This is a genomic window from Rhodonellum psychrophilum GCM71 = DSM 17998 (assembly GCF_000381545.1).
In the GTDB taxonomy this organism is placed as follows: Bacteria; Bacteroidota; Bacteroidia; order Cytophagales; family Cyclobacteriaceae; genus Rhodonellum; species Rhodonellum psychrophilum.
Genome location: NZ_KB906687.1, coordinates 1 through 57,671 on the forward strand (window position 1 = coordinate 1; position 57,671 = coordinate 57,671).

The window sequence follows — 57,671 nt, forward strand, 5'->3', positions numbered from 1 at the left end:
ACCTTCATCAATCATTTCTGCAATGATGATCGCGGTGTCGTCCTCGCAGATTTCCAGTACCGATGCGGCGGAAATCCCGAACTCCGGTCCATCCGACGGTGCTACAGTGAAATCAGCCTCTATGCTTGGGCAGTCATTGGCATCGAAAACAGTGTAGCTGTAGTCTCCCGGAGCCAAACCGGTGAATTCAATACTTGTTGCTCCGGCAGCAAAGGGTACAGATTCGTTGAATCCGTTGTTGCCGGCTATTTCAATTCTGTATGTTCCAAGACCTCCTGTTGCAGTGATCAGCGCCACGCCGTTGTCAAGTTCGCAACTGGTATCCGTCACCGCGTGAGTGGGGATGATCGGATCAGGGGAACTGATGGTAAATTCAAACCCGGGAACTTCACAGTTTAATGTGGATGAGATATCCGTAATCGTGACCGAATAAGTGCCCTGCAAAAGTTCCAATGTCTCCAGTTCAACTTCGGTAAGTGCCGTATGGGATTCCGGTCCGCTGACCGTGTATCGGTAATCATCATTCCCATCTGCAATCAGCACACTGCCCAAACCGTCATGGCAGAGTGCATCGACTCCGGCGAACGTTGCTTCCGGAAGGGGGTGCACTGTAACTTCCACCTTCAGTGGCGGCACGTCGCAGGTATTGTCCCCTGAGATTCCAACCCAGTATTCGTACACAGCATCCCGGCCTTCCAATCCGCTGATGGACAACTGTCCGGAACCGTTGTCTGTGTAGGTCACTCCTCCCGCTGAACTTACGGGCTGCGTGAGCGCTTCATCAAAATAAAATTGATAGACAGGGATAGCCAAGGGGACACCTTCATCAATCATTTCTGCAATGATGATCGCGGTGTCGACCTCGCAGATTTCCAGTACCGATGCAGCGGATATCCCGAACTCCGGTCCATCCGACGGTGCTACAGTGAAATCAGCCTCTATGCTTGGGCAGTCGTTGGCATCGAAAACAGTGTAGCTGTAGTCTCCCGGAGCCAAACCGGTGAATTCAATACTTGTTGCCCCGGTAGCAAAGAGTGTAGATTCAGTGAATCCGTTAGGGCCGGCTATTTCAATTCTGTATACTCCAACGCCACCTTCTGCAGATATCTCTACAGTTCCGTTGAAAAGTTCACAGGTAGTAGCTGTCACATCAAAAGAAGTGGTGACCGGATCAGGGGAACTGATGGTAAATTCAAACCCGGGAACTTCACAGTTCAAAACGGAAGAGATATCCGTGATCGTAACGGAATAAGTGCCCTGCAAAAGTGCCAATGCTTCCAGTTCAACCTCGGTAAGTGCCGTATGGGATTCCGGTCCGCTGACCGTGTACCGGTAATCGGAATTCCCATCCGTGATCAGCACACTACCCAAACCGTCATGGCAGAGCGCATCGACTCCGGCGAACGTTGCTTCCGGAAGGGGGTGCACTGTAACTTCCACCTTCAGTGGCGGTACCAAACAGGTATTGTCACCTGTGATCCCCACCCAGTATTCGTACACAGCATTCCTGCCTACCAATCCGCTGATGGACAACTGTCCGGAACCGTTGTCCGTGTAGGTCACCCCTGCTGCTGAACTTACAGGCAGCGTGAGCGCTTGGTCAAAATAAAATTGATACACGGGGACGGCAAGAGGAACACCGCCATCAATCATTTCTGCAATGATGATCGCGGTCTCGGCCTCGCAGATTTCCAGTACCGATGCGGGGAAAATCCCGAACTCCGGTCCATCCGACGGTGCTACAGTGAAATCAGCCTCTATGCTTGGGCAGTCATTGGCATCGAAAACAGTGTAGCTGTAGTCACCCGGAGCCAAACCGGAAAATTCAATGCTTGTTGCTCCGGCAGCAAAGGCTACAGATTCAGTGAATCCGTTGGGGCCGGCTATTGCAATTCTGTATACTCCAACACCACCTTCTGCAGATATCTCTACAGTTCCATTGGGAAGTTCACAAGTAGTAGCTGTCACATCAAAAGAAGTGGTGACCGGATCAGGGGAACTGATGGTAAATTCAAATCCGGGAACTTCGCAGTTCAAAGTGGAAGAGATATCCGTGATCGTAACTGTATAGGTGCCCTGTAAAAGTTCCAATGTCTCCAGCTCAACCTCAGTAAGTGCCGTATGGGATTCTGGTCCGCTGACCGTATACCGGTAATCGGCCTTCCCATCCGTGATCAGCACGCTGCCCAAACCGTCATGGCAGAGCGCATCGACTCCGGCGAACGTTGCTTCCGGAAGGGGGTACACTGTAACCTCCACCCTGAGTGGCGGTACCAAACAGGTATTGTCACCCGTGATCCCCACCCAGTATTCGTACACAGCAGTCCTGCCTACCAATCCGCTGATGGACAACTGTCCCGAACCGTTGTCCGTGTAGGTCACCCCAGCCGCCGAACTCACAGGCAGCGTGAGCGCTTGGTCAAAATAAAATTGATACACAGGGATGGCAAGAGGAACACCGCCATCAATCATTTCTGCAATGATGATCGCAGTGTCGGTCTCGCAGATTTCCAGTACCGAAGCGGCGGATATGCCGAACTCCGGTAGCTCTGAAAAAGCAATTTGAAAGTTGTCGGTGATGGGGCATCCATTGGCATCGAAAACAGTGTAGCTGTAGTCTCCCGGAGCCAAATCGGAAAATTCAATGCTTGTTGCTCCGGCAGCAAAGGATACAGATTCACTAAAGCCGTTCGGACCTGCTAATTCAATTCTATATGCTCCAACTCCACCATCTGCAGATATCTCTACAGTTCCATTGGAAAGTTCACAGGTAGTAGCTGTCACATCAAAAGAAGTGGTGACCGGATCAGGGGAACTGATGGTAAATCCAAATCCGGGAACTTCGCAGTTCAAAACGGAAGAGATATCTGTGATCGTAACTGTATAGGTGCCCTGTAAAAGTTCCAATGTCTCCAGCTCAACCTCAGTAAGTGCAGTATGGGATTCCGGTCCGCTGACCGTATATCGGTAATCGTCGTTCCCACCCGCAATCAGCACAGTGCCCAAACCGTCATGGCAGAGCGCATCGACTCCGGTGAAAACCGCTTCCGGAAGGGGGTGCACTGTAACTTCCACCTTCAATGGCGGAACGTCACAGGTATTGTCACCTATGATCCCCACCCAGTATTCATAAACAGCAGTCCTTCCTTCCAATCCGCTGATGGACAACTGTCCCGAACCGTTGTCGGTGTAGGTCACCCCAGCCGCCGAACTTACAGGCAGCGTGAGCGCTTGGTCAAAATAAAATTGATACAAAGGGACGGCAAGAGGAACACCGCCATCAATCATTTCTGCAATGATGATCGCAGTGTCGTCCTCGCAGATCTCCAGTACCGATGCGGCGGAAATCCCGAACTCAGGCAACTCAGAAGAAACAATGGTAAAGGGATAGACCTGACTTGGACAGTCATTGGCATCGAAAACAGTGTAACTGTAGTCCCCGGAAGCCAAACCGATAAATTCAATGCTGGTTTCTCCGGATGCAAACGGTTTGGATTCAGCGAAGCCGTCCGGACCTGTTACTTCAACCCGGTATTCTCCAACGCCTCCCGTTGCAGATATCTCAACCGATCCATTAGGCAGTTCACAATTTGGAGGACTGGGGATTTCCGATCCCTCCACGATGCTTGGCCGTATGATGGTTGCCAGCCCCACACCATCACAAACCAATTGCGGATTCAATTCAAAGGCTTTCTTATTGTAATATCTGATTTCATACTCTCCATCCGAAAGATTAGAGAAAATTCCTGAATCATTATTATCTATAATGGCACCATTCAGATAAAGTTCATACCACACTGGAAAACTGGGTATAGAACCGGAATCCGGTTCTATACTACCATCATTCTCTATATTACAGGATATATTGAACCCTGTAAAAGAAATGTTTTCAGGAATATCAAAAACTTCAATTTGGGTATTTATATAAGTCTCTACCCCACAATCCCTTACTGCCCTGATCTGATAGATGCCTGGTGCAAGACCATTGGCTGTCAGTGTCAATCCAGTTGGGCCAATTTCAAATTCTGCAGTTGCAGAAGTTATTGGAATCCAATTGCTCACTGCTGCAGGGCTGGCACCTAGACCATACTCCCATCTGATTTCAAGACCAATGGCAGCAAAGAAATCTGCTAGGTCTTCTTCAGCAATGACATCTGTAAACTCTTCGTTTACAAGTAAATTGATTAGAGGCACTCCAGGAGCAAGATCTGCTCCCTCGCAATATTCAGGTTCAGAATTGGTGATGGTAAAAGTGGGGGTGTTTAAGACTTTTACAGGATCTTGGGTAATATTATTTTGATATACGCACTCTGGGTACTCGAATTTCTCCGTATCAAAAACTGGATTTAATGCTCCATCATAGGTGATATTGCCACTATAATTTCCCATTATAATAATTTCCACGTCTCCAGCAGGAATAGTCAATCCTTCGAAGATGTAATTGATTTGGATTTCACCATCTGTAAAAGCCAGTTCAAAATCCAAATCACCTGTCAATTGCCCTAAAGTTCTTTCTGAAAAAGGGGATGTTTGCCCATTAAAGTAAAAAGAAAATTTAGTATCGTTCAGTACTTTAAGTAAGGCCGATTTATTTTCAATATTAAAAGTCAAACTTAATTTCCCGGGATCGCAAACTCTATTTGCTACCGCTTTCAAAATAGCCAAATCGACCAAAGGAATACCTACAGGGCAGCCTTGAGCAGAGAAAAATGTAGCCTGAACGAGAAAATTATTTAAGGGTTGATCAAAAGGGTCTACACAATGATCGGCTGGATTGTTTTGAGGGAAATCAGGGAATATATCTCTGGCATATCCTGCATGATTCAGTTGCTGTCTCGGGATGCTGAGGTCTCCTCCGACGTTTACATTGAAATACCCATACTGGTTCCAAACACTTCTTGCAGGAGCCCATGGCGTACCGGAGGATTTAAGTACTGTTAATCTACTGGGAGAATAAAATTCAGGCCGCCCAAATTGATTACGATCCCATTCCGTATAAACGATCTCAGCCTGTCCGTTTTTATCTAAATCTGCTACAATTGCCCCCTCTCCCGCAGTATTTGATTTGGCTACAATCATCGGGACTTTGTTGGATCCATCAGGCCCAAGAATACGCAAAAAATCCTCGTCTCTATAGACGATTTCTTGGATCAAGTCCTGATCAAAATCAAACATGGTCAATTTTGTATAGCCTGATTCATCGGTGGTTTCAAGTAATCCATTGGATCCAAAAGTTGACAGCGGTACCAATTCGTTGCTTGCCCTCTTGTATTCAAACATCCACAAGCCATAAGTCACCGTAAATCCTATTTCAGGTGTCCGATCCCCTTGGATATTCCCGATAAAAGGAGCACCGGTCATTCTTAGTCGGAGATTATCTACGGGTCTTTTAATTGGATTGATGATTTGACCATTTGGCCTGTTCAAAGACACAGTTGAGTGGGCTATTTGTCCATTTGGATTCCATACATATACTCTTCTGTTGTCCTGCCCAAAGGCATTCCCATTGGTCACAATAATATCCAACTGATTATTAGGCCCCATCACATCTGGAGAAACGCCTAAAACACTGGCCACACCTGTAAGACCATCTCTTGGAGTTTGACCATTTATTGGAGGAGCCATTCTGGGGATCATTTCCCAAGAAGCCCCAAAATTTATATCATAAACAGTGTTTCCGGCAAGCAATTCCAAACCGTTGCTATTTGTCACATCAGCTGCTACGGTTAAGGCGATAGTACCTCCATTGGACTCAACTAAAGAGTAAGTATCTTCTAAATCCAAACTGGCCTCCCAATAAGGTCTATTTTCAAAATGGCTATGCCCCACCATTCCAATTCCGCATGGAATCCCGCCAGGACAAATACCAGGACCTTTGGCTTTTCTGGTAATATTTGGAAGGGCACTTAAATCATAAATTTCATCATAAATATAAAGTTCAGAAGTCGCATCTTGATTGAAATCGGCCATTCCAGGCGCAGCCCCTTCTCTAAATTGAACCAAAACATCTTGAAAAATAAGGGGATTCACTCCAAAATCATCAAAAACTCTCAATGTCACCAAAGGCACATTGTCTCCATATTTGAAATTGGTTCTGCCTATTTCATTAAATACACCTGGGGTTCCCGTAAAACGGTATGCTATTATTCTACTACTATTTATATTATCTAAGTCAGGTGCAGTAGTTTTTTCGGGAGCTTGCGGGCTTGCCGCTTGATTCTGAGAAGTTGCAACAAAAATAGTGGGGTAAAGATCATCTGCATTTATTTTGCCTACTACAAAGGGAGTTAAGCCTTCCAGATTGAATTGAGGTGTTTCTATAACCCCTATTTGATTAACTGAAGTGCCATCATATTTATAAACGATTATATTCTTGGTAGTTAAACTTAAGTAACCATTACTTGTGAATATAACGTTGTCACTTGAAGCGACAAGTATTTCCGGCGTTCCATCACCAGTAACATCCGCAATTATAGGTGACGCATAGTGGGAAGTTCTTTCGTTTGAACGAATACCGGCAGCAACATCAAAAATTGGTGGCTGCGTAAAATCATCATCCGGATCAAAACAAGATTGTTCAATTGGAAAAATAAAATCACGAACATAATCATCAGTCTGAATCTGCTCGAACCTTGCGGTGACAAGCTCCTGATCCACTGAATTTGATGCTTTTATCAAAAAAAACATCGGGAGAAAGAATATCCAGTAATTAAGATTCATTTAAATCCAGTATAAAATTTTCTTTCTGCAACCTGTTCACTGGAATTGTCTATGCTTTGAGATAAACCCTTCGCAACAAAATTCTTGGCTAATCTGGTATAGTTTCTGATTTTCTCGTGCTTAATGCACCAAAAATCACTAGTAATGGGTAATCGTGTCAAATTAGAAGCTTTAAATATACAAAATTTAGACAGGAGCCTGTCAAAAAATAACATTAATTTTTCAAGATCAAGACTGTCCGATAAGTGGTTATAAATACCAGTTTCCCCGATACAATCCTTCCTAATGGGTTTGATTGGATTGGAAACAAATATCTCCGGTGTGACCCTTGCCAATCATAACCTGTAATTGTTACTATTTACTTTTGAAATCTTTTCAAACTCCCAATTCTTCCTGCTCTTTATTTTGACCCGTATTGTCCATTGCCCATGCCATTCCAGTCTGAAATAGAAATGGTAATGCATAACACGGGTTTAGTAATGGCCAAAAACCGTAAAACCAACAATAGCAGCCAAATGGCTGCTATTGTTGGTTTTACGGCATATTCTAGGGAAGGGGAACCGGGTCTGTGAAAATGCGAAATCCCAATGCTGGAACAGTATCGGGGAATTACCCCTCCTTTTTTAGTCCAATCAGAAATTCAGCAAATTCATTGTAAACTACATCATTATCGCCTTTTCTAGCGGTTAAACTGACTGCATTTTCACTGAATTCCTTCAGTTTATCCTTCTCCTGAACAAAAAAAGAGATGTTCTCTGCTAGTTTCAGATAGTCTTCGGGCTGATTGTTAAGACCTACATTTTCGTCATCGATCAAAGTTGCCATTTCGCTCATCAAGGAGTTCAGTATCGGAAGGCCTGCTCCCAAATAATCAAAAAACTTATACGTAACGGATTGGGTAGCTCCCTTGCTGTATTGCGCAAGGCCAAGGTCAGCATTGGCATACTGGACCAAAAGCTCCTCGTAACCAATTCTTCCCAAGTATTTTACATTATCCAGCTTTTCTTGATAGCGCTCCACCATTCCGGCATGCTCTCCCACACCTGCAATAATAAAAGAAGTTTTGCCGGGCAACTGCTTTTCCAGTACTTCGGCAGCTTTAAGAATACAAGGGATATCATAAGCGATCCCGAGATTCCCTGCATAAACCAATCTCACTTTTTCCGAAGGCTCTCTTTGAATCTCTTTCAATTTGGCCTGCACCTCTTTAAAAGGGACTGTTGGATAAAAAGCAGCAGTCTTGTAACCTCCTGACTTCTTCCCTTTTATCCATTCAATATATTGATTGGAAATGGCTGTAATGGCAGTGGAATTGTCAATCAGTTTTCTGACGCTTTTGTTATAACGGCTTATCAAAATCTTTCCAAACGGTTTCATGAGCTTGGGAAAAATCCTCAGAATGACATCTGGCCAAGGGTCAATGATATCAAAGGCAAAGGCAATTTTTCTTTCTTTGGCCCAATTTGAAATTGCGAGTGGCGTATCTATCGGAGGAAAGGCACACAAAATCACATCAGGTTTCTCATGGGATTGATTGAAATAGGCCAAAATGTTTTGGGTATAAACCTTGTGCGCTTTTATTCTTTCCCTTGACAGATTTTTGGAATAGGAAGGTGATTTTATAAAAACCGTTTTCACTCCATCTTCATCCATTAACTCTGTTTGTTCCTGAAAACGAACATGTTTGTTGGCATGCCGAAAAGTTGAGGAAAAATAGGTGACCGTTACACCTTTGCTTTTTAAAGCGGATGCAATACTCATATATCGCATTGGTCTGGTTTGATCCACCAATGTCGGTTCATACAATGACACTATCCAAATATTCACATCTAAATCTTTATTGTTGTCTGAATATCAGCGAAATTTTTCTTCCCGGCTTCACTGAAAACAATTCTACTGTTCCCTATTTACCCAAGCCTGATAGATCTCTTCAAAAGTTGTCTGGAGGGATTTGGTGATATCCCAATTTGGGTAATGGGATTTCATTTTCCTCAAATCGCTGTAATAACAGATGTGATCTCCTATTCTATTGGTCTCATCATATTTATATTTCATCGGCTTTCCGCTGATTTCGGAAATAATCTGAAATGCTTCCAAGACAGAACAGGTATTGTCCTTTCCTCCACCCAGATTATACACTTCAGCTATTCTTGGTGCAGCAATAAATTCCTCAATAAATCTTGCCACATCATACGAGTGGATATTGTCCCGCACCTGCTTTCCTTTGTATCCAAAAACGGTATACTCTTTTTCTTCAAGGTTACATTTAACCAAATAACTCAAGAAACCATGCAGTTCAACGCCCGAATGACTTGGTCCTGTCAGGCATCCGCCTCTCAAGACACAGGTTGGCATGTTGAAATATCGGCCATATTCCTGAACACTGATATCGGCACTGACTTTAGAAGCCCCAAAAAGGGAATGCTTGCATTGGTCTATACGGAAAGATTCAGCAATCCCATGCTCGTATGATGTATCAGCATAATCCCACCTTGTCTCAAGCTCCACCATTTCAATTTCATTTGGAGCATCACCATACACCTTATTGGTAGACATGTGTACGAAAGGAATGTCTGTTGAATATCTTCTCGTGGCTTCAAGCAAATTGAAAGTCCCTACAGCATTGGTGTCAAAATCATCAAAAGGGATAGCTGCAGCCCGATCATGGCTGGGTTGTGCAGCAGTATGCACAATGGCATCAGGAGCTATTTCTCTGATTAGATTGATGACACCCTCTCTGTCTCTGATATCCAATTCATGATGGTGAAATTCATTGATTGTAGACTCAAGTCTGTTCTGATTCCAACGGGTATCACCATTGGGTCCAAAAAATACAGCCCGCTGATTGTTGTCAACCCCGTGTATTTCCCATCCTAATTTTGCGAAATGCATGCAAACTTCTGAACCGATCAATCCGGAGGATCCGGTTACCAATAACTTTTTCATATTTTAATGCTTAATAATTATTAATTTTTTAATCCAAAAAGACATTCAGCAATTCATACGCTGCCTTTTTCATTCTGTCTTCATAGGGTTCATACAAATCCACACCGAAATCTCTTTTGGGTGCATTCACGAGATGATTGGCCAAAGTTTCTACATCAAAAGGCTCGAAATAAGTTCCTTTTTCCTGAAGCTGCTCAATATTGACTGGTAAACTGGAGGCGATGACAGGAACTTGAAGTGATCGGGCATCCTCAATTACAGTGCTCCAGCCTTCAAACAAACTGGGTTGTATAATTGCCTGGGAATATTTCATCAACATCAATTGATCTCCTCGCGGGATCAAGCCTAAAAATGAAATCTGATCTTTCAGGTTGTTTTCATTCACAATATCATGCAATTGACTCAGGTATGGTGAATTTTCGGCAACAGGAAACCTTCCCGTAATGGCAATGTTGACTGGAATACCTTTCTTTTTGAGCATCGCCACAGCTTCAAAAACCACTTTGTGGTTTTTGTGCTTATGGAATTGATTGCTGATCATAAAGTAATTTTCCTTTAGCCCATATTTTTCCCGCAAGTCCTCAATGCTCACATCAGGAAGACCCTCAATAATGGATACAAAATGATAGATATGGACTTTGAGGGATTTTGGCATTTTGAAAAAATGGTTAAAATCATCTTTTACAGCCTGACTTGACAAAACCAGATCTTTCGAGTTATTCAAAATAAACCGGATTTTCGCATATCTTCCAGCGCGCTTTTTCTTGGACCAAAATTCAGGATACCGCATGTGCTGTAAATCGGCATACCAGGAAACCAGTTTTGCCTTTGATTTACTTTTGACAGGATATTCGTGCATTGGGAAAACGGCATCCAAATGATATTCCGCAATCAAATCGTCAACAAAGACATTTTTCCCTTTCAACCAGGATTGAATGTAACCTTTATACAACCGTGGAAATTGATGGGGTATAAATTCGGCATATGGGTAATCTATTTCATCAATGAAATTTTTTAGCAGCGGGTTATAAAAAACAAAGATTTTGGGCATGTCTTTGTCTTCCAAAAATTTGAATATCCTGATGGAGTTCGTGAGATAAATGCTCCCTCCCATCCAAACCGGATCGAAATTAAAAATCAATCCAAGCTTTAATCTTTCTTTTTGTACCATTCCTGTTCTATTTCCAATTATTGATCAAATCTTTGATTCCTTCTTCCAAAGTGTGTTTTGGTTCCCATCCGGTAAATTTCTTGAGTTTGGAAACGTCAGCAAGCAAATGCATTCTCTCCACCTTTCTCACACGTGTAGGATCAACATCGATTTTCACTTCTTCCTCCAGAATTTTAGAAAAAGCTTCTACAACTTCAGTCACTGAATATTCAATGCTGCGGCCTAGGTTGAAAGTTTCGACACCTATATTTTCTAACTGTAGGAGTGCCCAAACTGCCTCTGCCATGTCGTGTGTATGAATGAAATCGCGTTTTGGCGTAAGGTTACCCAAGCTCAATACTCTTTTCCCTTCTCTGAGCTGATTTTCAATTTCCGGTATCAAATGAGGATTTGTCTCGTTGGGTCCAAATGCGTTGAAAAACCTGCATACAATGGTATCCTTGCCTGTTTCTGCATTGAATTTCTCACAAAGCCATTCTCCTGTCAATTTGGTGAGTCCATAAATATCAAGTGGGAGGAGCGTGTGGCTCTCTGACACCGCCAAATCAGAAATGGGGTATACTGCCGCTGTAGATGCAAAAAAAACTTTCTTCAAGTTGCTGCAATTTTTTGCTGCTGCCAGTAAATTTTCTGTTCCTCTGATATTGATTTCTGAAGCTTCGAAGGGATGCTGATTGCAATAGGGTATAAAATGAATCGCAGCCAGGTGGACAAGGATGTCAGGGTTGATTTCTGTAAGGGTTTTGGAAATAAGATCTTTGTCCCTGATATCCATCAGGTGAAAGCAATTGTCTTCTACATCAATAAAAGATCTGCTGCCAAAACTCAGGTTGTCGATCACATGTACCTCATAGCCGCCTTTTTGAAGTCGGGGGACCACCGCAGAACCAATAAATCCGGCTCCACCTGTCACTACTACTTTTATTTTTTTCATTTATAACTTATTTACTTCTTGAATATTAGTCTTTACACTACTCATAAAATCGAAATAGGCATTGCAGATTTCCTTGGAGGAAAATGATTTGATTGATATTTTGGCATCCTCGCCCATTTTATTTCTCAATTCCTCATTTTCCATCAGCAAAAGCAACTTTTCGGCAAACAATATTTTGTCATGCAGTGGAATAAGGTATCCGTTAACCCCATTCTCAATTAGATCTGAAGGGCCCGCGACACAATCGTATGCTATTACAGGCAATTTTGCTGCCATTGCTTCACCGATGACATTTGGAAAGCCTTCTGAGGAGGAGCTAAAGGCAAATATGGAAGCCCTCCCGTAATACTTTTCAACGTCCTTTTGCATTCCTTCGAAATTCACCCTATTACCAACACCTAGATCCTCTGCAAGCTTTTTCCATGCCAACTTATTGTTCTGCTTGAGGTGATCATCCCCTACCAAGGTAAGTTCCCAGTCATTTTTTGGCAAACTTGCGAAAATTTCTATTAATTCATTTTGATGTTTTGATTGTATCAACCTTGCCACCATCAAAATTTCCTTCCTTTTTTCATCAATCGGCATCTCCTGTACAATTGGATTGCCGATCACCGTCATGTTGTTGTGTCTGTAAATTTTTTGGTAAACCTCTTTTGCTTTTTGCGTCTGGGCAATAATTCCGTAAGCCCCGGGATATAAATATTTTCTGAGTTTCTCCTGCAAAGGACTCAAAGGCTTATCGGGCTGACTTCTATCTGAAACAAATACTGGAATCCCCAATCCTTTGGTTGCCAGCAAGACTAAATTGTTCCAAAGCACTCCAAAAGAAAGTACAGCCTCCGGGTTTAATGCTTTTATTTTTTTTCTCAAAAAAAACACCGTCTTCACCGTAGAAATCCCTCTTCTTTCAGGGTCAAAAGGAAAGTCCGGAAGATGAATCTGAATAGAGGGGTCTATGTTATAAAAAACATCTCTTTTGATCCCATAAAGGATCAAGTCCACTTTTACACCTTCCCTTTTAACAAAATCATTTAACAATACAGAAAAAACCCTCTCCATTCCTCCAGGTTGTAGAGAATGGATGACAAAACAAATATGGTTCATGCTTTCGTACCTTTTTGAATCATCATGTCCACCATCCATCCATAAGGATTGAATTTTCCGGGATGCCAATTCAGTTCTTGGTCCCAGTACCCTGTACAGGCATCATATCCCTGATTGGCAAATCCAAAACTGATTTCCACCAAAAGTGGGTTTTGATTTTGATCCATGACGTAATCGTAGGCGATGCATTGCGCTTGGAGTTTTTGCTGGACTTCAAAAGATATTTGCACACAGTTCAGCGGGATTTGTTTCTCATCATAAACAATAAACCCACTTCCGGAGGCCCTAAAGTCATTTTCTCTGTTCATTCTTTTGATGGCAAATGCTTTGTCTCCCACGACAACAACCCGGATATCCGCATCATTCTCGGGAATAAATTCCTGGAAATAAACATAGTCCATTTCATTGCCCATGACTTTGGCATATCTGGGAGGCTGAACCAGCCTAACCAAGCCTTTCCCAACTTCACTCGCAGGAACTTTGCCACTTCTCCATTTCCTAAACCGTTCCTTTAAACTGCCTACTGAATCATAGGCTGCAAATCCTGAAGAAAAGGCTTTGTTCACCATTTTCTTGGCTTCGGCCGCAGTGCGCACGAGCTGCACGTTTTGAGATCCTGCACCACCCCTCAACTTGAAGACCTTAGGAAAGGTCGTATTCACAATCCATTGATTCGCTGAATTTTTATCATAAAAAACCCAAGTGGGTACCAATGGTGCATCTAGTGCTTCAAGAAGATATTTTTGCCCCACTTTGTCATCAAAATGCCATGCAGTCTTGAAATCTGGAAAAATCGGTATCCCTGCTTGATCCAAACTGAAAATCAGAGATTTGGCCATCACATTGTCCCTTGGGCTTGCCTGATTGAAGTGAAAAAACAAAGCCTTACAGCCTTTCAGTTCTTCAATGATATTGGAGGCATAACAATCCACAAGTTTATAAGGAATATCAAATTCATCACAATAGGCTTTCCATCTGAAATGAAAAAGGTGGTCCCTCAAATTGTTGTGTATTGCTATCATTTAGTCTAAATATTGTTTTGCCCAGATCTCAAACCCTGTCATTAACCAAATGGTATCCAAGTCTGCTGGTGAACTGTTTTTTAAATTTCTGAAAAGTGAATCCGTATACGCTGAGTTAAACAATCCTCTTTTTACGATTCCCGGCAACAAATCATTTTCCCATCTCTCTTTAAACGCTTCACTGCCAAAAAACTCTTTCAACGGAATCCCAAAGCCCATTTTATCCCTGTAGGCAAATTCTTCATCGAATTTTTCTGAGCAGATATCCTTGAGGAGTTTTTTGGCCTCTAATTTCCCTTTATATTCTTTGACTAATTCATTTTCATCGATATTCAGAGAGGTGGTGACCATTTCATTATCCAAAAAAGGGACTCTGTTTTCAATGCTATGTGCCATAGACATCTTATCCTGCCGCATCAAAAGATCTGGAAGATAGGTAAGCAGTTCATATTTGCGATGTCTTTTTGCATCAGCCCTGGTTATCGTTTCCAAAATCTTCTTCCTTTGTTGAAGTGCAACCTTCCAATCAAAGTTCGGAAATATTCTTGCGGCATTGCTGAAAGTCCCAAAAGCAGCGCCTAGGATCATCCTATTTTCAGGATTGGAATAATAGGAAACAAAGGACTTTAAATCTTTCTTGTTCTTTTTGAGTTCTGAGAGAAAATTTCGGCTCAAATAGGCGGATTGTTTTGCGGTCACAAATCTGGAATAGCCTGATAAGGCTTCATCAGCTCCCTCCCCACTCAATAAAACCGTTACGTGCTTTTTTGCCTGCTCACTCAGCAGGTAGATCCCGATGGTATTGGGATGATTGATGGGTTGTTCGAAATGCCAGGTAGCCTTATCCATCACCTCAAAATAATAGTCTGCCTTGAGTTCAAACTGATGGGATTGAAGCTTCAATTTTTTTGCTACAATATCGATGAATTTTTTTTCGGTGAATTTCTGATCTTCAAAGATGACCGAAACAGTTTCAAGGTTGCCTTTGTCCAAGCTTTTACTTGCATAATGTGTCACCAGGGAAGAATCCACTCCACCCGATAGCTGACAGCCTAATTTCACATCACTGATCATCTGCCTTTTAACACTGGCCTCCAATGATGCATCGAGTTTTTCAAATGCGGTTGGACCGGAAATGGAGGTGTTTCCTTCATTTCGAATATCATAGTATTTTTTGAGGACCAGCCCCTTGGAAGCAGAGACCTCCGCGTAAGAGCCCGGTTCCAAATTGTGGATTTTTTTGAACAAGGTTTTATTGACAAGGTTTCTGAAAAGCAAAAACTCACTCAACTGCTTTTGATCCAGTTCAAATTTAAAATCCGGTAAGGCTTTAAAGCTTTTCATTTCTGAAGAAAAGGCAATCCTGTCCTTCTCTTGGAGGATGTACAAAGGCTTTATGCCAAATCTGTCTCGAGCAAGGAATAAAACCTTCTTTTTGAGATCTGCTACTGCAAAGGCAAACATCCCATTCAATCTTTGGAGCATACCCTCCAACCCGTATTCACAATACAGGTGCAGTGCAACTTCTGTATCCGTTTGACTTTTGAAGATATACCCTTTTTCAATGAGCTCATCTTTGTAATCAAAGGCATTGTAGATTTCCCCATTCATCATCATCACGACATCAGCTGTAGGACTGACCATTGGCTGATGCCCATTTGGGGACAAATCAAGAATACTTAACCTGTTAAATCCGAATATCAAATCAACAGGGTTGAGAAAAGGGGCTTCTTTCGAATGTTGGATGGGTTCAACTGTTTGTTTGGCAAGATCAATACCCACTATTCCCGAATCATCAGGACCACGGTGGTGTTGAAGGCTGATCATCTCCCTTATCGTACTGTTATCAGGTACAAAGGAGCTGTTGAGATTATAATAACCTGAAAATCCACACATGCTTAGCTGAGTTTCCTGTTTAATGCATTTAACAAAACTTCCCTATGGGATTCACATTGAATCAGATTTTTCAAAAGTCTTTGCTTCCCTTTTCCCATGATATCGGGCAATATATTTCTTCGGTTCAATGCCGTCAAAACCTTGTTTTTATAAGGTTGTATTCTTGTCAGCATGATGGACTCAAGTTGTTTTGAATAGGTGTCAAAAGCATTTTGGAGCTGGTCGTCATCCGCTATTATACTGTTCAATTTCAAAATGTTGTCTTCCAACGGTTTGCTTGATTCCGCATCTAAAAGATAGACTCCTGCATTCTCATCATTTTGCTTGATGAACTTATATTCAAATTCGGGATTTTTCCCTTTTTCAAATTTAAGTTTGAGAATCATTCCTTTGTTCCAGGTTCCGTTTCTTAGGCCTTTCCAATCGAAACAAAAATTGCCAAGACTATAAAAAATTGGTTTTCCCTGATAAACCTCATGTCCCGAAATAATGTGGGTATGGTGTGCTACCACGGCATCTGCTCCCGCATCTATCATAAAGCGGTAGGTCTCCTTCATTCTTGGGCTGGGCAATTCATAGTGTTCATGGCCTCCATGTAAAACCACCACAACAAAATCAACTTCCTTTTTTAATTTCTGGATAGACCCAAAAGCTTTGATCGGATCGAGCGGATTGCAACCAGGTTCGGGTCCTTCAGTGGTTGACCATTCATGCTCGGTCATGTTCAGAAATGCAAATTCAAGATTTTGGATTTGCACCCGATGAATTTTCGCTGCTTCAGCAGCATTCAAACCGCTTCCAAACCAAGAAATACCCGCATCATTCAAGGCGCGGTATGTGTCTTTGATGCCCTGCGGTCCATAGTCCCTGAAGTGATTGTTGGCTGTGGCGACCAGCTTGCAATTGAGCCAATCCAGTATTTCCGTTGTTTGTGGAAGTGACTTGATATGTGGTCCTGTTTTGGGTATGCCATTTCCAACTGTAGTCAAAGGGCATTCCAAATCAATTATGTTGAGGTCATTTTCAAGAAAGAAGGGTCTGACTGATTTCATGTTTTCATCCCAATCCCCCTTTAGAAATGACTCTTCCATCCTTTCCCAAGGGCAAAAATCTCCTGTAAATCCTATTGAAACCATATCTATCTCAAATAATTTTCCAATTCATCGGTAGAAACAAATTTAGCTTCCGGCCACTTTTTACTTATTTGTGATAGCAGTCTTTCGAGTTGCTTCAAACCAATATCTTTATTTTTGGGATCTATAAATCCTACAAAATTAATTCTGTGGGTACAGATCACTGCTGGCTTTTTAAGATTAAAAGCGGCTTGGATCCTACCCAGAACTTTATCTGTCCAATCTATATTTGGATTGGTCGCGGGTTCAAATATACAATTCCTCACGTTATAGAATTGGCCAAATCGGTTTCGCGAGCCAAATGGATGCGGAATCAGTTTGTAATTGCCGAATTTCCCGGTGGGAGCATATTGATTGGGAAGTCCCTGAATACAGGACACCCCATTCTGACCCAAGGTTTCCTCTATTCCCGAATCCCAATTGTAGCAAGGAGCAATAAATGATTTGGAATGAAATCCGAATGTGTTTTTAAACATGGTCAAACCTTCACTGATGATTTCATTGTGTTGGCTGACTTCACTGACTTCATCCCAGTCATATGCTTCCATGAAGCTATAATCTTCGTTTCCCGAAAAAGTAGTCCCCCATTCAAATGCCTCTTTCAACTTTGAATTGTCTTTTTGCAAAGACGTTAGCCATCTGTTCACATGGAGATGTTCTCTGCCATGAAACTGCGGGAAAAAAACACCTTCTTTTAATCCTTCTTTCCAGACATCCAGATTATTTGCGTGCTTTGGGTATTTTTTAAAAGTCTCATAAAAAGGCTCAAAATGGTATTCCCTGTAATCGGAGGCTTTTATTTTGTCAAAATCAGGGTTTGCCATGATTGCATTGGCCGTGATTTTGGCCGGCTTTCCGTCAGAACCTTTAAATTTCATAAGCAATGAAAACAAGTCCTCCAGATCTTCTTTACTCGCTAAAGCATCCACTTTATAAAGACTTCCTTTGATATCAAATCCTTTTTTTTCCAGGTGCTCCAAGGCGTCTCTTGAAGGTGTCCGAATAGCTCCCCAGTCATCTGATTCAAATACAATGAGTTTTTGATTGATATTGGCACCCCTCAAATTGGTTTTTATTCCCCCAATATAGGATTTAAGTTGTGTTGGATTGTTGAGCATTTTAATGGTTCTGTTTCTGCTTTCCCGCTACCAAATTCCCCATTTCCTCAGTGGTCATGAAAGTTACATCGGGCCATTGCTGTTTGATAGATGTGAGCAATCTGTTGAGTTCTTTCAGGCCATGACTCCTGTTCGCTGGATTCAGCCAACCGATATAATTTACCCTATGGGAACTGATTACCGCAGGCTTATTCCATTTGAATGCAATGGAAATTTCTGACAGACAGGAATCCACCCAATCGGATTGCAAATCTGATGAGGGTTCAAAAAAACAGTTTCGGGTGAGGTATCTTTGCTTGTATTTGTTTTTTTGACCAATATAGTGGAACACCCTTCTGGTTTTCCCATATCCTACCGGCTCATGCTGAATTTTGGAAGCACCTATATATTTGATTCCATTGTCGGCTAAGTCTTTTTCCAAGCTATTGTTAAAAGGTCCGTTGGTCGGGACAAAAAAACTTGCCTTGTATCCAAACAACGTTTCAAATTGAACGAGTCCGTCTTGGATTACATCCTTTTGAGATGCTATATCACTTGGCTCAAAAACATCAAAAGCAGCCTGATAACTAACGTGATTGATTGGTTTTCTAGGGGTGATGCCGTATACCCCATGCTCAAATGCTATTCTTGTATCTTCTTCACCCGCCTGCAATGCTTTCATCCAATTTGACACGTTCAAATGTTCTCTTCCGTGAAACTGAGGAACGAAAATGTTTTCACGGATCCCTTCTTTCCAAAGTGCAAATGAATTCGCATGATGCGGATACCTGCGGAGAGTTTCAGGAAGCAATTCATAATGATAGTTCTGGAAGTTATCGGCTTTTATCTTTTCAAAATCCGGATTTGCCGTCAACCCAACCGCTGTAAATTTGCAGTGACTGCCCGACACATCTTTATGTGAAGTCAGCACTTCAAAAAGGTAAGCCAAGTCATCCTCGGAGGCCAACCCGTCATTGGAAAGGTATCTTGCTTCATCAGCGCTTGATGGAACCACTCCTTTTTTAGCCATTTCGGCTAGCGCATCCTTTGAGGACATTCTTATTGCGCCCCAATCGTCACTTTCAATTACAACGATTTTTTTGGGTGCACTCCAACCAATAAGGTTTGATGCATTTCTTAGAATATTTGAAAGACTCATTACAGGATTGATTTTACAAATTCAATTATTGGGAGATTATCATCAAAAATCAGAGCTAATATTGGATTGCCGAAAACGGTTGATAGGCCAATAAAATCAAAGCCAACCCTGAACTTAAAAATGATGACAAAAAGCAAGGCCGGTGAAATGACTTTCAAGGCATAATTCATCCATTTATCTTCTGTATAAGTAGCGGCATAAAATATAAATGTCACCATGGCTATCGAATCTCCAATGATAAGAAATCTGGACCCTGAAGGAATAAGTGCCGATAGATTGGCAAATGCACTAAAAAAAAGAGACAGTCCCAGAAATGTAAGGATTTTTGGAGAAATTTGATCTCTGAAGTAGATGTACCTCACATACATGAAAATCAATATTGCAGCGATAAAATATCTCAAAAGGTTATTTGCCAATATCACATGCCAGCTGAGTGGGATTGGACTTTCACCCTCTTCCATAAACCGCTCTACCACTGCCTCTTGTGTATAAACCATTATTTTTTCCTGAAACAACCCAGGCAATACAGACATATATTGTTTCACCAAATCCAGATTCAATTGCGAGACGAAAAAGGAGATGATAAAAAAAGCAAATAGAGCGGTCATTCGGCGTGGAATGAACAGATAAATAAAAAACAGCGTGATTGGAAATAGAAAAGAGAAATGAATAAAGATGGACAGTGCACACCAAATAGCCCCTTTTATTCTTTCCCCTTTCAGATAAAATGTCAGAAATCCAAAAATGAAGACTTGGGCTGCGGTCCACATTCTCACTCCATTAATGCTCCATATCGGATTGATGAGAATATAGGTCAATAAGAGCAGCGTTAAAATAAATCCTATTTTAACGGGGATTTCATTGACAACCATCAAGATGTTTTTGACATGAAATATCCCGAATATCAGCCCAAATACAGCAAAAAGAATGTTGGGATTGTTTGTAAAATAAGAAAGAAATAAGGTGATCAAGGGCTGATAAAGATCTACTTTCCCCTCCTCTCCTTCAAACAAGTACTCTCCCGCACTTGCGAGGGAGGTATTTTTCTCATTCAAGGAAATAAATTCCTGTGCATATCGGACAGAATCAGCATTACTTTCATAATTGATGACAAAGGTGAGTCCAAAAAACAGGCAAAACAGGGAAAGCAATGGAAAGGCCAAAGGTGTTCTGATGTACTTTATCCCTAAATAAAGTGTCATAACAGGCCAAACCAGCCATAATAAGAAGTGATATATCGGTTTTGTCTCCCGCATGGTTTAATCCGTCAAACTTAGGAACTGCGAACATACATTTTCTATCCGATATTGTTCAGGATTTGGGATAACAATCGAATTTGAGTAATTCTTTGTCAAGAACTCCAGCACCAATTCATTATTGAGATTTCCTGTTTCAATGTTTATAATCGGTTTACCCAAAATGGCGTAATCAATCAACTTACTGGGAGTTTGTGCTTTTCCAACATTGGTGAAATTGACTAGAAAATCCATGGTTGAAAATCTATCCATCAATTCAAGCCTATCTATCACCGGAAACAATTTTATCCTTTTTGATCTTTGGGCAAAGGATTCAACATATTGGGGGGAGCTGGTATACACATGGAATTCAAAATCAAACTCATTCTCCAAACTTACCAAAAACTCCAAAAACTCTCTTGGATCCCTACGGCCTGGGATGAACATCCCGCCATATCCAAAAATCAATTTATTTTCATTTCTTTTTGTTTCATTTATTCTGTATTCTTCAAATTTGAACCCCTGCGGGATCACCACAATTTTATTGTGGAATTCAGGATAGTATCCTATATAGGAGTTCTCTGTCGGCAAAGAAAGGTAATCCGCCTTTCTGCAGAAAGACTTTTCCAGCCAGGCAAAGTAAAAAGGTGGAGAGAAAGTGTCATTTTCCTGACCCATATAAGGATCCCCGCAATCTGCAACCCAAGTTTTCGCAGGATTGCCATCACCCTTTTTATTCCAAACAGAGGACACGCCCCAATGAATGGGATAAGGAACAGCAACAGATATCAACAAATCAAATCCCTTCAATTTCTTCAAGGCTTTGGACACTTTTCCTTTCAATTGAATCAAGGGGTATTCAAACCACAAACTGGATAGCCTAACCATCACCCGATTAAACAGCTGGGCTATGGATGAATTCGACCGAAGGACAGGGACTTTCCAAGTTACTTCTCCTATATCGATAAAATCAACGGCGTATTCCGATAAAAATTTTTCCAGCCCTACTTTAGCAGGAGCAACAACCGTAACTTCATGTCCTTGTCTGACAAATTCCTTTGCCAATTCAGTTGCTCTGAACGATCTAGGAGATATTTCAGGATAAAAACCATAAGTTACAATCAGTATTTTCTTTTTATTCATTGCGCTCATCAGGATTTAAAATTTAAATATAAAAGCGCTTCTTTATTGTTGTGATCATGCGTAAAGTTCATTATGGTTTTACGTCAAACCGCTTCATCCAAAAACCAAATAATATCAGTCTCCAATACGTAAAATCAAAGGGGATGCTTCCATTTACCAAATCATCAAAATAGGCAAGTGCTTCATCCCTTCTAATGATCCCATTGGAATCAGAGATGCTTTTCTCAAGAAGATTTCTGAATTCCTGTGGGTTTTTGCTTTTGACCCAATCCTCTTCAGGTGTAATAAAACCTTTTTTATCCCTTCTGTCCTGGATGGATTTTGGCAATATCCCTTCCATAGATTCAGAGAGTAACATCTTGGATTTGTCTTTCCCGTCCAGGTATTCCAAAGGCAAAGACTGGCAAAACTCAACCAATCGGTGATCAAGAAACGGAACCCTAGCCTCTATGGAGTGGGCCATTGAGTTTCTGTCCTCCCATCTAAGATATCTTGGAAGTGGATTGGTGGAAAGCTGATGATTTGAATTCACCACATGATCATGCCTAAATTGATCAAAATCGTCGAGTGGGTGTTTGGGCTCAAACTTCAAAAATTTAAAATTTAGCAAAGAAAGGATTTTTTTAAAATTTGCCCTCCTTGAAACAAGTCGATACCTTAAACCAAATAGGGGTAAATGCACCAACTGATTGAAAAAAACTGCAATGAGATCCGGTATGAGTTTAATCCCCTTTTTGTCAAACTCAATCTGGAGCTCCGTCAATTGGAAGTTATTTGCCAAATCTTTAATCCGCAATTTTTTAAACAGTCCATATCCACTCAGAAACTCATCCGCGCCCTGACCTGTCAAAACAACAAGTATGTTGTTTTTAGCAGCTGCCTGATACACTTGGTATCCCAAAAAAGCACTTTGGGATTGATAAGGTTCATCCATGTGAAAAATCAGTTTCGGTAAAGTTTTGATAAGCGTAGAAACGTCAGGATAGACATAAGTAGACTTGGCCTCTATATTTGAGGTAACCACATCCATCCATTTTTTTTCAGAGAACAATTCGTTTTCATTCACCGAAGAAAAGGTGTGCAAATCGCTGGATAGAATATTTTCCTTATTCAACTTATCGACTGTACATACGATTGAGGAGGAATCGAGTCCTCCGCTTAAAGTAAACCCAACGGGGACATCACTCCGCAAATGAAGCTTTATGGAGCTTGTAAACAAGTCTTTGAATTTATCTTTTGCTTCTTCAAAAGAGCCTTTAAATCTGGTTAAAGAGGGCTTATACCAATGCTTCTGTGTCAATTTTTGCCCCTGCTTAAATTTCATGTTGCTGAAATCTATCAAGGAGGAATGTCCCGGCTTGAGCTGGAAGACACCTTTGAACATGGTTTCTTCAGTGTGGTCAGTCAAACCGTAAAATATATAATCATGGGCCTTTTGGTGATTCAATTTGGCATCCCATCCATCACATACCGTGAACTGTTTGATTTCACTCCCAAAATAAAGGACATCCTTAGGAGAAACCCAATAGTATAAGGGCTTGATGCCATACCTGTCTCTCACCAAAAATAAAGTTTGCTTGTCTTTTTGGTAGATGGCAAAAGAAAACATCCCAACGAACTTATTGAGGCAATTCTCGCCCCATTCTATATAAGCTGACAGAATTACTTCTGTGTCTGTCCCTGATCTGAAAGCGTATCCCTTTGCCTGCAGTTCCTCTTTTATTTCAATAAAATTGTAGACCTCTCCATTATAAGTGATCCAAAAATTCTGGGAGTCATCACACATGGGCATATGTCCATCTGTGGAGAGATCAAGAATCGACAGCCTCCTGTGTCCAAGACCCAAACAGTAACTCTCCTTCGATTCTATCTCATCAAATTTGGCCTTAGGAGCATAGGGTAAAGCAGCGTCATAAATAGAAGAAGGTGTGTCGCTTCCTCCTAAAACTAAAGTTTGCTTTTGGTTATTCGCGAAAAAGTAACCTTCATCATCAGGACCTCTGTACCTTATAATGGTATTCATTTTAAGAAGGTCTCCTATTTCAATGGGTGTGTTAGAAACAATACCAGAAATACCGCACATAAATTATTTGATTTTTCTTTTAAGTAATTCAAAGATTGTAATTACTGAATACGCCAGCACAAAAATGTAGGGTGATTTAAAAAATGTCCACCCATAAATATTATAAGGAAACCGTAAATCTCGAACAGCTAAACTCTCTGTTCTTTCTCCAAGTACAGTAATTTGTTTTTTTAATCCTTTAAAGTCTTTGGCATTTATTGCTGCAATCAGCGGGAGTATGCAGAAATGAACATATATCTGCCTCAAAAAGCGAACTCTGTCACTTGACTCGATTTGATCCTTATACTTTATCAAAAAACTATAAATATCATCCAGACCATTTAAAAATCCATCACTGGCTATTTTGGATAGAAAGAAATCCGAATTTGTTGCTGAACCTATCCTGATAGTTCGCATATAAAAGGGATTATCAATCAACATATAGTTTTTGGCAAGTGCAAAATATTTCGCTACAAAAATAGCATCCTCCAGGAAGGGCACATCATTGGGGTAATAAATTTTATATTTCTGTATCAACGCATTTCGATAGAGAATGGCCCAGGACCTATCGGGATCTGCATTTGTCGTGTTTTCTCCTTTTGTTTCATGGTGGGCATCCAGACTTTGATGAACTAAGCCTTCATGTCCACTGTAATCCGTCTCCCAAACAAGTTCTCCTAAGTCATTGATTTTTTTAACTTTTAATAAATACAGGTCGGCCGTGTGCTTGTCAACTATTTCTAAAATATCTGAAAGTGAGTTTTCAACGATATAGTCATCGGGATCTATGGGTAGGATAAATTCCCCTCTGGCAATTTTAATCGCGTTATTTCTCGCCCTAGAAACTCCCTGGTTCTCTTGGTTTAGCAGAATGATATTTTGAAACTCCTTTTGTAATTCCACAATAATTTCCGAAACATTATCCGGTGAACCATCATTCACACAAATTATTTCAAATTGATCTGTGGGGATATTTTGAGCTTCAATGGAACGAATGCAGCGTTCAATGTAATCTGCTACCTTATAGGCGGGGATAATAATACTTAGTTTCAAAATCTTGAATTTGCTAAAATAGGGGCTTTATCTAATGAAGCCTACGGGAAATGGACTCTATATAATGAAATGGATTCAGGTAAACTGTAGAGATTCTATAAAAAAATTGATTTCTTTTTGTGTTTTCATTTAAGCCTAACCTTACAAAAAGTCTGGAAATAAATATCACAGACCTTTCTTTCCAGACTTTTATTATAGGTAAATGCGGATGGGCAACTTTTTTCCTCACTTCATACCCTTTCAAAAGAGAGGGTTGAATCAGGACACTGTCCCCCACATTATTTATTGCCATGCTGTGGATCCGGTAGCCGATTGTCGGTTTATGGAAATAATACAGCTTGATACCCAATTGCGTCATTTTCAACCACATAGGGGTGTCTTCAACCAAACGATTATCTTCATCATAATAACCTACTTTTTCCATTACCTCCCTGTGAAAAAAGAATGAAGGAGTATTGTTTATTCTGTCGCTTTCCAGCAAAATTTCCCACTGATCTCTGGCTGAAAACTCTGGTTTCATCAAGTTATTTGGGAATATATCCGGCATCAAAGTGGTGAAATTTGGTTCTTTGAATACATCCTGATACAATTTCACTTGACTGAAAATTACTTTTGCATCAGGATTTTCATGGATAAAATCAAAATTATCCTTCAGGCAATCGGGCAATAAAATGTCGTCAGCGGCAATGATTTTGATCCAATCAAACGTTGAGGCCTTTATACTTCGATTCATATTGGCTGAAACGCCATGGTTTTTTTCTACCCGTAGAATCTGCACATTCACAAAACGATCTTTTACCCTGTCCTGTGAAAGCCATTCTGTGGCTATCTCCACAGTTTTATCTGTAGAATAGTCATCAGAAAATATCAGTTCGATTTCATCATAATTCAGATTATAAATACTTTCGAAGGTTTCGACGATAAAGGACTCTGCATTATAGGAGAGAACGGGACAGGTTACGGGTGGATATTTAAGCTTCATTTTGTTCCCTTAATAAATAAATGGATTGAATTGGTATACTGTTCTAAGGGAGTTTTGGTATCCACTTCGATACATTTTCCGCCATTTTCATTGATTAGGGATTTTAACCTCCTGAATTTGACATTTAATTCCTCATTCAATTCGTTGATTTCCTGATCTGATTTTCCCAGATGGCCATCCCATGTATAATTGAACTTTACAGATCTTTTTTTAATATTTTGACAAATGGTTTCATTATCAGCATAGACATATATAAATATCCTATTGGAAATAAACTTCTTGAATTCATTGGGCTTGTTTATCCCTAGGTCAATCCAGAAATCATAGAAATGATGAAATAGACCTTCGTCATTTACGGTGTTTTTTCCGTATGACAATGTCATTCTGTCTTCCTGTATTTTTTGATTAAAAAAATCCATTTTTTTAATCTTGAATCTTATATCATTTTCCCCTTTTAACTCATTATTGAAATAATAAGTATTGATAAGGCTGTAGTCCAAATCAACCAAAGGTGGATCCGACAACATCATTTTAAAATTCAATCTATCCACATCGAACAGTTTCAGTTTTAAAAGAATAATTCTTTTAAAACTTGATTTCCCACTGGCAGGAACCCCAAAAAGTTCAATTATAAAAGGTTTCGAAATGCTGTTTCTATAGACAAGCTTCCTATGCACCCTAGACAAGAACCTTAAAACAATTTTTAAAAAGTATAGCAAAATATTTTGATTAAATGTTATAATTTAGTTGTGGGTTTTTTTTATCAAAGAATGAAAGATTCTTCTGTAAACAGCATCCATATAAAAGAAAGGATTCAAGTAAACAGTCATCGCTCTGTACAAAAATGGATAGAAAGAAACACTTTTATTCATGCCATTTTCCACAAAGAATTTTGAAATCCTGTAATTCCAAGCTTCATTATAGATCCGGATTTTAATCAGATCCGGATGCGCGAATTTTTTTCTAGTATCATAGCCAGCGATTAAAGAAGGTTTGAAAATTTCAGGAATCGAAGTGTCATCATTCAGGTCCTTATAAATCCTATACCCAACAGTTGGTTCATTAAAATATGATAATTTCACCCCTGATTTGGTTAATTTAAGCCACATTGGATAATCCTCGACCAATGTATTTTTTTCGTCATAATTGCCCACATCGATAATGGTCTGCTTTTTGAAAAAATAAGAGGGGGTATAATGAATTCTATCACTTTCCAGAAGTATCCTCCATTGGTCCCCTGCCGTAAAAGAAGGATTCATCAGATTGAAGGGATATTCAGATGGAGTGGTTTTAATATAATGGGTCTCATCAAATGTCTGCTCAAACATTTTTATCGCACTAAAAACCACTTCCGCATCCGGGTTTTGTCTTACAAAATCCATATTGGATTCAATACAGTTAGGTAGAAGTATATCATCACCCGCAATGAATTTTATCCAATCTGCGGAAGACTCCCTGATACAGCGATTGCAATTGGCGGAAATCCCTGTGTTTTCTTTAACTTTTAAAAATTTCACCCTGGAAAACCTTCGTTTCACGGTCTCATTGCTCAACCAGTCTTCGACCACCTCAATAGTGCCGTCTTCGGAAAAGTCGTCAGAAATAACCAACTCAATGTTTTCGTAATTTTGATTTACAATGCTATTGAGGGTCTCAATGACAAAATCCACGGAATTATAGGTTGTAACGGCTACAGTAACCAATTGATTATCCATAAATTATTTTTTAAAAAACTTGGATAAAATATCAAAAATTTGGATTCTTTTATCCAATTGATAAAGTTGAAAAGTAATTACAACCAAAGATAAAAAAATTAAGCTGAAAATCTGAATACTTTCACTCAAATAAAAATGTACTAAAATCATTAATACCAAGGACACTATCCCAGTCAAAAGAAGGAAATAGGTAGATGTGTCAAGCCTAAAATTATATTTTTTCAACATGATGAAATACATCAAGATACTAAAGCAAACATATCCTACGATCATGGCAATGCCCAAACCGTCTATCCCATACACCTTATAAAGAAAAATATTCAGCACCAATAGAAAAGAATTGGCAAACAATTCGGTGAGAAAGAAGAGCTTATTGTCCCCCTTTGACAGCATCACAAAGCCTGTCACCCAAACGTACCCTTTTAATAAAACCCCAATAGAGGATAAAATGATGAAGTTTTGGGTTTCAAGAAATTCGGCACTCAGGAGTATTCTTATAAGTATCGGAGCTGAGGCAACCAAAATCACCAAAACTATATTTAATATCATCAAAACCAACTCTGATTGTTGATTGACAATGGGTTTCCAGTTTTTCTCATCATTTATGGCCCCAGATAAACGAGGGAAATAATCTGTACCTATTGCTGTAAAAACCATTCCAACATAGCCTCCCATGATAGACATTCCTGCAGAATATAGGCCCAAATCACTCAAGGAGCCCTGATTCGTGATGAATGCATTGAGCGCAAAGGTGCTTCCAACGCCCATCAAAGAGCCAAGGGACATATTTACTCCCATCACAACCATTGGTTTGCCCAGTTGAAATGTTTCCCTTAGGGTAACGTTTATTACCTCGATATTTACCTTTTTTCTGAAGTAAAGGCTTATGAGATAGGTAGCCAAAGAAGCCACCACAATAGAGGGCATTACCCCATCAACTCCCCAAACATACAAGATGGGAAGCGTAACCAACAAGCCGGAAACCGCTCCGTAGATATTGGCTTGTGCCAAATATTTGACTTTGCGGGTCGCTCTAAGAATGGTATAAATCCCCCCAGTGAGTGCGCCAAAAATAAACACAATAGACAGCCACATGAAGGCACTTGTGTATTCTCTGGTTCCAAAAGCAAAACTACTCAATAGAGGCGCAAATAAAATGGAAGCAATCACTCCAAGAAACGCCGTAAACCAAATCCATCTTCTAAAGACTGTGTAAGTAGTGGCCAATTCTTTAGGGTCATTTTCCCCAAAAGCAACGGACATGTCTCTTACAGCACTGGATTCCAATCCCAAAGAAGTAAGTTGCTTGATGAGATTAATGCCTGAAAGGAATAGCCCATTAAGTCCCATCCCCTCTGAACCAATCAAGAGCGCAACAGCCTTACCCCTGATCAGGGAAACCGCGATATTAAAAACCTGAACTCCTCCGAATAGAGAAGTTGCTTTCATTATGGATCTGTAGGAAGATTGAGTTTCTGACATCAAAGGATAAACCAATATAACCAATTGGTTTATAAGGCTAGTTGGGTTTTGTTAAGGTAAATATTCGAAAATAGAAGGACTTTTTTATTTAATCAAAGCGTACGCGCGTTCAAAGTTTTGCTATTTCTTCAGCCGTGAGTGTTCTGATTAATTTTGCGGGATTGCCCCCTATGATCGAAAAATCATCAAAAGATTTATTGACAAAACTATTTGCTGCAACAATACAGAATTTCCCTAAAGTGACATGCGGCATAATGATGACCCCTGCACCTATCCAACTGTGGTCTCCAATGGTAACTTCACCTTTTTGAAGAGGGAAAAGATTCTGCAATCTTTTTGATCCATTCGGCCCAGATCCAGACATTAGATTTATATTTTGAGCAAAACTTACATTTGATCCTATTTGTACTTTTGCATTAAAACCTTCCAATGTACATCCTGGACCTATGTAACAAGACTCCCCTATTTCGAGCAAATCCTTGGCTGAACCAAAAATATTGACACTAGAGGCAATTCTTGTATTGTCTCCAATCCTCACATTATTGACAGAAGAGGATTTTTCAATGTAGACATTCTCTCCTAATAAAATATTTGATGTAATCATGGTTTCCTGATAAACGCTGAAATAACCTCGAAAAAATAACTCATTTCCGCTTCGGATAAATTTTGATTACAGGGAAGAAAAAAAGCTTCCTCTCCATAAAAGATACTTGATTGTATTCCATGGTCCCACAGAAATTGTTTCAAACTGTTTAAATCTGTAATGATTCCATTGGTTTTTAACATCATGACGGAAGGTACTTCCAATGATGTCCTTTCAAACCTTTCACTCAAACCAATAGACTCAAAAAGTTTTATTCCAAAATCAAATACGCTCCTCCTTTTTTCTAAGATCGATGGAAGATCTTTCACATAATGACTCAATACTTTCAGAATATATGTCTTTGTTTTTGCTTCAATATAATGGTTGGGAGTTAATAATCCTTTATTGTCCAAAAGAATTCCTCCTATCTGTATTGGAAAAAACTTGGGGAAACTGTACGTGGCAAAATCACCATAATGACCAACCAATCCCTCCTCATCCTGACTCCAGAGCGTGGTGCAACAATCTTCAATAATTGGAATACCCAATTGCACCAGTTCCTTCATTTTTGGATAAATATATCCAAATTCATGGTTCACAAAAATAACCTTGGTTTTATCATTTATCTCCCTGTTCCAATTGCAAAAAACACTTATTTCATCAGTGACACATTTGGAGATATACGTATTCCCTGAAGTAGTGAGGATAGTTACAAAATCATCAGACTGAAGATTATAATGCGATAAAGCCAAACCTATGGCACTTCTACCATTGTAGGTATAATAATGTGGTTTATTCTTGAATTTATCGTTAAAAGAATGCTCCGCCTCACTGGATTGTGGTAGGTTGAAATTAAAGCCAATATCTTTTGATTGAAAAGGTCCAATTCTAAAACATGGTGAACTATAGGGATCTGGATTTATAACGAACATTTTTAATTCTTTAAAAAATTATTGGTTTAGATCTATCAATAACTCCTCAAAGGAAGATTTAATTGCTTGTACAACTACTTCTACATCTTCCAAAGTAGTATCCTGATGCGTGGGTAAGTTTAAGATACTTGATGCTAATTTATAAGATTCCGGGAATTTTTCTTCATTTAATTCTTGAATCATTCTATAATACAGGGCACAAGTAATGACACCCTTTTCAATTAACTTGAAATAGAGTTTCTCTCTAAGTCCATTTTCAACAATAATCGGAAAATTCAACGGAATTATTCCATCAGGCAAAACGGGATACATTATTTTAAAGCCTTTGATACCCTGAATCAAATTAAGGTAATGCTTGTAATTATTTATCCTTTTATTGTTAATATCCTCGTAATCAGACCTGATATAAACATCCAATGTAATAGGTTCGATCTTTTCTTTGACAAAATCCAAAGGCTTTATCCCGATTTTATCGTTGTTCAGTCTAAAAAAACCTCCGTCAGGTGTTGCAATGGTCTTGTGAATTGAGAAGAAAGCAACATCTCCCCAGTCGCCTATATTTTTTCCCTCAAATTTGGAATGGAATGCATGGGCACAATCTTCAATAAAAATAACTTTATATTTATCACACAATTCAATGATTCTTTTCAGATCGTTTTGAACAAAACCAAAATAATGGATGATTAACAAAGCCTTGAAATCCCCGGATTTGAGCAACTCTTCTATATTCTCAATATCAGCAGAAAGGTCTTCTCTGACCTTATAAAAGTCATGTTTGACTCCGTTCTTTCGGACAGGGTCAAAAACTCCCGACCCTTCTTTATTTGTTTCACCGATATAGGCGGGCATCAGAATTTTCCTGTCCTCATTTTCGAACAAACAAGATAGAATATGACTAAACGAAGAACGGGCCGCATTCGATAAATAGAAATTCTTTAAATTGCCGTGAATATTTTCAGCTTCCTTAGTAATCATTAAATTATATTTTTTGTTGAAAAGTTTTTTGCGAAGGTAAATTTTAATGACAGATCACACCCAATACCTTCTTTGAATTCACATAAACCGTGATTGGGGACCGAAAATTCTGTAGAAATGCCTATATCTACGAATCTAACTCCTATCTCCCTATAATATTTGAATATATTGGAAGACAGAAAATTCATTGTTTTATGTTCGGAATATTCAGGCAAATCCCCCCAGTAGATTACTTGAACGATCTCCGGAGTCACATAAAAAACTATGGCCCCTGCCAAAACCAATTCCTTTGACTTTACTACAAAGTAGTCTGTCTTGATCAGTTTGGCAGTTTCCTTTACTTGATCCCAACTCATGCGCAATGGGATATTTTTTTCTTGCCTATTTATCTTGATCGCCTCATAGGCAATCTCTCCATTGTTTTCTTCAAGCTTTTCAAAAACCAAATCAGATGAATTTGATTTTCTGAGATTCTTCCTAGCATTCTTCCAAATCAACTTTTCGTAATCCTCACCAGCATTTCCAGTTTGAAATTGATAATTGATGTCCTGAAATTGAGGTGTATATCCGGCAAGAAAAAAGGAATTGCTGAGTTTTGCCAAATAATTTTGGTCATAAAAGAAAGGTGGAAGCGCAATGGTAATTTTTTGGAATTTTTTTTCTACCAGCCAATTGTCCAATGCCGAAAGTGCCTCTTGGATTTGATGTAGTTTGATATCCTCACTGACATAATTAAAACCACCGAAAGGGGCAGAAAATGGACTCTTGACTTCATTATCCCTGACCCCTACAATCATTGAAAGTCTGATTTTTGAATCTTTGAAGATAAGATAATAGATTTCATCAACTTTATCTTTGTTCAATTCTGAAAATTCCACAGAATTGAAAACATGAAAGATGGAAGGGACTAAATTGGTGTATTCTTTATTCGATACTAAAATTAATTCCAAGCTGTTGGCGATTTAAATTGACAGGAAATCCGAAATGGTGAAATTTGTAATCCGCTATTTTTAGAGGGATATTTTTTGGGTGGTGGGAGACTTATTCCAAATAATTAAAGTCTCTCCTTTGGGTGTTATCGCTAAAAAAGACTGAGTACCGCATCCACTACCCGATTGCGGTCATCTTCACTCATACTGGATCCGCTGGGTAAACAGAGCCCAAATTCAAATATCTTTTCTGCTATGTCCGTCCCGAAATAAGGAAATGAATCATAAACAGGTTGTAAATGCATGGGTTTCCAAATTGGTCGGCTTTCAATATTAAGTCCATCCAAAAAATTGCGGATCTTATCGTTATCAATTCCGTTGGTCAACTTGGGGTCAATGAGCATACAAGTCAACCAATAATTACTGTAGACTTTTTCTCCTTCATGTAAAAACGAAATTCCTGGCAGATGGGAAAAGCTATTTTTATAAAACTCAAAATTTGCACGGCGTTGCTTGACCCTTTCAGGCAATACTTCCATTTGCCCTCTCCCTATACCAGCTGAAACATTGCTTAATCGGTAATTATAACCAATGACTGAATGTTGGTAATGAGGAGCATCATCCCTCGCTTGGGTTGCCAAAAACTTTGCTCTGTCTATGTTTTCTTTCTCAATGGAGACCAAAGCACCTCCACCTGAAGAGGTGATGATTTTATTTCCATTAAATGAGTAAACACCGTATTGACCAAATGTACCACAAGCTTTACCATTTAATGTGGAACCAATCGCCTCTGCAGCATCCTCTACAATTGGAATATTGTATTTGGAGGCTACATCCATTAGTTCTTCCATCTTGGCTGGCATGCCATAGAGATGGACAGGTATTATCGCCTTTGGTTTTTGTTTTTCATTGTTGGGCATTAATGATGGATGATTTTTTGCGACTGTGCCATCCATACATGCGGCTATGGCATTTTCAAGAGCAACTGGACACATATTCCAAGTATCAGGTTCACTGTCCACAAATATCGGGATTGCTCCTAAGTACATAATCGGGTTGGCAGAGGCACAGAATGTCAGTGATTGGCATATCACATAATCCCCTCTTTTCACCCCTAAAAGAATAAGTGCCAAATGGATGGCTGCTGTCCCAGAAGATAAAGCAGCGGCATGACCACAATCGGAAAAACTCTCAATTTCTTTTTCGAACTGATTGATGTTTTCACCAATTGGAGCGATCCAGTTTCCTGCAAATGCTTCGTCAACATAAACTTGCTCCTTACCCCCCATATGTGGTGGAGATAGCCATATTCGCTTATATTCAGACATATTTATTATTTAAACCCGTGTAATGCGTTATCATTTATAATCCAACTTGAAATTTATTGATAATCTGTCAGTTGGGTAATTTTTTTTGACTTCACCAAATCGGTGATATGCCTCATTTTCTAATTGGTCTGATTTTCATGGGGTTTCAACCCCATTAGGTAAGCTGTTGCCTATTTCGGGTTAAACTTGGAATATACCGAAATAAAAAAACAAGCTTAGTCAGCGCTTAATTCCAGTACCTGAACAGTTGCAACAGAAATGGTTTTAGTATGACTAATACTTAAACTAAGTTTCAGTGTCGGCTTACTGCTTGATGGATAGGAAGAAAAATACACAAAGGGTGACCCATCCTTTAGATGTTTGATTGTGATGGAATGAACATCAAGTTTTACCAAAGAATTAAGTGCTTTTACGGCTGCTTCTTTGCCACACCAGATTCCCGCAAGAGTTTCCCATGGCTTTGGCTTTTGGATGGCAAAACTCCATTCTTCTTCTTGAAATAATTTTTGAAGTAAATAAGGTTTTAAGAAATAAAGTCTTTTAAATCTACCGGTATCTTCAATATCTATTCCCGAATAGATATTCACTTTTGGATGGCAATTATTCTTTCTTTGAATCTGTAAAAAACCACCTCATCATCCTTTACCGACTGCGAAATCGTCATCCCTGCCATTATTTTATTTCGATTGCCAATTTCAATAGCAGGGATCGTGGCTGCATTGATCCCAAACATATTTTCATCACCCACAATGGTATTTCCTGAAAGACACACATTTGGGCTTAAAAAATTGTATTTCCCCACTTTGCTGTCATGTCCAATACTGCATCTACTGTTGACCATGGTAAAATCTCCAATCTCTGTGTTTGGACCTAAGGTCACATTAGGAGCAATAACAACCCCTATTCCAATTTTAGCGCTTCTCGAGATATAAGCATCAGGATGAACAAAGGAAATGAATTCAGCACCTTCAATGAGAAATCTCTCTATAATGCTTTTTCTAAACTGAAGATTTGCAATTCCGATTAAGTAGCAGCATTTATGATCGACTTTATGCGCTGAAATGGTCCCTAAAAAAGGAGCAGATAATTTATATGCATGGTACTTGGAGACATCATCATCCAAAAAGCCCTTGACATGTAATTTATTTATAGACCCTCTTTTTTCATTGTCAAAGTAGATATAATCATCAAGTTCTGCAGAATGACCTCCGGTACCTATAATAATAACATCTTTTATATCTCCAGTCATCAAAATTTAATTTAAATAAATGATTCGAAAACAATATGAATTAACCTATCTGGAAAGATAGCCACCATCAACAATCATGTTGGTACCAGTTACCCATTTTGAGGCATCTGAAATTAAATACAAAGCCGCATTTGCAACGTCTTCAGTTTCTCCTAAGCCAAGAGGATGCTGTTGACTAACGACTTTCATCGATTCTTCGTTCTGCCTGTACAGGGATTTGTTTGAAAGCGGGGTATTAATCACCCCTGGGGAAATGGCATTGAAGCGGATTTGATTATCGGCATATTCCAAAGCCAAGCTTTTTACAAGAGCAACCAATGCAGATTTGGTCATGCCATACAGTGATTTCCCCCTTTCTCCTGTTTCACTCAAAACTGAAGAAATCAAGACAATACTCATTCCATTTTCTGACCGGACACCTCGTTTTAATATCCTTTGAATCAAATCAATTGCAGAAAACAAATTTATCTGAAAAGCCTCTAATATTTGTTTCTTTTTCAAGACTTTAAATGGGAGTGTAGGAGAAACACCCGCGGCATAAATCAATCCGTAAACGGGTGCATGTTCCTTGAGAATCACATCGAATGCAGCTTCATCCTTCTCTGGTTCATCTAAAAAATTCATGGAAATTATGACATGCTTTTCTGAATCGGCACACATCGCCTTGGTTTCATTTAACCTTTTGACATCCGTTCCATGCAGAATTAATTTAGCGCCATGACCTGAGAGTACTTTGGCACATGTCTGACCTATCCCCGAAGAAGCACCCGTAATTATTATTGTTTTTCCAGTAAGGTCGAAAAGCGTACTCATTTTCTTAAAGAATTAAATTTCAACCAATTCCGAAATATGCATATCTCCTGTTTCAAGAACGGCAGTTGCCCATGACATCCCGACTCCAAAGCCAGAAAGCAATATTTTTTTGTTCCCTTCAATTTTACCTCTCAATTGAGATACTATCGTCAGCGGTATGGAAACAGAAGATGTGTTTCCGAAAAACTCAATACATGAAGGTACTTTTTCCTCAGGCAGTTTAAGTTTTTTGCCCAAATACCCATTCATGAAAGAATTGGCTTGATGAAAAACAAAATAATCTATTACATCTTTGGTATTATCAGATGCTTCCAGAATCTGTTTGATATCTTTTGGGATCTCCTTTATCACAAAATTAAACACTTCGGGGCCATCCATAGTCCCATGTTCATCGCTGGATATGTTACCATGTTCATCGATTATTTTTTCCTTTATGGTATCCGGTGAGCTTGGATGTCTGCTTCCTCCACCTTTTATTTTGATCAAATCCTCTCTTGATCCATCAGAATTGAGGGAAAAAAACGATTTTGTGAAAGTGTCTTTTTTCTCTATCAAAGCGGCTACCCCACCATCCCCAAACAAAAAAGCTGTTTTTCTATCTTTGGGATGATAGACGCGTGACCTGGTCTCTCCGACCAGAAGCAGGGCTTTTCTGATTTGACCTCCTTGTACCAGCCCAAAAACTACAGACAAACCATAAACGAAAGCCGAACAACCGAGACTTATATCAAAAGCCATTGTAGATTTTCCCAAGCCCAATCTGTCCTGCAAGATTACGGAGGTGGCAGGCATCTTATAATCCGGTGTTTGTGAAATAAAAACTAAAAGATCTATTTCCTCTTTGTTGATTTTCAAATCACTGATCAATCTCTCCGCAGCCGCAAAAGCCAAGTCAGATGAGCATGTTCCTGGCTCGGCAAATCTACGTTCTTCAATCCCCGTCTTCTCTACGATCTCGCCTACATCTTTTTCCGGGAAATATTTGGTGTACTTCCTGTTGATGATTATATTTTTCGGTACTGCTGCCGCAAGACCTACTATACCTACTTTATCGTAGCTTAGAAATGCCATAGAATACGTTATTGATTTTTATTTACGTAATCGAATAATTCCTGAAGCGTAGTGATTTGATTAAAACTACTTGTTGGAATAGTTACACCAAAATTCTCATCAAGTTCTGCGATTAAAGTCAATTGGGAAAGTGAATCCCATTCATCAAGCTCCTTAAAATTCAATCCAAGAGAAAGTTCTTCAACTGATACTTCCAAAGCGTCTGCTATAATTTCCAAAAATTTTTCTTCCATAATAATTAATTGTTTAATGAATTGCCCTTAAATGCTTCAACTGTCGAAGAGCCTTCTCCTGAAATTCCTTCCCTGAAAAACACCTTCTTGATTGTCAAGCCAATAATTTTTAAATCAAGAATGAAACTCAGATTGTCGACATACCAAACATCCAATTCAAATTTTTTCTGCCACGATATCATATTCCTACCGTTGATTTGAGCCCAACCTGTAATTCCTGGCTTTACTTCATGTCTTCTTTTTTGGAAGTCATTATAAAGGGGAAGGTATTTAACAAGCAAAGGACGGGGTCCTATTAAGCTCATATCTCCTTTTAGTACATTGAATAACTGAGGCAATTCATCCAATGACGTAGACCTCACGAATTTCCCTACAGCCGTCAGTCTTTCAGCATCGGGAAGCAAATGTCCTTTTTCATCTTTTTTATCATTCATTGTTTTGAATTTAATAATCCGGATGATTTTCTCTCCTTGACCCGGTCTGTTCTGAACAAAAAAAACATTCCCACTATTGGCAATGGAAAGAAAGATAAAAACAATCAAGATCACGGGACAGAGAACAATCAACATAAGCAGTGAAACCACAAAGTCGATCAGTCTCTTTATAAAAACTCTGTACATAATTTAGTGATACAACCTCTTTAGGAGCAATTAAAGCCTAGCATCAACCAATTCTTTTTCCAGGATTCCCTTAACATCAAAAACAACTTGGTTTTCAGATTTTCTAATGTCGAATCTTGTAAATTCATTGTGTGATACTGCAAGGATTATTGCAGAATAATTTTCTAGATCAGGGATATCGTCCCCGGATTTGATATCAATTTCATATTCATGTTTTACTTCCTGAACATTCGCCCAAGGATCATAAATATCAACATCCATATCAAAAGACCTCAATTCTTTGTAGATATCAATTACCCTGGTGTTTCTTACATCCGGGCAGTTCTCTTTAAAAGTAAAACCCAAAATCAAAACCTTCGAATCTATAACCTTCAGGTCTTTGCGCATCATGTGCTTGATCACTTCTGTAGCCACATGTTTGCCCATGCTGTCGTTTAATCTTCTGCCTGCTAGAATGATTTCTGGGTGATACCCCATTTCTTGTGCTTTTTGGGCCAAATAAAATGGATCCACGCCAATGCAATGACCACCCACCAATCCAGGTTTGAAGTTCAGGAAATTCCATTTTGTACCTGCAGCTTCCAATACTTCCTTGGTGTCAATACCCAACAAGTTGAAGATTTTTGACAGTTCATTGACAAAAGCAATATTGATATCCCTCTGAGAATTCTCAATAACTTTTGCTGCTTCGGCTACTTTAATAGAAGAGGCTTTGTGTGTTCCCGCTGTGATCACTGATTTGTATAAATCATCGACATAATCCGCTATTTCAGGCGTGCTCCCTGCAGTAACTTTGAGTATTTTGGCAACTGTATGCTCCTTATCTCCTGGATTGATTCTTTCCGGGGAATATCCTGCGAAGAAATCGACATTGAATTTCAAACCTGAAACATTCTCCAAAACCGGCACACATTCTTCCTCTGTTACTCCAGGATAAACGGTGGATTCATAAATGACGACATCCCCTTTTTTGAGGTATTTACCAATGGTTTCCGAAGCTTTTAACATCGGAGTAAGAATAGGCCTATTGTGCTTGTCAGTAGGGGTCGGAACGGTCACAATATAGATATTGCAATTTTCGATATCCGAAAAATCATCAGTGGGCAGCAATCCAATTCCTTTTTGATTTAAGCTTGCTAAATCAAGGACCAACACCTTTTCCAGATCTTCGTCTTCCACCTCGAGTGTGAAATCTCTTCCGTTCTTCAATTCTGCCACCCTTTTTTTGGCGATGTCAAAACCAACAGTATGGTATTTTTTTGCAAATTCAACGGCCAGTGGAAGACCTACGTAACCCAAGCCAATTACGGCAATTTTTGATTTCTCCAGTGATATTAGTGGTGCACTCATATAAAATGTTTTATGATTTTTTTGACAATAATTTTTCAGCTTCGCTCTTTCAGTCCCATTTAGGACCTAGCCGATTTAAAAAACGTTTCCGAACAGGACATTTTCATCCTGAGAAAATCCTACCTCAATCTAATTCCTGGCTGTTTTTACCCCAAAATGGAATTTTGAGGACTTCGTTATTTTTTGAAATCTGTCGGTAAAATTCAGAATTGAGTACAAATATTACTCGTTTTTAATTTTGAGCCAAAAGATCACTTTATTTTCAAATTCCCAGCCCATTTAAGGGGTGTGCTTTTTACAATTAAGCCCTTGACCAATAGATTTTTATGTTTTAAATTTTAAATGGTTCTATTTAGATCTTGATTACGTTTTTTAAACATCGGACCCTACCCCACTCATAAATCTATGAGATGTCTACCACTACTTTTTTAAGGCTTTCTCTCCAATGTGGGATTTTGAATCCCAATTCATTTTTTATCTTGGACTTGTCCAAAACACTGAAGTGTGGTCTTTTGGCTTGTGTTGGGTATTCATAAGCTTTTATGGGCTTTAGTTCCAGATTTTTTCCAGCATATTCAAAAATGGACTGTGCAAAATCGTACCAAGACGCCACCCCTTCATTGCTAAAATGATAGGTGCCATTCGTTATTCCATTTTTAAGGACTATATCAATCAGACATTGAGCCAAGTCCCCGGTAAATGTGGGTGTTCCAATTTGATCCGTGACAACAGAGATTGTATTTGTTTTTTTGGATAAGTCCAACATGGTCTTCAAAAAGTTCTGGCCATATTCACCATAGAGCCAAGAGGTCCTGATGATGGCATATCGATTTGCTTTATCTTGAATCTCTTTTTCCCCTTTTAATTTTGAATGTCCGTAAACACCCAGTGGAGAGGTTCCATCTTCTTCTTGATAAGCAATTGGTGAGTTTCCATCAAAAACGAAATCTGTGGAAATGTGAATCAAAAACCCATTTCCCAAATGGGCACTTAGCCATTTAGGACCCTCTGAATTTACTTTATAGGCAATTTCAGTAGCATCCTCAGCTTTGTCAACCGCAGTATATGCGGCACAATTGATGATGAAATCAGGTTGGAATTCCTCTAAAATCTGTTTTACTTTAGATTCATCCGTAATGTCCAATTCCTTTTTTGACATAAACTTCCAATCCCAATCCGGAAAATTTAATGCCCTTTGGGACAATTCCTTTCCTATTTGACTTTTGGAACCCGTAATCAATATTTTCATTTTTTTACTGCTAATGCTTTTTTGATAAGATACTGGCCGTATTCATTTTTCTTCAGTGGTTCGGCCAATTTCAATAATTCCTCAGACGAGATATACCCCATTTCAAAGGCGATTTCTTCCAAACAAGCCACTTTCAATCCTTGTCTTTTCTCAATCGTGTGGACAAAATTGGAGGCTTCCAACATGGACTCGTGGGTGCCTGTATCCAACCATGCGTAACCCCTACCCATCAATTCCACCTTAAGTTTGTCCTGATTCAAATACTCCTGATTGACAGTAGTGATTTCCAGCTCCCCTCTTTTACTTGGCTTGATGTTCTTGGCTATCTCTATTACCGAATTGGGGTAAAAATACAAACCAATAACGGCGTAATTGCTTTTTGGATCAAGGGGCTTTTCCTCAATACTGACCACCGTCCCATCTTTTTCAAATTCAACCACTCCATATCGCTGTGGATCTTGGACATAATATCCAAATACTGTGGCTTTTGATTCATTCTCTACCGTCTGTAGTGATTTTTTTAGCAAGCTGGTGAAGCCGTGTCCATAAAAGATATTGTCACCCAATACCAGACACACATCGTCCTGTCCAATGAATTCTTCCCCTATAAGAAAAGCTTGCGCCAATCCATCGGGACTGGGTTGCTCAGCATACGAAAACCGAATTCCCAAATCACTCCCATCACCCAACAGCGTTTTAAAATTGGGGAGATCATGGGGTGTACTGATAATCAAAATGTCCTTAATACCTGCCAGCATCAAAACCGACAAGGGGTAATAAATCATTGGCTTATCGTAAATCGCCAGTAATTGTTTGGATGTACCTTTGGTAATGGGATATAAGCGCGTGCCTGACCCTCCTGCAAGAATGATGCCTTTCATGGTTTTAGAAAAATGTTAGCTTGGGTATTCAATAGTGAATTATTTACTCAGGAAATAAATGAGATGGGTTTGTGCAAATATAGATAATTTGTTTTGACCAACGGGAAATTCTTTATTCCCGACAGCATCCAATTTCCATTGATAATTATGGGCATTGATGATTTTGACTTTTGAACTCAGCATAAAATTATTCCATTGGTGGTCAAATAAAAACCCTAAACTGAGATCAATCCATGGTTTTCTTTGACCCTGCTGCGCAAAAGAACGGTAGAAAAAATCCTGTTGATTTTCCAATCTTTCCAAGACAATCCCTTTTTTATTGAGCTTTTCCACCAAAGAAATTTCAACAGTCTGGATATTGGAGCCAGTTCCTATACCCACTCCCAGTGACTCTCCGTAATGCGTAAAACCCCTCACTTGATAATGGGTGTGCCAACTTGTATTCCCGAAACCCAAATCCGCATATCTGACATATCTGTTTACGGATTCATGCTGCTGGGTAATTTCAGCTCTTATTTGGATGATTTTTTCAGGCTGCCCTTTGAAGGGAATCAATTTCGTGAAACCCAAAAGATAAGCTCTGGCATGATCCGGGTTCAGGACAAACTCCCTCCAATTGAAATTGTGATCCCTTTTCCCAAACTCAAAGTAAATTTCAAATTTCCCCTTCGGATTCAAGTACCTTCCAAAAACCGAAATCTGCTGGTCTTGGGCTTCTCCATCATAGTCGACGGAATTGTCATTGACAAAAAGTTTTTCTTTTTGGAGTACCTCAAAGACCGGGAAATAATCCCCAAAGGAATTCCCCTTGTTTTTACTGAACTGTTGGAACGTTCGGTTAAATCCAAAATAGAATTTTGGTAGGAATTTTGGCTGGATAGACACCGACAATCCATTCAAGTAACGCCAATCACCCGTAAATGGAAGGAAGAATCTTTGATTCAAGCTTTGGTTTTGGGATGCACCAACACCTGAACTCTCCAATCTACCCACGATCATTTCCGCTTCAAGATTCCCGATGAAAACATCAACAGGTCGGTTGGTTTTCAAAGAAACGTGTTTGAAACCCCTTGCATTGTTACTGAAGATCAATCCATTGAACTGCCCAGGACCCCACCAAATATTCTCATTGGAAACTCCCAAATCCACAGGCCCCAATACAAGACTCAGATTAGATTGCCCCCAAGTCAAAAATGAGTTGTATTCTTCCGTAAACCTTTCCGGATTGTCCCCGAAATTCCAAAATCTAAACCTTGCAAACAAAACATTGTCAGAAAAATCGGCTCCAAACCCCTCATAGGCTTTATTTTGGGCAGTTATCCACTCGGGTTTAAATTGAAATCTTAAAAAATGAAAGCGCCCTTCAATTCCTCCAGAAACCATATTTTGAAACCCAACTCCCGCTCCCAAAGCACCATTCCCCCAACCGTAAGGTCTGTTGGCATTGTAAACGGTGGTATTCTGAAGTGGAAGTACATTAAAATATTTTTTTTGGGGTTTTACCTTTTCAGATAGTGTGTTGTTCTTCAATTCAAAATATTGCCAATAAGGTACTGAATCCTTTTTTGCCAAATGATTCAGTTGGATCGGCCGGTGCAAAAATGAAACATCGGTATCGTATTCACCAAAAACCTGCTTCCTTCTCAAGGCCTCCTCCAGTACAGGATTGCCGGCTGGGATCGTCTGGGCCAACCCTAGGGGGACCAGAAAAACGGTGAAACAAATTAAAATTGAAAATTTAAGTCGCATCAATTCTGATTAACTTTCGGTTTCGGCCAATTCCAATTGTTTGAAAACCTTGATGTACTTTTTGGTAATGGCTCTCCATGAATAATTCTTCTTGGCCAACCTTAACATGTCTTTCATTATCGTGTCTCGATCCAAAGATTCCAGTGACATCAATAGTTGTTTCAATTCCTCAGAATTGTCAAAATAAACCGCCTTGCCAAAGGTTGTTTCAATATTGTAGTTGACTCCAAAGGCAAGTATCGGCAATCCGAGGTACATCGCCTCCACCAAAGAAGGATTGGTCCCCCCGGCACTGTGGCCATGAAGATAAAAATAGCAATTGGACCTCAATACGTTTAATTCCTCAAAATCATAAATGGGGTTGTATAAAATCAAACCCTTGATTCGGGCATACCGCTTGTACAAATCCATTCCGTAATCACTTGCATTCCAATTGCCAACGATGACATAAGGATATTCAATATCCTGATCTGCAAAAGCCTGGAGCTGCATTTCGATGTTGTTTTCAGGCTCAATCCGACAGACGGTAAATATATAGTGCTGCCTTAGAAAAGGAAATTTCTTGAGATAAAGGTCAACCTCTACAGCCGAGACATGATCTGCACCATAGGCGATCAAGGTTGATTCCGTGTCGTACTCCTCCATGACGTAGTTTTGGATATGTTTGTTGTCCGTGATGACTATATCGGAGTATTTCACGGCCAGCCTTTCGGAAAATTTCAGGAATTTCTTTGCATAACTCCCCCACTTATCTCTTTTCCACTCCAGACCGTCGATATTGGTGACGATTTTCGCACTGGAAAAAGGTTTGATCATGGGGAGAATGATGGTCCCTGAAACACCCAAAATCAGGATGTAATCGTATTTTCTGAAAGATTTCAGAATGGAAAAAATGTCGTAAAATATGCTTTGAAACCCATTCGCACGAAGTTTAATGTAGATTAAGTCGGCATTTTTATATTTTTCCAGTTTTTCGGGGAATGCCTTGGACTCGCAAAAAACAGTCACATCATATGAATTTGGCAGCAAATTCAACAGATTTTCAACCAAAGTCTCAAAGCCCCCATAATTTGCAGGAACCCCAACTGTCCCGACGATTGCTACGCTTTTATTAATCATTCAGATACGTTTTCATACTTCTAATCATTTCCAACCTACTCTTTTCAATATTCAACAAAAAATACCTGTTGTGAGCCTTTAACATATCTGCGGTTTTCGGAAGATTTTCCTTGCTTTTGATCTTCAAAACCTCTTCCAACGCATCATGTATGATCAAATATCTTAAAGAAACCTGTCCGTTTGGATAGACAAAATGAGCATCACCAGAAGGTAAATCCGGATAAATGGCATTGTCAACTATATCACTGGACCATAGATTGAATGCCCATCTCAAGAAGCCATCATAACCTTTGGCCTTAGCCAACATCAATATAAAATAAATATCACCATAATTAGACATCATCAACATATTCGGTTGTTTTTCATAGCATGACGTATAAAAAGTGGTAGAATGTCCTGCTGCCCTTCGACCATCCAACACTTTTTTTTCTAAAACGATGTTTGAAGACAGTGAATAATCATCGATGTAGGGAGACAAAGCTTCATAATATTTTCCTGAATATCCCATTTTGAATTTTGGCTCAATAGATTTTACGAATTTTGAAATCTCTATAGATTGTTCGGGAGTCCTCTCATCAATGAAAAACACAACTTTTTCCAGCCAGTCTTTTTTCTCAAGATATTTGCTGAAATCCTCCAAAAACGCTTTCCAGAATTTTTGATATTCCGAAGACATGGGCAAATTCCGTGAAGAAACCACCTTGTCTTGGGTCTCGTCAAAATAGAACAAAAAGTTATTCCATGGAAAAAGATTGTGAACTGAAATCTGTTGGTCAACGCCCTTTGAAAACCCAAGCTTCACATATTTTTCGAAATTGGAATAATCATAGGAATAGTGCCCATCCTTGTTCCTGCGCACTTGGATCATCATCTCTTCCAGGGGTTTGATGGAAGTATTGAAAATATCCCAAAAAACGGTGGTGGTAACTGCTTTTTGGTTGATATGGTTGAGCTGGTCAAACATCACTCCCAGATGCTTCATGTGTGCATCAGACCATGGATCTACTTTATAATAATTGGCCACAGACAATGGATATTGCCAAAAATCCATCTTAAAATCCAGTTCGGCAAATGATGGCAAAGTTCTATCGATGATTTCAAGTTGAGAGGAACTTGTAAAACTGCTCTCTCCCTGTTTTATTTCCACCGAGATCGGATATTTCCCAGTCTTTGCGTTTTTGGAAATATTGAGGTTGAGTAATAAATAATGGACTGTGCTGTCCGGTTGGATACAGCGATCAAAAATCTCAACTGCCCGATCTGGAAAATAGCCTATTTCAAATTTCCCGGATTTCTTTGCTTCTCCACATACTCCTGATGAAAAATCGCCTTTTACATAGGCCAATTGATATGCATTGTACGAAACTCTTTTGTTCCCTATTTTAACCTTAAAATTTATTTTCTCGGATTTGGTAGATTTTATTTTCAGAATCAGCGGTACTGTTTCATTTTTCCAACCTTTGAAGGTTGGAGTTCCTTCCAATTCATCACCAAACAATTCGAAGGTTGTAAAATTAGCTTTAAGTGATTCTTGGGCTATGGAAAGATTCGGAAGTAAATATAGAATGGTCAAAACAGCACAGAGGCTGGGAAATTTCATCATGCTGTCAAAAGTTTTAAAATATTTATTTCAAATTTATTCCTGGAGAATTTCTCCTTCATTGTTAGGCTATTGAGATGCAATTCATTCCAGTATCCTGGTTCAGTGGCGATAGTCTCAATCGTCTTCACTATTTTGTCAATTTCAGTAGAGTCACGATGAAACCCATTGAAGCCCTCCTGCACCAATTCCGTGATCCCCCCTGAAATAGGAACGATGGCAGGCAATCCATAATACATCCCTTCCAATATGGTAAGGCCAAAAGTTTCTACAACTTGACTTTTCACAGCCAAATTGAGAATCAAATCAGCATTCCTGTAAAATGGATGCACATCTGCCTGAACTGGGAAGATTTGTACATTTTTTGGGATCTCCCTTTCTGAGATAAATTTCTTCAAATCATCCGGCGAATCACTTACAACCAAGGTGAAAGTATATTGCGGCAAACGATTTCCCAGTTCTATAAACTCAAAAATGCCCTTATACGGCCTTAATGAGGCCAACATCAACACATTAAAAGTTTTATTTTTTTGGTGCTTGGCCTTGGCTTTGCCCTCAAAATCCTCAGTTATGGAATTATAAATGACTTTTACGTTTTTGTTTTTAAGATTGGGATTTGATGTAAGAAAATGGGAAACAACCACCGTTTCTTTCGAAAACCTATTTACGATTCCAAACAGAAATCGGTTTAACAGTTTTGGGCTGATTTCAAATTCATGAACATGCGTAATCACCCTTTTCCCCATCCATCGGCCCATCAAAATCCCTCCGAAAGGCAATATGGTATTCACATAAAACAAGCTGTCTGTTTTCTTGTATTTCATGAACAATTGAAATCCAAGAACAATCTGACTGGCGAAAAAGGAGAAAAAAGTAAGTGCTTTTTGGTTATACCTTTTGTAATGGTTGTTGTGGTAGGTGATTCCTGGTATTCCACTCAAAAACCCCTCAGAGTTGCTTGTGTACAGGTCTACCTTATACTTTTGGGAAAGTGCCACTTGGATGACATTTCTCAGGACCATTGGACTACCCGTATAATTATTCAGTAAATGAAAGAAAACTATCCTTTTCAACAGTTGATTTTTTATTTCTTAAAATTATCAAAACGGCGGCCAACATGAGATAAAATGTTGTGGAGAAAAATTCGTGGGTGAATTGCTGGGCAATAATGAAAATATAAAAAACGATAAAGGCATAAAAAAACTGTTTTTTCAGCCAAAATCCCAATGAAAGTAAAATTATGGAAATCAAATATACCAGATAACCCAAAAACCCATACGTGTAAAGCAATACCGCAGTACCATTTTCGATGTATCCGGTTTTATAATAAGTAGTTCTCGCAATTTCTTCCGCTACCATATTGTTTCCGTGCCCAATAATATATCCAACCCATCCGGTATCCTCAAAAAATGACAATCGAAATGCCGCCAACAAATCCGACCTGGAAGTAAGTGTACTGACATTAAACAATACACTATTGATAAAATCAAAGAAGTATAAGTAAAAGGCCGCTATCATAAACAATATCGAAAAGAAAACTTTTTTATGCTTAAAAAAGATGATCAGATAGAAAATAAGCAAAGTATTTCTATTGAATGTGATGAGCAAAGCAAGTAAAGCCATTGCATAAAAAACATGATCGATTTTCTTGTTCTTATTCTTATCCTTTCGCCAATAATAAATCAAAAACCAGGTGATTCCCAAGGTTCCGTAGGTTTGTACGGTGGTGGTAAAACCTTTTGCTGCGTGCAGAAATGGAACACCTTTATCATACATGGGATGGACATAGGAATTTATCCCCAGACCATAGCTGGAAATGACAAATATCAAACCTATCATCAAGTGCGCAAACAAGGCATAATACAATACGTCCAGCAATCCAGGTTCCTCACTGCAGAGAAATGCAAAGAAAACCCCCAGCACTGGAAAAAAAACAATCGCAGAGGAGTCTGGAATATTGAGTAAAAATGACAGGAAAATGAAGGCGCAGATGGAAACCACTGCCAAAATAGTTGAATTGGATATTTGGGTTTTCAAAAAGATATTCTTCAATATCAAAATAACCAAAAACAAAAACATAAATACCTTATCCAATGGAATGCCAACCAGTCGGTTGGCACTCATGATAAAGAAACCTATGATCAAAACCATCCCAAAAAAATCACTGGGAATCCTTTGTGCCTTGCTTCTTTGGACCACTAAATAAGGTTTTTAAGTTTCATCAACTGGTGAAATCTGGAATATTTAAGGATTTTATCTTGTCCGGCGTCAACTTCCATGCGGAATCCTTCTTTTTTATACCCCGATCGGATTTTCATTATCTGCTCAAAACAGGAAACAGCATTGTCCGCAAAGTATCCAAGGCCTACATCTTTCAATATTTGTTCCATCACATCATGATCGGAGGGACATAAAAGCACTGGTTTTTTCAAGCCAATATACTCGTACAATTTGCTGGATGGAATTCCTTTCATGTCACCATAAGAAATTGCCAATACTGCATGTGCTTTTTTAATGAATGTAAGGGCTTCCATTCGAGGCAATCTATCGGTAATTTGCACATAGGGTTTCAATGAATCTTCCACCAGAGAATCAATCCTTTTTTTCTCCTTGATGTCAAAACCTGAACCCAAAAAAACCAACCGAAAGGGATTACCATTCTCTAAGGCAATTTTCAAAGCCCCCAAAACCAATTTGATGTTTTGTGACGGGTAAAGTGTCCCACTATAAACAACCGTGAAATCTTCAAATAAATTTTCCGGGGGAAGATCAAGGATTTCTTCCTCAAAGCCATTGGCGACCGTTACTCCTGGGACGTTAATGAATTCAGAGATTCTTTTCGTATAATTCTCTGAAACCGAAATGATGAATTTTGCGCTTCCGACCCATCTTTTTTCGTAATGGGCCTCCAGTTTGGAGATGAGGGTGCGGATGAATCTGCCACTTTTGGCTTTTTGCAGTTCATTGGTACTCCAATCATCCCGGTAGTCGGCTATCCAAGTCAATTTTAGTTTTTTGGAAATCAAATATCCTATTTTAAAGAGATAAAAAGGTTCACCTGAGATGATCACTTTTTCAAAATCCTCGGTCTTTTTCAATTCCGTCAAAAACGGAAAGAAATTGGCATAAGAAGTGAATTTTAGCGTTCCTGCGATCAACAGAACATCCAGGATCTTGGCCAGGATAAACAAAGGTCTCCATTTGGTCTCCCCAAATTTACTGTAAGCTTTGTCCAGCAACCCGGGTTTGAAAGGCAAATAATAAACTTCATGCGTTTCAAACTTCTCATGTTTGATCTCCTTCCCAAAGGGCTTTTTAGTGTCAAAATGGGATTTGATATTCGCCTCCCAATCCCTTGTCACCACAATTGGGTAAATCCCTATTTTATTCAGGTTTTTTGCCCAATAGCTGATCCTTTGTGCTGGTGTAAGGGTACATGGGGAGAAATAAAAGGTGACAAGAACAATTTTAATCACTTTCGAAAAGCTTTAAAATTTTCAATTATTCCCTCGTAAACACGTTTATTCCCTTCGTTGGAGTATTCTTGTGCACATTTGTGGGCGTTCCATTTGAACTCGATCAAATCATCGATTTGAAGGCTATTGATTTTTTTCGCGAGTGAAGCTTCCCCAAAATCCTCCGATACAACGCCGAGCTGCTGCTCTTCCAAAATGTATTTCATTTCTTTGGATGGCCCTATTGCTATTCCCAATCTTGCTTGCATAAATTCAAAGAATTTATTTGGCAATGCGTGTTCATAGTTGAAATTTACTGGGTCAAGAAGGAAAACTCCCATATCAAATTTGTTGATAAACCTGGGTATTTCCTGTGTCGGCACAGGATCCAAAAAAGTAACGTTGTCAAATTTCGAAGCGATTTTTTTCAGTTCTGCCAAATACCCTTTATCCGTAGGCATCAGCATCAAATAAAGATGAAATCTTTTGTCCAGATATTTCATCAGATTGATCATAGATTCTATCTTCCTACTGGGATTGGCATTGCCATGATGAATCAGTTTGATGTGATTGGCGTCAATCTCATTTGGCCATAATTCCGGCTCGAAATCCGGAGCATTGTACACCAACAAATATTCGGTATTGAAATTTTTTTTATATTCCTCACCAATCCCCTTGCACACCGTCATGAAGACGTCTGCCTTATGGATAAACTTATTGCAGAGGTATAGATAAAAGGATTGATGCAATATTCTCCACATCAAAACATCTTCAAAATGTCTCGGATAATACTCATGTGCATCAAAAACCACTTTTATGTTCTTGTTTTTTGATTTGAGACGAATCGCTATTGGCCAAGTCTCAATGTCATTTGCCACAACAAGATCTACTTTATTATTTAACGATTCGACATTGCTGTTTTTGAGGAAATTTGAAAGGCGAAATCTATTTATCCGAAACAAAAAGAGGATTGCCTTCAGGAATTTCTGAGCCAAGCCTTTCTTGACCTTCAACAGCGGTATAAACTGATGGTTGCCCGTATAAGACAAGGAAGACAGATAAACCTCAAATTGCTTGCTTTCGAAAAAAGCAATTTGCCTTAAAACACGTGGATCCCTGTCCATATAGGAATAGGAAAGTATCAATACTTTTTTCAATTTTTAGCTTTTAAAATTTGAATTTTCAAAATCAATCCAATCTCTATTTTGAAAAAAACCGATGTTTAACAAAAACATAGACTTGGACCACTTCCTTCTTCAAGATCAATTTCAACAAAACAACCAAGGGAATGGTCATGATCAATATCCCCAATTTAATAAGGAAATTAAACCGATAATCAGAATCCATTGTCAGCCCAAAACCGGCAATCAATCCGAACACGCCAATCGCCAATACCAATTGTTTCCATTTGTGGGGGACAAAATAGAGTTTTTGACTGATAATCATGTGGACTCCAAAAACAAAGCCATAGCCTATAAAGGTTGCGATGGCGGCACCTGATATTCCATATCGGGGAATCAAGACCAAATTCAAGAGAAAATTGACCAAGGCTCCTCCCATATTGATATAGATCAGGAAGTGTGTTTTTTTTGTGATCGTAATCCCTGGTGCAAAGACATACATATTTGAGAAAAACACAGCAGGAATAAGGTAAATCACTACTTGGGAGGCAGGGATATAAGCTGGAGTGGTGATGATGGTCAGGATCTCTTTTGAGAAAATACTTAGGCCAAGAAAAATCATCAAAGCCGCCGCGGAGAAATAGCGAAAAATGACAGCAAGATCTTTAGGCGTGTTTTTTTTGTTGTAATTATTATAAATCAAGGGTGTCAAAGCTCCTTTAAAACCAATCATCAATAAGCCTACGATACTTGCCAATCGATACCCAATTCCATAGATACCTACTTCTTCCAGTGAGAGATAATGATTGATCATCAAACGGTCAATATAAAGGCTCATGAAGACTGCAATGCTGGAAGGGATCAACGGAGCGGAGAATGTGATCATCTTTTTCAAATAAGATGAGTCAAATTTTAATTGATAGGTGCTTCTAAGGTTCCATAAACCATAAACACATCCCACAAAACTGCCAGAAATCAATCCATAGAGAATTCCATGAATGCCCCATTTCAAAAAATACGCAAGATAAACAGAAACGCCTGCAGTGGTGAGCGTAACGATGATGCTTATCAGTGCGTATGTTTTGCTTCTAAATTCCCACCGGAATTGATTTTGGATCAAACAAAACAATCCATACAGGAAAATATGCAGCGTATACAATTGAAAGATCCCACTCCAACTTTTGTCATCCAAAAGCCATCCCGTCAAGGTGGTTGAAAAAATCAGGCTAAAGACCATAAATAAGAAATAGCAAACCAGGGAAAACCAAAAAGATGTGGAAGCATAAACAATCTTTTTATCAGGATCTTGCTCCTCGGTATAGTACCTCGCCACCCCTTGTGAGATCTCCAATGCGACTGTAAGTGTAATTAAATTCCCAAACACCACAAGGATATCAAATGCGCCATAGTCTGTAGGCGACAATACCTGGGTATAAAGCGGGAAAAGAAAAAATGATAGTCCTCGGCTGACTAATGAGGGCAAGGTATAGATCGCACTATCCTTGAAAAAAGCCTTTAACATGGAAATATTTTGTGTTTTGGCATCTGTTTACTTTTGGGGATCCAAGGGTTCGGGACTTTCCAAAAGATTTAGGTAATAAGTATCCAACATCTCCTCACTAAATTTATCAGTGATGATTTTTCTGTTGATTTCAATTTGCTCCCTGGTCAAAGGCATTCTAAAACTACTTTGATCTATGTCTTCAATTTTAAACAAGACAATTCCCCAATCCTTCAGACTAGAGTAGACGGTATTCGAAGGGTTCAAAAAAACCTTTACCCCTAGAAATATCAATCCCAGAATATTGCCAAATCCTTTCTGGACATTATGGTTGAAAATCGCAAACCGGACATCCCTAAGCATTTTGTAGTAATCATCCCTTTCTACGAAATCCGTCAGTGGCGCAAACCTGTCGCCAAAAACCTCTTTCCCAAGGGTTAAGATTTTGAGGCTATAATCAGCATCCCCGTAGGCCAGGGGACAAAATATTTCATTTTCCAATTCAAGTTTCCCCAAAAGGGAAAAAATTTCTGTGTGGTTGTTTTCGGGGGTACCCGATTGACCCACCATTATTTTGGTCCCCAACAGTGGTATTTTGCAGAAATTATCTTTGTCGAACGCTTCTTCTATCGATAGAAAGGCAAATGGGATTTGGATAAATTCTTTTTTCAGGTATTCCCTTGCATTGGTAACATCCTGATCAAATGGACTTGCAATGAAATTGATATATTTGAAAGACTCCTTGTGGTAGATGCTGTTTGGCCGATGTAGGAAATAGTTGATGATATCCTTGGCTTTGACGGTCAATTTTGAGACAACCGATTCGCGGCTGATCAGGTTCTTGGTGTCCTTTTGATACAGCTTATGTTGGAATTTTGAAAGATTGTACAAATCTCCGCTCCAAAGCACCCAAATGACTTGAATATAAGCTAAAAGATCCTTGTTTTTGTGTAAAAAATGGGCAGTGTTTGCATTATGATAATGGATGATAATTCTTTTGTATTGTTTCAATTCCCCCAAAGCATCGAAAAACTGCTCTGAGCCATATTTTGAAATCGTACAGTTTTGACTCGTGATAAATCTTGTTTTTTTCGGTTCATAGACCAAAATGAAATATTTGCTTATTCCTGGACTCACCTTTTCCGATCGATCGATGATCAAATTGGAATAAGGTGAATCGGGCAAAAATATCAAATTCTCGATTTCGGGTTGATCCATTTAGATTGAGCTCTTGATGACTTTGATGATTCTTTCTATCTGACTGTCCTCAAGTTCGAAGAACATAGGTAATCTCACCAAGCAATCCGAAAAACTGTCTGATTCGATCAATTCCCTACCATCATGTTTGTCTTTATAAAATTCACTTTTATGCAAACTCAAATAGTGGAATACTGCAAGGATATTGTTCTTCTTCAATTTTTTGATGACCGAATCCCGCTGCTCAATGTTTTCAAAAACCAAATAAAACATGTGGGCATTGTTGGTGGAATAGCTCGGGATGACGGGAAGACCAATATTATTGTCATGGGCCCAAGTTTCCAAACCCTGAAAGTACAAATTCCAAATCTCGGTCCTCCGCTGTTGAATCTCCTTGAGATTTTCAAGTTGCGCCCAAAGAAAAGACGAAATCAGCTCAGATGGCAAAAAAGACGAACCAATGTCTACCCAACCGTATTTATCCACTTCACCCCTGAAAAACGAGGATCTATTGGTTCCTTTCTCCCAAATGATTTCTGCTCTTTCCTGAAATTGGGCATCGTTGATCGCCAACATCCCCCCTTCTCCGGAGATGATGTTTTTGGTTTCATGAAAGGAAAACGCGGCCAAGTGTCCAATGGAACCCAGCGCTCTTTTATTTCCTGTTCTATCAATATAATAATTATCGATGGCTTGCGCGGCATCTTCGATGACAAACAGATTATACTGATCTGCCAAATCCATAATCACATCCATGTCGCAAGCCACTCCGGCATAGTGCACGGGCACGATTGCTTTGGTTTTTGCTGTGATCAATTTCTCGATGGAGGCTTCGTCCATTCCGGGGTGATCTTTCCTGCTATCGGCAAATACGATTTTGGCCCCTCTTAAAATAAAAGCGTTTGCAGTGGACACAAAGGTATAAGATGGCATGATCACTTCATCCCCTGGCTGGATATCGATCAGGAGTGCGGCCATTTCCAATGCATCCGTGCAAGAAGTCGTCAACAAGCATTTGCCAAAACCATAGGAATTGACAAGAAAATTTTGACATTTTTTGGTGTATTTCCCGTTCCCAGAAAGTTTGCCTGACGATACGGAGTCGTAGAGATAATGGACTTCTTTCCCTGTCAAATAGGGCTTATTGAAAGGAATTTCTTTTTTATCCTTCATTTTAGGTTCTCTAGTTCAGGTGCATGCTCCGATAAAAAAACCCTCAATGGTTTTTTTCAAAAGGATGTTTACTCAAAGGTGCTTTTGCCAAAGGGTGATAATCTCCTTGAAGACCAATCGTCTCCATATGCCGGATATCGTGGACGATTTCAATGGACTTTCTGGCTTCTTCCAATCCAAAGCCATTACCTTCCAAAATATGCTTGTAGCTATTGGTGTGTAGATCCGTGAAACCGTCACTGAACTCAATTTCCTGGCCCTCCATCGTCAGAGACCTAAAGGTCCGCCCTCCTTTGTCTTTTACAGATTGCGGTAAGGTGTCTGGATTAATGCTCAGAAACCATCTTACCCGCGCTTTTTCCAACTCAAAGTAACCCGATGCTCTGTCGTGGGTATGTACATGCACCACACTTTTCTTCACGTCTCCAAAGATCCAGGTCAACATATCATAGAAATGCACGCCAATATTGGTGGCGATTCCTCCTGACTTGGATACATCTCCCTTCCAACTGGAATAATACCAATGCCCACGCGAAGTGATATAAGCCAAATCCACATCATGGATTTTACCGCTTGTATCCGAATCAATTTGCTTTTTGAGGGCAATGATGGAGGGATGCAGTCGCAATTGCAGGATATTGTAAACCTTTTTTCCATGCTCCCTTTCCACTTCTTTCAATGCATCAATGTTCCAAGGGTTCAACACCAATGGTTTTTCACAAATCACATCTGCACCTATTCTCAGACCAAATCTGATATGGGAATCATGGAGGTAGTTTGGTGAACAGATACTCACATAATCCACCTTATTGGATTCTCTTTTAAGCTTTTCCACATGCCTGTCAAATCTCTCAAACTCCGTAAAAAAATCTGCCTCTGGAAAATAACTGTCGATCACCCCCACACTATCAAACCTATCAAAGGCTGTCAATAGATTGTTTTGGGTGTCTCTTATTGCTTTCATATGTCTCGGCGCGATATAACCCGCAGCCCCTATCAATGCAAAATTTTTCATGCTATACTTTTCTAACGATATTATTCTCTAAAACATAATTTTCACCGCTTTCGGCACAAGTGGCCTGGCCCTGCGGATTGAAATCCAGTCTGTGCCCGAACTCGCTCATCCAGCCGATCTGTTTGGCTGGATTCCCTACAAGAAGTGCATAAGCCGGGACGGTTTTTGTTACCACTGATCCTGCACCGATGAATGCAAATGGCCCAATGTCATGACCACAGACAATCGTGGCATTGGCACCTATCGTGGCACCCTTCCCAACGTGGGTTTTGGAATATTGATCCCTGCGATTGATGGCGCTTCTTGGGTTGGTCACATTGGTAAAAACCATCGATGGACCCAAAAACACATCATTGTCGCAGGTAACACCTGTATAAATGGAGACATTGTTTTGGACTTTTACATTGTCTCCTAAAATTACTTCTGGAGAAATGACCACATTTTGTCCCAAGTTACAGCCTTTTCCTATTTTACAATTTGGCATCACATGGGTGAAATGCCAAATTTTGGTACCCTCCCCTATTTCACAGCCTTCATCTATTACGGCTGTAGGATGTGCGAAAAACTTATTTTCCATCCTTAAAGAATTTTAAAACCGATTGGATAATGTATGCTTGATCTTCCTCCTTCATTTCTGTGTGGATGGGCAACGAAATCACTTCTTCACAAAGCCTTTCTGAAATCGGAAAATCCCCTTCGGCGTAAGCAAATTGCTGATACGCCTTTTGAAGGTGTACAGGTATAGGATAATAAACCATACTCGGTATACCCAATGCTTGTAAATATTGTTTCAGATTATCTCTAAGGCTATCTTTTACTTTCAAAGTGTATTGATGGAAAACATGTGTGGAGTTCAATACCCGCTTTGGGGTCTGAATTTGAGGAACATTCCCAAAAGCTTCGTCATAACTTGCCGCAACTTTTTGTCTTGCTTCTGAATACGTATCCAAATATTTGAGTTTTACGCTCAAAATAGAGGCTTGTAACGTATCCAATCTGGAATTTACCCCAATCGTTTCATGTATGTATTTTTGCTTTTGACCATGATTGGCAATGGTCTGAATTTTCTCTGCCAAGGTCGCGTCGTTGGTAAAAATTGCTCCTCCATCTCCAAAGCATCCCAGATTCTTTGATGGGAAAAAAGAGGTTGTTCCAATGTCCCCCATCGTACCTGCTTGTGCACTCTTTCCATTTGAAAAAGAATATTTGGATCCAATCGCTTGGGCAGTATCTTCGATAACCTTTAGACCATGCTTTTTGGCAATAGAAAGAATGCTTTCCATTTCGGAGCACTGTCCATATAGGTGTACCGGTACAATCCCGACGGTATTTGGCGAGATTATTTCTTCCAATTGATTGATATCCAATTGGAAAGTATCGGGATCAACATCAATGAAGATAGGTTTCAATCCCAATAAAGCGATCACCTCAACAGTTGCCACATAGGTAAATGCGGGCACGATAACTTCCTGACCCTGCTTGAAATCCAATGCCATCATGGCAATTTGAAGTGCATCTGTCCCATTTGCGCAAGGGATAACAAAACTTGCTCCAGTATACTCGCTTAATTCGGCAGCGAATTTTTTGACCTGTGGACCATTGATAAAGCCTGTTTGGTCAATCACTTCTTGTATGGCGCCGTCTATTTCAGTTTTTATCTTGGTATATTGGGACTGAAGGTCCACCATTTGAATCGAACTCATTGATTTTCGGATGATTTTAAACTTTTTGTAATGATCTTTAATACTGAAAATATTATTCCAATCATCAAGCCAATAAAAATAGAAGCGACAATAATCAAAGGTTTATTCGGCTTTCCATTTGACAAAGGTACCGAAGCCCGTTCCAAAACCGAAAAAATCGGGGTTTCCCTTTTCAATTTCATGTTGGACTGTTCGAGCTCTTGTTTCAGTGTATTGTATATATTAAATGCAATGTTGAATTCCGATTGCAACAATTCTTCCTTGCTTCTGGCCCGCTGCGAAACGATTCCCTGATTGGTATCCCTGAATGTCGCCAGCTTATCTTGGGCCTCCATAAACTTCTGCTCCGCTTCCTGGACCCGTTCCTCCACAAATGCTACATTGAAATTTTGCTTGGCGGTTCTGTATTTCACAACAAACTTTATCAATTTTTCGATAACCAAGGCATTCACTTGAGCCGAAATCAAGGCTTCCGGCATAAAAACCTTCAGCGTGATGATTTTTTTGTTCAAATCTATGTTGATTCTTTTCCTCAATTGCCCGATTACATAATTTTCCTGGGAGGAAACATTCACATAATTTCTGGATTCAAAATCAACCTCATCAATTTTGACCGGTTCTATAACTTCAATTTCTGGTTTTTTAAACAAGCCGATAAGTCTTGAGGGAATTCCAAAAACAAACCCAATACTCTTTTGAACAAGATTGGCTGGTCTTTCAACGGCATAATATTCTTCAAGGGTCATTTCCTCACCTTTGGTTTGGAAAAAGAATTTTTCTTTCATCAGATCCAAAAGAAAATCCCTACTTCCCACTATATCGGGAAACATTTCTGGAGTAATCGCGGATTGACTCTGTTGCATCTGAGGCAGATTAATCCCTGCTAATCCTGCCAATCCTCCTTGAATGCCAAAAAGGTTTCCGGAATCTTCAGATTCAGAAAGAATAATGGCAACAGATTGATATTCCTT

At 39.5% G+C, this 57,671-nt stretch carries 47 protein-coding genes (1 of these 47 running past the window's edge); all 47 read right to left on the minus strand.

Features of this window, described 5'->3' with window-relative positions; genetic code table 11:
* Nucleotides 1-6,720: hypothetical protein (locus F824_RS26190; protein ID WP_154654346.1), on the minus strand; the 6,720-nt coding region annotated here is incomplete at its 3' end.
* A gap of 609 nt (nucleotides 6,721-7,329) precedes the next feature.
* Entirely contained in the window at nucleotides 7,330-8,481 is a 1,152-nt protein-coding gene (locus F824_RS0118535) for a glycosyltransferase family 4 protein (RefSeq protein WP_019599430.1), read from the minus strand.
* Between the two features lie 132 nt (nucleotides 8,482-8,613).
* Entirely contained in the window at nucleotides 8,614-9,666 is a 1,053-nt protein-coding gene (locus F824_RS0118540; RefSeq protein ID WP_019599431.1) for an NAD-dependent epimerase/dehydratase family protein, read from the minus strand.
* Between the two features lie 28 nt (nucleotides 9,667-9,694).
* Nucleotides 9,695-10,837 (minus strand): glycosyltransferase family 4 protein, encoded by a 1,143-nt coding sequence (locus F824_RS26950; RefSeq protein WP_019599432.1) that lies wholly within the window; start codon nucleotides 10,835-10,837, stop codon nucleotides 9,695-9,697.
* Between the two features lie 7 nt (nucleotides 10,838-10,844).
* Nucleotides 10,845-11,771, minus strand: coding sequence for an NAD-dependent epimerase/dehydratase family protein (locus tag F824_RS0118550; RefSeq protein ID WP_019599433.1), 927 nt, complete (start codon nucleotides 11,769-11,771; stop codon nucleotides 10,845-10,847).
* Nucleotides 11,772-12,875 (minus strand): glycosyltransferase, encoded by a 1,104-nt coding sequence (locus F824_RS26200; protein WP_161629730.1) that lies wholly within the window; start codon nucleotides 12,873-12,875, stop codon nucleotides 11,772-11,774.
* Nucleotides 12,872-13,897, minus strand: coding sequence for an ATP-grasp domain-containing protein (locus tag F824_RS0118560; protein ID WP_019599435.1), 1,026 nt, complete (start codon nucleotides 13,895-13,897; stop codon nucleotides 12,872-12,874). The genes F824_RS26200 and F824_RS0118560 overlap by 4 nt, the downstream gene beginning before the upstream one ends.
* Complete coding sequence (asnB, locus tag F824_RS0118565) at nucleotides 13,898-15,793, minus strand: asparagine synthase (glutamine-hydrolyzing) (RefSeq protein WP_019599436.1); 1,896 nt, start codon at nucleotides 15,791-15,793, stop codon at nucleotides 13,898-13,900.
* Nucleotides 15,794-15,795: 2 nt separating this feature from the next.
* Nucleotides 15,796-16,929, minus strand: a complete 1,134-nt coding sequence (locus F824_RS0118570) for a CapA family protein (RefSeq protein WP_019599437.1) — start codon at nucleotides 16,927-16,929, stop codon at nucleotides 15,796-15,798.
* Nucleotides 16,930-16,931: 2 nt separating this feature from the next.
* The gene (locus F824_RS26205) at nucleotides 16,932-18,044 is read right to left on the minus strand and encodes a hypothetical protein (protein WP_019599438.1); all 1,113 of its coding nucleotides are present in this window, start codon (nucleotides 18,042-18,044) and stop codon (nucleotides 16,932-16,934) included.
* Between the two features lies 1 nt (nucleotide 18,045).
* Nucleotides 18,046-19,182: a hypothetical protein gene (locus F824_RS0118580; RefSeq protein ID WP_019599439.1), complete on the minus strand. Its 1,137-nt coding sequence runs from the start codon at nucleotides 19,180-19,182 to the stop codon at nucleotides 18,046-18,048.
* Nucleotides 19,182-20,384: an EpsG family protein gene (locus F824_RS0118585; RefSeq protein ID WP_019599440.1), complete on the minus strand. Its 1,203-nt coding sequence runs from the start codon at nucleotides 20,382-20,384 to the stop codon at nucleotides 19,182-19,184. The genes F824_RS0118580 and F824_RS0118585 overlap by 1 nt, the downstream gene beginning before the upstream one ends.
* 57 nt (nucleotides 20,385-20,441) lie before the next feature.
* Entirely contained in the window at nucleotides 20,442-21,560 is a 1,119-nt protein-coding gene (locus tag F824_RS0118590) for a glycosyltransferase family protein (protein ID WP_019599441.1), read from the minus strand.
* Nucleotides 21,561-21,630: 70 nt separating this feature from the next.
* On the minus strand, nucleotides 21,631-23,643 hold the full coding sequence (gene asnB, locus F824_RS0118595) for an asparagine synthase (glutamine-hydrolyzing) (RefSeq protein ID WP_019599442.1): 2,013 nt from the start codon (nucleotides 23,641-23,643) through the stop codon (nucleotides 21,631-21,633).
* 3 nt (nucleotides 23,644-23,646) lie between these two features.
* Nucleotides 23,647-24,675 carry a glycosyltransferase family 2 protein gene (locus tag F824_RS26955; RefSeq protein ID WP_019599443.1) on the minus strand — a complete coding sequence of 343 codons (1,029 nt, stop codon included), beginning with the start codon at nucleotides 24,673-24,675 and terminating at the stop codon, nucleotides 23,647-23,649.
* A 31-nt stretch (nucleotides 24,676-24,706) separates the two neighbouring features.
* Entirely contained in the window at nucleotides 24,707-25,657 is a 951-nt protein-coding gene (locus F824_RS0118605; RefSeq protein WP_019599444.1) for a glycosyltransferase, read from the minus strand.
* Nucleotides 25,654-26,208, minus strand: coding sequence for a deoxynucleoside kinase (locus tag F824_RS0118610; RefSeq protein ID WP_139189718.1), 555 nt, complete (start codon nucleotides 26,206-26,208; stop codon nucleotides 25,654-25,656). The genes F824_RS0118605 and F824_RS0118610 overlap by 4 nt, the downstream gene beginning before the upstream one ends.
* Nucleotides 26,209-26,400: 192 nt before the next feature.
* Nucleotides 26,401-27,372: a glycosyltransferase family 2 protein gene (locus F824_RS26215; protein ID WP_019599446.1), complete on the minus strand. Its 972-nt coding sequence runs from the start codon at nucleotides 27,370-27,372 to the stop codon at nucleotides 26,401-26,403.
* A gap of 3 nt (nucleotides 27,373-27,375) precedes the next feature.
* Nucleotides 27,376-28,821 carry an oligosaccharide flippase family protein gene (locus tag F824_RS0118620; RefSeq protein ID WP_019599447.1) on the minus strand — a complete coding sequence of 482 codons (1,446 nt, stop codon included), beginning with the start codon at nucleotides 28,819-28,821 and terminating at the stop codon, nucleotides 27,376-27,378.
* Between the two features lie 142 nt (nucleotides 28,822-28,963).
* Nucleotides 28,964-29,458, minus strand: a complete 495-nt coding sequence (locus tag F824_RS0118625; protein WP_019599448.1) for an acyltransferase — start codon at nucleotides 29,456-29,458, stop codon at nucleotides 28,964-28,966.
* Nucleotides 29,455-30,369 (minus strand): DegT/DnrJ/EryC1/StrS family aminotransferase, encoded by a 915-nt coding sequence (locus F824_RS0118630; protein ID WP_019599449.1) that lies wholly within the window; start codon nucleotides 30,367-30,369, stop codon nucleotides 29,455-29,457. Before F824_RS0118630 ends, F824_RS0118625 begins: the two co-directional genes overlap by 4 nt.
* An 18-nt stretch (nucleotides 30,370-30,387) precedes the next feature.
* Nucleotides 30,388-31,344, minus strand: coding sequence for a DegT/DnrJ/EryC1/StrS family aminotransferase (locus F824_RS26220; RefSeq protein ID WP_019599450.1), 957 nt, complete (start codon nucleotides 31,342-31,344; stop codon nucleotides 30,388-30,390).
* A complete protein-coding gene (locus F824_RS0118640) occupies nucleotides 31,344-32,294 on the minus strand; it encodes a hypothetical protein (protein ID WP_019599451.1) in 951 nt (316 codons plus the stop codon). Before F824_RS0118640 ends, F824_RS26220 begins: the two co-directional genes overlap by 1 nt.
* A gap of 131 nt (nucleotides 32,295-32,425) precedes the next feature.
* Nucleotides 32,426-33,601 (minus strand): DegT/DnrJ/EryC1/StrS family aminotransferase, encoded by a 1,176-nt coding sequence (locus F824_RS0118645; RefSeq protein ID WP_139189716.1) that lies wholly within the window; start codon nucleotides 33,599-33,601, stop codon nucleotides 32,426-32,428.
* A gap of 215 nt (nucleotides 33,602-33,816) precedes the next feature.
* Nucleotides 33,817-34,188: a holo-ACP synthase gene (locus F824_RS0118650; protein ID WP_019599453.1), complete on the minus strand. Its 372-nt coding sequence runs from the start codon at nucleotides 34,186-34,188 to the stop codon at nucleotides 33,817-33,819.
* Nucleotides 34,185-34,850 (minus strand): acetyltransferase, encoded by a 666-nt coding sequence (locus F824_RS0118655; protein WP_019599454.1) that lies wholly within the window; start codon nucleotides 34,848-34,850, stop codon nucleotides 34,185-34,187. The genes F824_RS0118650 and F824_RS0118655 overlap by 4 nt, the downstream gene beginning before the upstream one ends.
* Nucleotides 34,851-34,895: 45 nt before the next feature.
* Nucleotides 34,896-35,663, minus strand: coding sequence for an SDR family NAD(P)-dependent oxidoreductase (locus F824_RS0118660; protein WP_019599455.1), 768 nt, complete (start codon nucleotides 35,661-35,663; stop codon nucleotides 34,896-34,898).
* A gap of 12 nt (nucleotides 35,664-35,675) precedes the next feature.
* On the minus strand, nucleotides 35,676-36,734 hold the full coding sequence (locus F824_RS0118665; RefSeq protein ID WP_019599456.1) for a 3-oxoacyl-ACP synthase III family protein: 1,059 nt from the start codon (nucleotides 36,732-36,734) through the stop codon (nucleotides 35,676-35,678).
* Nucleotides 36,735-36,742: 8 nt separating this feature from the next.
* A complete protein-coding gene (locus F824_RS0118670) occupies nucleotides 36,743-36,967 on the minus strand; it encodes an acyl carrier protein (protein WP_019599457.1) in 225 nt (74 codons plus the stop codon).
* Between the two features lie 5 nt (nucleotides 36,968-36,972).
* Nucleotides 36,973-37,587, minus strand: coding sequence for a sugar transferase (locus F824_RS0118675; RefSeq protein WP_026333806.1), 615 nt, complete (start codon nucleotides 37,585-37,587; stop codon nucleotides 36,973-36,975).
* 30 nt (nucleotides 37,588-37,617) lie between these two features.
* A complete protein-coding gene (locus F824_RS0118680) occupies nucleotides 37,618-38,937 on the minus strand; it encodes a nucleotide sugar dehydrogenase (protein ID WP_019599459.1) in 1,320 nt (439 codons plus the stop codon).
* A gap of 403 nt (nucleotides 38,938-39,340) precedes the next feature.
* On the minus strand, nucleotides 39,341-40,186 hold the full coding sequence (gene rfbD, locus F824_RS0118685) for a dTDP-4-dehydrorhamnose reductase (RefSeq protein WP_019599460.1): 846 nt from the start codon (nucleotides 40,184-40,186) through the stop codon (nucleotides 39,341-39,343).
* A complete protein-coding gene (gene rfbA, locus F824_RS0118690; RefSeq protein ID WP_019599461.1) occupies nucleotides 40,183-41,067 on the minus strand; it encodes a glucose-1-phosphate thymidylyltransferase RfbA in 885 nt (294 codons plus the stop codon). The genes rfbD and rfbA overlap by 4 nt, the downstream gene beginning before the upstream one ends.
* A 39-nt stretch (nucleotides 41,068-41,106) precedes the next feature.
* Nucleotides 41,107-42,816 carry a capsule assembly Wzi family protein gene (locus F824_RS0118695; RefSeq protein WP_019599462.1) on the minus strand — a complete coding sequence of 570 codons (1,710 nt, stop codon included), beginning with the start codon at nucleotides 42,814-42,816 and terminating at the stop codon, nucleotides 41,107-41,109.
* A gap of 9 nt (nucleotides 42,817-42,825) precedes the next feature.
* The gene (locus tag F824_RS0118700) at nucleotides 42,826-43,935 is read right to left on the minus strand and encodes a DUF1972 domain-containing protein (protein ID WP_019599463.1); all 1,110 of its coding nucleotides are present in this window, start codon (nucleotides 43,933-43,935) and stop codon (nucleotides 42,826-42,828) included.
* A complete protein-coding gene (locus tag F824_RS0118705) occupies nucleotides 43,928-45,538 on the minus strand; it encodes a DUF4091 domain-containing protein (protein ID WP_019599464.1) in 1,611 nt (536 codons plus the stop codon). The genes F824_RS0118700 and F824_RS0118705 overlap by 8 nt, the downstream gene beginning before the upstream one ends.
* The gene (locus F824_RS26225) at nucleotides 45,535-46,608 is read right to left on the minus strand and encodes a glycosyltransferase family 4 protein (RefSeq protein WP_139189714.1); all 1,074 of its coding nucleotides are present in this window, start codon (nucleotides 46,606-46,608) and stop codon (nucleotides 45,535-45,537) included. The genes F824_RS0118705 and F824_RS26225 overlap by 4 nt, the downstream gene beginning before the upstream one ends.
* The gene (locus F824_RS0118715; protein ID WP_019599466.1) at nucleotides 46,574-47,734 is read right to left on the minus strand and encodes a hypothetical protein; all 1,161 of its coding nucleotides are present in this window, start codon (nucleotides 47,732-47,734) and stop codon (nucleotides 46,574-46,576) included. Before F824_RS0118715 ends, F824_RS26225 begins: the two co-directional genes overlap by 35 nt.
* Nucleotides 47,734-49,011 (minus strand): glycosyltransferase, encoded by a 1,278-nt coding sequence (locus F824_RS0118720; RefSeq protein ID WP_019599467.1) that lies wholly within the window; start codon nucleotides 49,009-49,011, stop codon nucleotides 47,734-47,736. Before F824_RS0118720 ends, F824_RS0118715 begins: the two co-directional genes overlap by 1 nt.
* Nucleotides 49,008-50,147: a glycosyltransferase family protein gene (locus tag F824_RS0118725; protein ID WP_019599468.1), complete on the minus strand. Its 1,140-nt coding sequence runs from the start codon at nucleotides 50,145-50,147 to the stop codon at nucleotides 49,008-49,010. The genes F824_RS0118720 and F824_RS0118725 overlap by 4 nt, the downstream gene beginning before the upstream one ends.
* 43 nt (nucleotides 50,148-50,190) lie before the next feature.
* Nucleotides 50,191-51,633 (minus strand): lipopolysaccharide biosynthesis protein, encoded by a 1,443-nt coding sequence (locus F824_RS0118730; protein ID WP_019599469.1) that lies wholly within the window; start codon nucleotides 51,631-51,633, stop codon nucleotides 50,191-50,193.
* A 27-nt stretch (nucleotides 51,634-51,660) separates the two neighbouring features.
* Nucleotides 51,661-52,830: a TDP-N-acetylfucosamine:lipid II N-acetylfucosaminyltransferase gene (locus F824_RS0118735; RefSeq protein WP_019599470.1), complete on the minus strand. Its 1,170-nt coding sequence runs from the start codon at nucleotides 52,828-52,830 to the stop codon at nucleotides 51,661-51,663.
* Nucleotides 52,831-53,982 (minus strand): dTDP-4-amino-4,6-dideoxygalactose transaminase, encoded by a 1,152-nt coding sequence (gene rffA, locus F824_RS0118740; RefSeq protein WP_019599471.1) that lies wholly within the window; start codon nucleotides 53,980-53,982, stop codon nucleotides 52,831-52,833.
* Between the two features lie 43 nt (nucleotides 53,983-54,025).
* A complete protein-coding gene (locus F824_RS0118745) occupies nucleotides 54,026-54,997 on the minus strand; it encodes a Gfo/Idh/MocA family protein (RefSeq protein ID WP_019599472.1) in 972 nt (323 codons plus the stop codon).
* 1 nt (nucleotide 54,998) lies between these two features.
* Nucleotides 54,999-55,574 (minus strand): acyltransferase, encoded by a 576-nt coding sequence (locus F824_RS0118750; RefSeq protein ID WP_019599473.1) that lies wholly within the window; start codon nucleotides 55,572-55,574, stop codon nucleotides 54,999-55,001.
* Nucleotides 55,564-56,700, minus strand: coding sequence for a DegT/DnrJ/EryC1/StrS family aminotransferase (locus tag F824_RS0118755; protein ID WP_019599474.1), 1,137 nt, complete (start codon nucleotides 56,698-56,700; stop codon nucleotides 55,564-55,566). Before F824_RS0118755 ends, F824_RS0118750 begins: the two co-directional genes overlap by 11 nt.
* On the minus strand, nucleotides 56,697-57,671 hold the 3' portion of the coding sequence (locus F824_RS0118760) for a GNVR domain-containing protein (protein ID WP_019599475.1). 138 nt of this gene lie beyond the right edge of the window; 975 of the gene's 1,113 nt are visible here — the last part of the coding sequence; the start codon falls outside the window, past its right edge; it ends in the stop codon at nucleotides 56,697-56,699. Before F824_RS0118760 ends, F824_RS0118755 begins: the two co-directional genes overlap by 4 nt.

Bases quoted from the DNA above. Each gene is read 5' to 3' on its own strand.
- F824_RS0118535 (WP_019599430.1), bottom strand. From the start codon at position 8,481: ATGAGTATTGCATCCGCTTTAAAAAGCAAAGGTGTAACGGTCACCTAT.
- F824_RS0118540 (WP_019599431.1), bottom strand. From the start codon at position 9,666: ATGAAAAAGTTATTGGTAACCGGATCCTCCGGATTGATCGGTTCAGAA.
- F824_RS26950 (WP_019599432.1), bottom strand. From the start codon at position 10,837: ATGGTACAAAAAGAAAGATTAAAGCTTGGATTGATTTTTAATTTCGAT.
- F824_RS0118550 (WP_019599433.1), bottom strand. From the start codon at position 11,771: ATGAAAAAAATAAAAGTAGTAGTGACAGGTGGAGCCGGATTTATTGGT.
- F824_RS26200 (WP_161629730.1), bottom strand. From the start codon at position 12,875: ATGAACCATATTTGTTTTGTCATCCATTCTCTACAACCTGGAGGAATG.
- F824_RS0118560 (WP_019599435.1), bottom strand. From the start codon at position 13,897: ATGATAGCAATACACAACAATTTGAGGGACCACCTTTTTCATTTCAGA.
- asnB (WP_019599436.1), bottom strand. From the start codon at position 15,793: ATGTGTGGATTTTCAGGTTATTATAATCTCAACAGCTCCTTTGTACCT.
- F824_RS0118570 (WP_019599437.1), bottom strand. From the start codon at position 16,929: ATGGTTTCAATAGGATTTACAGGAGATTTTTGCCCTTGGGAAAGGATG.
- F824_RS26205 (WP_019599438.1), bottom strand. From the start codon at position 18,044: ATGCTCAACAATCCAACACAACTTAAATCCTATATTGGGGGAATAAAA.
- F824_RS0118580 (WP_019599439.1), bottom strand. From the start codon at position 19,182: ATGAGTCTTTCAAATATTCTAAGAAATGCATCAAACCTTATTGGTTGG.
- F824_RS0118585 (WP_019599440.1), bottom strand. From the start codon at position 20,384: ATGACACTTTATTTAGGGATAAAGTACATCAGAACACCTTTGGCCTTT.
- F824_RS0118590 (WP_019599441.1), bottom strand. From the start codon at position 21,560: ATGAATAAAAAGAAAATACTGATTGTAACTTATGGTTTTTATCCTGAA.
- asnB (WP_019599442.1), bottom strand. From the start codon at position 23,643: ATGTGCGGTATTTCTGGTATTGTTTCTAACACACCCATTGAAATAGGA.
- F824_RS0118605 (WP_019599444.1), bottom strand. From the start codon at position 25,657: ATGAAGCTTAAATATCCACCCGTAACCTGTCCCGTTCTCTCCTATAAT.
- F824_RS26215 (WP_019599446.1), bottom strand. From the start codon at position 27,372: ATGGATAATCAATTGGTTACTGTAGCCGTTACAACCTATAATTCCGTG.
- F824_RS0118620 (WP_019599447.1), bottom strand. From the start codon at position 28,821: ATGAAAGCAACTTCTCTATTCGGAGGAGTTCAGGTTTTTAATATCGCG.
- F824_RS0118625 (WP_019599448.1), bottom strand. From the start codon at position 29,458: ATGATTACATCAAATATTTTATTAGGAGAGAATGTCTACATTGAAAAA.
- F824_RS0118630 (WP_019599449.1), bottom strand. From the start codon at position 30,369: ATGTTCGTTATAAATCCAGATCCCTATAGTTCACCATGTTTTAGAATT.
- F824_RS26220 (WP_019599450.1), bottom strand. From the start codon at position 31,344: ATGATTACTAAGGAAGCTGAAAATATTCACGGCAATTTAAAGAATTTC.
- F824_RS0118645 (WP_139189716.1), bottom strand. From the start codon at position 33,601: ATGTCTGAATATAAGCGAATATGGCTATCTCCACCACATATGGGGGGT.
- F824_RS0118655 (WP_019599454.1), bottom strand. From the start codon at position 34,850: ATGACTGGAGATATAAAAGATGTTATTATTATAGGTACCGGAGGTCAT.
- F824_RS0118660 (WP_019599455.1), bottom strand. From the start codon at position 35,663: ATGAGTACGCTTTTCGACCTTACTGGAAAAACAATAATAATTACGGGT.
- F824_RS0118665 (WP_019599456.1), bottom strand. From the start codon at position 36,734: ATGGCATTTCTAAGCTACGATAAAGTAGGTATAGTAGGTCTTGCGGCA.
- F824_RS0118670 (WP_019599457.1), bottom strand. From the start codon at position 36,967: ATGGAAGAAAAATTTTTGGAAATTATAGCAGACGCTTTGGAAGTATCA.
- F824_RS0118675 (WP_026333806.1), bottom strand. From the start codon at position 37,587: ATGTACAGAGTTTTTATAAAGAGACTGATCGACTTTGTGGTTTCACTG.
- F824_RS0118680 (WP_019599459.1), bottom strand. From the start codon at position 38,937: ATGAGTGCACCACTAATATCACTGGAGAAATCAAAAATTGCCGTAATT.
- rfbD (WP_019599460.1), bottom strand. From the start codon at position 40,186: ATGAAAATATTGATTACGGGTTCCAAAAGTCAAATAGGAAAGGAATTG.
- rfbA (WP_019599461.1), bottom strand. From the start codon at position 41,067: ATGAAAGGCATCATTCTTGCAGGAGGGTCAGGCACGCGCTTATATCCC.
- F824_RS0118695 (WP_019599462.1), bottom strand. From the start codon at position 42,816: ATGCGACTTAAATTTTCAATTTTAATTTGTTTCACCGTTTTTCTGGTC.
- F824_RS0118700 (WP_019599463.1), bottom strand. From the start codon at position 43,935: ATGATTAATAAAAGCGTAGCAATCGTCGGGACAGTTGGGGTTCCTGCA.
- F824_RS0118705 (WP_019599464.1), bottom strand. From the start codon at position 45,538: ATGATGAAATTTCCCAGCCTCTGTGCTGTTTTGACCATTCTATATTTA.
- F824_RS0118730 (WP_019599469.1), bottom strand. From the start codon at position 51,633: ATGTTAAAGGCTTTTTTCAAGGATAGTGCGATCTATACCTTGCCCTCA.
- F824_RS0118735 (WP_019599470.1), bottom strand. From the start codon at position 52,830: ATGGATCAACCCGAAATCGAGAATTTGATATTTTTGCCCGATTCACCT.
- rffA (WP_019599471.1), bottom strand. From the start codon at position 53,982: ATGAAGGATAAAAAAGAAATTCCTTTCAATAAGCCCTATTTGACAGGG.
- F824_RS0118745 (WP_019599472.1), bottom strand. From the start codon at position 54,997: ATGAAAAATTTTGCATTGATAGGGGCTGCGGGTTATATCGCGCCGAGA.
- F824_RS0118750 (WP_019599473.1), bottom strand. From the start codon at position 55,574: ATGGAAAATAAGTTTTTCGCACATCCTACAGCCGTAATAGATGAAGGC.
- F824_RS0118755 (WP_019599474.1), bottom strand. From the start codon at position 56,700: ATGAGTTCGATTCAAATGGTGGACCTTCAGTCCCAATATACCAAGATA.